The sequence below is a fragment of the Vibrio qingdaonensis genome (genome assembly GCF_026191675.1).
Taxonomy (GTDB): Bacteria; Pseudomonadota; Gammaproteobacteria; order Enterobacterales; family Vibrionaceae; genus Vibrio; species Vibrio qingdaonensis.
Genome location: NZ_JAKRRY010000027.1, coordinates 1 through 57,671 on the forward strand (window position 1 = coordinate 1; position 57,671 = coordinate 57,671).

General features: G+C 44.1%; 51 protein-coding genes, 1 pseudogene and 1 other annotated feature. Of the genes and pseudogenes, 19 read left to right on the top strand and 33 right to left on the bottom strand.

All coding sequences use genetic code 11. The annotated features are described in order from the left end of the window. Nucleotides 1-221: 221 nt before the first annotated feature. From clpB to rluD, 3 genes are all read right to left on the bottom strand, one after another. Nucleotides 222-2,795 carry an ATP-dependent chaperone ClpB gene (gene clpB / locus MD535_RS17760; RefSeq protein ID WP_265676374.1) on the bottom strand — a complete coding sequence of 858 codons (2,574 nt, stop codon included), beginning with the start codon at nucleotides 2,793-2,795 and terminating at the stop codon, nucleotides 222-224. A 117-nt stretch (nucleotides 2,796-2,912) separates the two neighbouring features. Beyond that, complete coding sequence (gene pgeF / locus MD535_RS17765) at nucleotides 2,913-3,641, bottom strand: peptidoglycan editing factor PgeF (RefSeq protein WP_265676375.1); 729 nt, start codon at nucleotides 3,639-3,641, stop codon at nucleotides 2,913-2,915. Further along, nucleotides 3,641-4,618 (bottom strand): 23S rRNA pseudouridine(1911/1915/1917) synthase RluD, encoded by a 978-nt coding sequence (rluD, locus tag MD535_RS17770; RefSeq protein ID WP_265676376.1) that lies wholly within the window; start codon nucleotides 4,616-4,618, stop codon nucleotides 3,641-3,643. Before rluD ends, pgeF begins: the two co-directional genes overlap by 1 nt. A 132-nt stretch (nucleotides 4,619-4,750) precedes the next feature. Between rluD and bamD the strand changes: the two genes are divergently transcribed. The 4 genes from bamD to pheA all read left to right on the top strand — a co-directional run bounded on the left by bamD (nucleotide 4,751) and on the right by pheA (nucleotide 9,117). Continuing rightward, complete coding sequence (bamD, locus tag MD535_RS17775; RefSeq protein WP_265676377.1) at nucleotides 4,751-5,476, top strand: outer membrane protein assembly factor BamD; 726 nt, start codon at nucleotides 4,751-4,753, stop codon at nucleotides 5,474-5,476. A gap of 133 nt (nucleotides 5,477-5,609) precedes the next feature. Further along, a complete protein-coding gene (locus MD535_RS17780; RefSeq protein WP_390902955.1) occupies nucleotides 5,610-7,052 on the top strand; it encodes an MltF family protein in 1,443 nt (480 codons plus the stop codon). Nucleotides 7,053-7,356: 304 nt separating this feature from the next. Then, nucleotides 7,357-7,695 (top strand): ribosome hibernation-promoting factor, HPF/YfiA family, encoded by a 339-nt coding sequence (gene hpf / locus MD535_RS17785; RefSeq protein WP_250617550.1) that lies wholly within the window; start codon nucleotides 7,357-7,359, stop codon nucleotides 7,693-7,695. Nucleotides 7,696-7,801: 106 nt separating this feature from the next. Beyond that, nucleotides 7,802-7,924: a sequence feature (Phe leader region), on the top strand. An 11-nt stretch (nucleotides 7,925-7,935) separates the two neighbouring features. Continuing rightward, nucleotides 7,936-9,117 (top strand): prephenate dehydratase, encoded by a 1,182-nt coding sequence (pheA, locus tag MD535_RS17790; RefSeq protein ID WP_265676378.1) that lies wholly within the window; start codon nucleotides 7,936-7,938, stop codon nucleotides 9,115-9,117. Between the two features lie 59 nt (nucleotides 9,118-9,176). Here the strand turns inward: pheA and MD535_RS17795 are convergent, their stop codons facing one another. Beyond that, the gene (locus tag MD535_RS17795; RefSeq protein WP_265676379.1) at nucleotides 9,177-9,836 is read right to left on the bottom strand and encodes an OmpA family protein; all 660 of its coding nucleotides are present in this window, start codon (nucleotides 9,834-9,836) and stop codon (nucleotides 9,177-9,179) included. A gap of 185 nt (nucleotides 9,837-10,021) precedes the next feature. On the opposite strand from MD535_RS17795, the gene yjjX reads away from it, so the two are divergent. After that, a complete protein-coding gene (gene yjjX / locus MD535_RS17800; RefSeq protein WP_265676381.1) occupies nucleotides 10,022-10,555 on the top strand; it encodes an inosine/xanthosine triphosphatase in 534 nt (177 codons plus the stop codon). Between the two features lie 28 nt (nucleotides 10,556-10,583). Here yjjX and trpR read toward each other — a convergent pair whose 3' ends face one another. Beyond that, nucleotides 10,584-10,871, bottom strand: a complete 288-nt coding sequence (gene trpR / locus MD535_RS17805) for a trp operon repressor (protein ID WP_250617546.1) — start codon at nucleotides 10,869-10,871, stop codon at nucleotides 10,584-10,586. Between the two features lie 71 nt (nucleotides 10,872-10,942). Beyond that, nucleotides 10,943-12,886, bottom strand: a complete 1,944-nt coding sequence (locus MD535_RS17810) for a transglycosylase SLT domain-containing protein (protein WP_265676387.1) — start codon at nucleotides 12,884-12,886, stop codon at nucleotides 10,943-10,945. A 304-nt stretch (nucleotides 12,887-13,190) separates the two neighbouring features. On the opposite strand from MD535_RS17810, the gene ettA reads away from it, so the two are divergent. Beyond that, a complete protein-coding gene (ettA, locus tag MD535_RS17815) occupies nucleotides 13,191-14,858 on the top strand; it encodes an energy-dependent translational throttle protein EttA (RefSeq protein WP_265676388.1) in 1,668 nt (555 codons plus the stop codon). 149 nt (nucleotides 14,859-15,007) lie between these two features. After that, nucleotides 15,008-16,015, top strand: a complete 1,008-nt coding sequence (locus MD535_RS17820; RefSeq protein WP_265676389.1) for a M23 family metallopeptidase — start codon at nucleotides 15,008-15,010, stop codon at nucleotides 16,013-16,015. A gap of 91 nt (nucleotides 16,016-16,106) precedes the next feature. Here the strand turns inward: MD535_RS17820 and tyrA are convergent, their stop codons facing one another. Beyond that, nucleotides 16,107-17,234, bottom strand: coding sequence for a bifunctional chorismate mutase/prephenate dehydrogenase (gene tyrA, locus MD535_RS17825; RefSeq protein ID WP_265676390.1), 1,128 nt, complete (start codon nucleotides 17,232-17,234; stop codon nucleotides 16,107-16,109). Nucleotides 17,235-17,242: 8 nt separating this feature from the next. Beyond that, entirely contained in the window at nucleotides 17,243-18,316 is a 1,074-nt protein-coding gene (locus MD535_RS17830) for a 3-deoxy-7-phosphoheptulonate synthase (RefSeq protein WP_265676391.1), read from the bottom strand. 316 nt (nucleotides 18,317-18,632) lie between these two features. Here MD535_RS17830 and MD535_RS17835 point away from each other — a divergent pair. Both MD535_RS17835 and btsR read left to right on the top strand, forming a co-directional pair. Next, a pseudogene (locus MD535_RS17835) lies at nucleotides 18,633-19,895 on the top strand (LytS/YhcK type 5TM receptor domain-containing protein); the annotation flags it as partial. 380 nt (nucleotides 19,896-20,275) lie between these two features. Beyond that, nucleotides 20,276-21,001 (top strand): two-component system response regulator BtsR, encoded by a 726-nt coding sequence (btsR, locus tag MD535_RS17840; RefSeq protein WP_265676393.1) that lies wholly within the window; start codon nucleotides 20,276-20,278, stop codon nucleotides 20,999-21,001. A 99-nt stretch (nucleotides 21,002-21,100) separates the two neighbouring features. Here btsR and nagZ read toward each other — a convergent pair whose 3' ends face one another. Then, a complete protein-coding gene (gene nagZ / locus MD535_RS17845) occupies nucleotides 21,101-22,087 on the bottom strand; it encodes a beta-N-acetylhexosaminidase (RefSeq protein ID WP_265676394.1) in 987 nt (328 codons plus the stop codon). 128 nt (nucleotides 22,088-22,215) lie between these two features. Between nagZ and MD535_RS17850 the strand changes: the two genes are divergently transcribed. Next, complete coding sequence (locus tag MD535_RS17850; RefSeq protein ID WP_265676395.1) at nucleotides 22,216-23,334, top strand: anhydro-N-acetylmuramic acid kinase; 1,119 nt, start codon at nucleotides 22,216-22,218, stop codon at nucleotides 23,332-23,334. Nucleotides 23,335-23,342: 8 nt separating this feature from the next. Further along, nucleotides 23,343-24,293, top strand: coding sequence for an N-acetylmuramic acid 6-phosphate etherase (gene murQ / locus MD535_RS17855; RefSeq protein ID WP_265676396.1), 951 nt, complete (start codon nucleotides 23,343-23,345; stop codon nucleotides 24,291-24,293). 99 nt (nucleotides 24,294-24,392) lie between these two features. On the opposite strand, the gene MD535_RS17860 is transcribed toward murQ, so the two are convergent. Beyond that, a complete protein-coding gene (locus tag MD535_RS17860) occupies nucleotides 24,393-24,734 on the bottom strand; it encodes a DUF2799 domain-containing protein (RefSeq protein WP_265676397.1) in 342 nt (113 codons plus the stop codon). Nucleotides 24,735-25,011: 277 nt separating this feature from the next. On the opposite strand from MD535_RS17860, the gene MD535_RS17865 reads away from it, so the two are divergent. After that, complete coding sequence (locus MD535_RS17865) at nucleotides 25,012-26,496, top strand: carbon starvation CstA family protein (RefSeq protein WP_265676398.1); 1,485 nt, start codon at nucleotides 25,012-25,014, stop codon at nucleotides 26,494-26,496. Between the two features lie 164 nt (nucleotides 26,497-26,660). Here MD535_RS17865 and ispH read toward each other — a convergent pair whose 3' ends face one another. The 6 genes from ispH to murJ all read right to left on the bottom strand — a co-directional run bounded on the left by ispH (nucleotide 26,661) and on the right by murJ (nucleotide 34,216). Further along, complete coding sequence (gene ispH, locus MD535_RS17870) at nucleotides 26,661-27,617, bottom strand: 4-hydroxy-3-methylbut-2-enyl diphosphate reductase (RefSeq protein ID WP_265676399.1); 957 nt, start codon at nucleotides 27,615-27,617, stop codon at nucleotides 26,661-26,663. A 51-nt stretch (nucleotides 27,618-27,668) separates the two neighbouring features. Continuing rightward, nucleotides 27,669-28,100, bottom strand: a complete 432-nt coding sequence (gene fkpB, locus MD535_RS17875; protein ID WP_265676400.1) for an FKBP-type peptidyl-prolyl cis-trans isomerase — start codon at nucleotides 28,098-28,100, stop codon at nucleotides 27,669-27,671. Nucleotides 28,101-28,233: 133 nt separating this feature from the next. After that, nucleotides 28,234-28,737 carry a signal peptidase II gene (lspA, locus tag MD535_RS17880; protein ID WP_250617531.1) on the bottom strand — a complete coding sequence of 168 codons (504 nt, stop codon included), beginning with the start codon at nucleotides 28,735-28,737 and terminating at the stop codon, nucleotides 28,234-28,236. Between the two features lie 8 nt (nucleotides 28,738-28,745). After that, entirely contained in the window at nucleotides 28,746-31,586 is a 2,841-nt protein-coding gene (ileS, locus tag MD535_RS17885) for an isoleucine--tRNA ligase (RefSeq protein ID WP_265676402.1), read from the bottom strand. Nucleotides 31,587-31,648: 62 nt separating this feature from the next. Continuing rightward, complete coding sequence (ribF, locus tag MD535_RS17890; RefSeq protein ID WP_265676403.1) at nucleotides 31,649-32,584, bottom strand: bifunctional riboflavin kinase/FAD synthetase; 936 nt, start codon at nucleotides 32,582-32,584, stop codon at nucleotides 31,649-31,651. A gap of 69 nt (nucleotides 32,585-32,653) precedes the next feature. Beyond that, a complete protein-coding gene (murJ, locus tag MD535_RS17895; RefSeq protein WP_265676404.1) occupies nucleotides 32,654-34,216 on the bottom strand; it encodes a murein biosynthesis integral membrane protein MurJ in 1,563 nt (520 codons plus the stop codon). Nucleotides 34,217-34,474: 258 nt separating this feature from the next. On the opposite strand from murJ, the gene rpsT reads away from it, so the two are divergent. Continuing rightward, entirely contained in the window at nucleotides 34,475-34,735 is a 261-nt protein-coding gene (rpsT, locus tag MD535_RS17900) for a 30S ribosomal protein S20 (RefSeq protein ID WP_102469934.1), read from the top strand. Nucleotides 34,736-34,856: 121 nt separating this feature from the next. Here the strand turns inward: rpsT and MD535_RS17905 are convergent, their stop codons facing one another. Both MD535_RS17905 and nhaR read right to left on the bottom strand, forming a co-directional pair. Next, nucleotides 34,857-35,156, bottom strand: coding sequence for an ArsR/SmtB family transcription factor (locus MD535_RS17905; RefSeq protein ID WP_265676406.1), 300 nt, complete (start codon nucleotides 35,154-35,156; stop codon nucleotides 34,857-34,859). 167 nt (nucleotides 35,157-35,323) lie between these two features. Then, nucleotides 35,324-36,217 (bottom strand): transcriptional activator NhaR, encoded by an 894-nt coding sequence (gene nhaR, locus MD535_RS17910; protein WP_265676407.1) that lies wholly within the window; start codon nucleotides 36,215-36,217, stop codon nucleotides 35,324-35,326. A gap of 405 nt (nucleotides 36,218-36,622) precedes the next feature. Between nhaR and MD535_RS17915 the strand changes: the two genes are divergently transcribed. Continuing rightward, nucleotides 36,623-37,768 (top strand): Na/Pi symporter, encoded by a 1,146-nt coding sequence (locus MD535_RS17915; RefSeq protein ID WP_265676445.1) that lies wholly within the window; start codon nucleotides 36,623-36,625, stop codon nucleotides 37,766-37,768. A gap of 99 nt (nucleotides 37,769-37,867) precedes the next feature. On the opposite strand, the gene MD535_RS17920 is transcribed toward MD535_RS17915, so the two are convergent. Further along, nucleotides 37,868-38,440 carry a Slp family lipoprotein gene (locus tag MD535_RS17920; RefSeq protein ID WP_265676408.1) on the bottom strand — a complete coding sequence of 191 codons (573 nt, stop codon included), beginning with the start codon at nucleotides 38,438-38,440 and terminating at the stop codon, nucleotides 37,868-37,870. Nucleotides 38,441-38,700: 260 nt separating this feature from the next. Here MD535_RS17920 and MD535_RS17925 point away from each other — a divergent pair, with 260 nt between their 5' ends. Together MD535_RS17925 and MD535_RS17930 are read left to right on the top strand one after the other, a co-directional pair. After that, nucleotides 38,701-39,021, top strand: a complete 321-nt coding sequence (locus tag MD535_RS17925) for a glycine zipper domain-containing protein (protein ID WP_250617525.1) — start codon at nucleotides 38,701-38,703, stop codon at nucleotides 39,019-39,021. A 99-nt stretch (nucleotides 39,022-39,120) separates the two neighbouring features. Further along, the gene (locus tag MD535_RS17930; protein ID WP_265676409.1) at nucleotides 39,121-39,861 is read left to right on the top strand and encodes an SDR family NAD(P)-dependent oxidoreductase; all 741 of its coding nucleotides are present in this window, start codon (nucleotides 39,121-39,123) and stop codon (nucleotides 39,859-39,861) included. Nucleotides 39,862-39,913: 52 nt separating this feature from the next. On the opposite strand, the gene MD535_RS17935 is transcribed toward MD535_RS17930, so the two are convergent. Genes MD535_RS17935 through rppH form a run of 5 tightly spaced genes read right to left on the bottom strand, consistent with a single transcriptional unit; the run spans nucleotide 39,914 to nucleotide 45,208 of the window. Continuing rightward, complete coding sequence (locus MD535_RS17935; protein ID WP_265676410.1) at nucleotides 39,914-40,765, bottom strand: thymidylate synthase; 852 nt, start codon at nucleotides 40,763-40,765, stop codon at nucleotides 39,914-39,916. An 11-nt stretch (nucleotides 40,766-40,776) separates the two neighbouring features. Continuing rightward, nucleotides 40,777-41,592 (bottom strand): prolipoprotein diacylglyceryl transferase, encoded by an 816-nt coding sequence (gene lgt / locus MD535_RS17940; protein WP_265676411.1) that lies wholly within the window; start codon nucleotides 41,590-41,592, stop codon nucleotides 40,777-40,779. A gap of 32 nt (nucleotides 41,593-41,624) precedes the next feature. Continuing rightward, complete coding sequence (locus MD535_RS17945) at nucleotides 41,625-42,416, bottom strand: sulfite exporter TauE/SafE family protein (protein WP_265676412.1); 792 nt, start codon at nucleotides 42,414-42,416, stop codon at nucleotides 41,625-41,627. Between the two features lie 21 nt (nucleotides 42,417-42,437). After that, complete coding sequence (gene ptsP, locus MD535_RS17950) at nucleotides 42,438-44,687, bottom strand: phosphoenolpyruvate--protein phosphotransferase (RefSeq protein ID WP_265676413.1); 2,250 nt, start codon at nucleotides 44,685-44,687, stop codon at nucleotides 42,438-42,440. Nucleotides 44,688-44,689: 2 nt separating this feature from the next. Next, the gene (rppH, locus tag MD535_RS17955; protein ID WP_250617519.1) at nucleotides 44,690-45,208 is read right to left on the bottom strand and encodes an RNA pyrophosphohydrolase; all 519 of its coding nucleotides are present in this window, start codon (nucleotides 45,206-45,208) and stop codon (nucleotides 44,690-44,692) included. Between the two features lie 619 nt (nucleotides 45,209-45,827). Between rppH and mutH the strand changes: the two genes are divergently transcribed. Next, nucleotides 45,828-46,502: a DNA mismatch repair endonuclease MutH gene (gene mutH, locus MD535_RS17960; RefSeq protein WP_265676414.1), complete on the top strand. Its 675-nt coding sequence runs from the start codon at nucleotides 45,828-45,830 to the stop codon at nucleotides 46,500-46,502. Here mutH and MD535_RS17965 read toward each other — a convergent pair. Further along, nucleotides 46,494-46,802 carry a DUF6482 family protein gene (locus MD535_RS17965; protein WP_250617517.1) on the bottom strand — a complete coding sequence of 103 codons (309 nt, stop codon included), beginning with the start codon at nucleotides 46,800-46,802 and terminating at the stop codon, nucleotides 46,494-46,496. The genes mutH and MD535_RS17965 overlap by 9 nt on opposite strands. Before the next feature lie 155 nt (nucleotides 46,803-46,957). Between MD535_RS17965 and MD535_RS17970 the strand changes: the two genes are divergently transcribed. Continuing rightward, on the top strand, nucleotides 46,958-47,992 hold the full coding sequence (locus MD535_RS17970; protein WP_265676415.1) for an NADP(H)-dependent aldo-keto reductase: 1,035 nt from the start codon (nucleotides 46,958-46,960) through the stop codon (nucleotides 47,990-47,992). An 88-nt stretch (nucleotides 47,993-48,080) separates the two neighbouring features. On the opposite strand, the gene MD535_RS17975 is transcribed toward MD535_RS17970, so the two are convergent. The 8 genes from MD535_RS17975 to xerD all read right to left on the bottom strand — a co-directional run bounded on the left by MD535_RS17975 (nucleotide 48,081) and on the right by xerD (nucleotide 56,850). Further along, a complete protein-coding gene (locus MD535_RS17975; protein WP_265676416.1) occupies nucleotides 48,081-48,335 on the bottom strand; it encodes a DUF1127 domain-containing protein in 255 nt (84 codons plus the stop codon). A 107-nt stretch (nucleotides 48,336-48,442) separates the two neighbouring features. Then, nucleotides 48,443-48,568, bottom strand: coding sequence for a hypothetical protein (locus tag MD535_RS17980; protein WP_265676417.1), 126 nt, complete (start codon nucleotides 48,566-48,568; stop codon nucleotides 48,443-48,445). A 442-nt stretch (nucleotides 48,569-49,010) separates the two neighbouring features. Beyond that, nucleotides 49,011-50,339: a sigma-54-dependent transcriptional regulator gene (locus MD535_RS17985; RefSeq protein ID WP_265676418.1), complete on the bottom strand. Its 1,329-nt coding sequence runs from the start codon at nucleotides 50,337-50,339 to the stop codon at nucleotides 49,011-49,013. 213 nt (nucleotides 50,340-50,552) lie between these two features. Continuing rightward, nucleotides 50,553-52,070 (bottom strand): lysine--tRNA ligase, encoded by a 1,518-nt coding sequence (gene lysS / locus MD535_RS17990; RefSeq protein ID WP_265676419.1) that lies wholly within the window; start codon nucleotides 52,068-52,070, stop codon nucleotides 50,553-50,555. 30 nt (nucleotides 52,071-52,100) lie between these two features. Then, nucleotides 52,101-53,199, bottom strand: a protein-coding gene (prfB, locus tag MD535_RS17995) for a peptide chain release factor 2 (RefSeq protein ID WP_265676420.1) whose coding sequence is annotated in 2 segments (ribosomal slippage) — nucleotides 52,101-53,123 and nucleotides 53,125-53,199 — 1,098 coding nt in all. Because the reading frame shifts where the segments join, the coding sequence is not laid out codon by codon here. Nucleotides 53,200-53,303: 104 nt separating this feature from the next. Then, nucleotides 53,304-55,043: a single-stranded-DNA-specific exonuclease RecJ gene (gene recJ, locus MD535_RS18000; protein WP_265676446.1), complete on the bottom strand. Its 1,740-nt coding sequence runs from the start codon at nucleotides 55,041-55,043 to the stop codon at nucleotides 53,304-53,306. 37 nt (nucleotides 55,044-55,080) lie between these two features. Then, nucleotides 55,081-55,869 carry a bifunctional protein-disulfide isomerase/oxidoreductase DsbC gene (gene dsbC / locus MD535_RS18005; protein ID WP_265676421.1) on the bottom strand — a complete coding sequence of 263 codons (789 nt, stop codon included), beginning with the start codon at nucleotides 55,867-55,869 and terminating at the stop codon, nucleotides 55,081-55,083. A 72-nt stretch (nucleotides 55,870-55,941) separates the two neighbouring features. After that, entirely contained in the window at nucleotides 55,942-56,850 is a 909-nt protein-coding gene (gene xerD / locus MD535_RS18010) for a site-specific tyrosine recombinase XerD (RefSeq protein WP_390902956.1), read from the bottom strand. Nucleotides 56,851-57,007: 157 nt separating this feature from the next. Here xerD and fldB point away from each other — a divergent pair, with 157 nt between their 5' ends. Beyond that, nucleotides 57,008-57,526 (top strand): flavodoxin FldB, encoded by a 519-nt coding sequence (fldB, locus tag MD535_RS18015; protein ID WP_265676449.1) that lies wholly within the window; start codon nucleotides 57,008-57,010, stop codon nucleotides 57,524-57,526. The last annotated feature ends 145 nt before the right edge of the window (nucleotides 57,527-57,671 follow it).

The following is a 57,671-nucleotide window of genomic DNA, read 5'->3' on the forward strand; positions in this document are numbered from 1 at the left end:
CGCTAAGCTCATTGAGCTTGATAGCCTTCTGATTCGTTATTGGTTTTTGTTGAACCTTTCCCGTCTCAGTGGGGTCGCATTATAGGGAAGGATTCCGTCTTGGCAAGTACTAAATTAAGCAAAAATGCACATTAGCGCTCGTTCGCACACAATTCCACCAAGTCGTCTATTTAAAATACAAAAAGGGAGCTAAAGCTCCCTTTTTGACGATTTAGAGTGAGTTATTGACTAGCAATGACATTATCATTACTCACGACCAGCCTCACTGGCTTCGATGGGTCGAGCTTTCCGGCAAGAATTTCTTTAGCCAGTGGGTTCTCAACACTTTGCTGTATCGCCCTTTTTAATGGTCTCGCCCCATATACGGGGTCAAAACCAACCTTAGCAATAAACTCGAGCGCTTGTTTTGAAACTGAAAGCTGATAGCCACTGTCTTCCATTCTCTGCGCTAGACGCTGTAATTGTATTGCTGCGATAGATTCAATATGCTTCGCTCCCAACGGATGGAATACAACACTCTCATCTACTCGATTTAAAAATTCGGGTTTGAAGTGTGATGTCACGACTTCCATAACCTCTCTTTTGATCCCTTCATAATCCAGGACAGCAAAGTTTTCTTGTATTCGAGAGGAACCAAGGTTCGAAGTCATAATCACGACGGTGTTACGAAAATCGACCGTACGCCCCTGTCCATCAGTCAAACGACCATCATCTAATACCTGAAGTAATATATTAAACACATCTGGGTGTGCTTTCTCTACCTCATCAAGCAAGATTACCGAATAAGGTTTTCTACGAACAGCCTCCGTCAGATAACCTCCTTCTTCATAACCAACATAACCTGGAGGTGCGCCGACCAAACGAGCAACAGAATGTTTTTCCATAAACTCAGACATATCGATTCTCACCATTGCATCTTCACTATCAAACATAAAGTTCGCCAGTGTTTTACAAAGTTCAGTTTTACCTACGCCTGTTGGACCAAGAAAAAGGAATGAACCTATTGGTTTGTTAGGATCAGATAGACCCGCTCGGCTGCGTCGGATAGCATCTGAGACAACCTCAACCGCTTCTGCCTGCCCTATGACTCGCTTATGCAGCACTTCTTCCATCCGCAATAGCTTATCCTTCTCTGCTTCCAACATTTTGGAAACTGGGATCCCAGTCTGTTTGGACAGTACTTCAGCTATCTCAGCGTCAGTCACTTTATTTCGCAATAGACTCATTTCTTGCATTTCAGCTTGGGTCGCTAAGTCAAGTTGCTTTTCCAGCTCAGGAATACGCCCATACTGAAGTTCGGACATTCTATTTAAGTCACCAGCACGACGGGCAACGTCCATATCCATTCGAGCTTGTTCTAATTCTGTTTTTATATGCTGCGTACCCGATAAGGCTGCCTTCTCAGCATTCCAGACTTCATCAAGTTCAGCGTATTCACGCTCTTTCGTTACTAATTCACTATTAAGAATGACTAAACGCTTTTCACTCGCCTCATCCTGTTCATTCTTAAGGGCTTGCTGTTCAATTTTCAGCTGAATAATTCTGCGTTCTAATTTATCTAAAGATTCCGGCTTTGAATCTATTTGTAATCGAATGCTCGATGCAGCTTCATCGATCAGGTCAATCGCTTTATCTGGTAATTGTCTATCGGTAATATAGCGGTGTGATAGACTCGCCGCCGCAACAATTGCCGGGTCCGTAATCTCTACGTGATGATGTAGTTCATATCTTTCTTTCAAACCACGTAAGATCGCAACGGTATCTTCAACAGAAGGTTCATCAACGATAACTTTTTGAAAGCGACGCTCTAGCGCAGCATCTTTCTCAATATATTTACGATACTCATCTAATGTCGTTGCCCCTACACAGTGTAAGTCACCTCGGGCAAGTGCAGGTTTTAACATATTCCCTGCATCCATCGCCCCTTCACCTTTACCTGCACCAACCATGGTATGCAGTTCATCAATGAACAGAATAATATTGCCTTCTTCTTTGGCAAGCTCATTCAGTACCGACTTCAAACGCTCTTCAAATTCTCCACGGTACTTGGCACCCGCGATAAGCGATCCCATATCAAGAGAAAGCACGCGGCGCCCTCGTAACCCTTCTGGTACTTCATTATTAATAATGCGTTGGGCAAGTCCCTCGACAATGGCCGTCTTCCCCACACCAGGTTCACCAATAATCACGGGATTATTCTTAGTTCGGCGCTGTAAGACTTGAATCGTACGACGAATTTCATCATCACGACCAATAACGGGATCAAGCTTGCCCTGTTCAGCTCGCTCAGTCAGATCAATAGTGAACTTTTCTAATGCTTGTCGCTTTTCTTCTGCATTAGGGTCATCAACTTTCTGACCGCCTCTAATTTGTTCAATAGCTTGATTAATTTTCGCTTCAGATAGGCCGATTTGTTTCAATAATTGCCCTAAGGGCCCTTTATCATCAATGGCAGCCAACAAGAATATTTCTGATGAGATATAAGTATCTTGACGCTTTTGCGTCACCTTATCGCACAGATTGAAGAGTTGTCCCATTGCACTAGACAACTGAACATCGCCGCCGACGCCTGTCACTTTAGGTAACTTATCTAATAGCTCAGCTAATTTTGAACGTAACTGAACCACGTCTACATTAAGCATGGTTAGCAGGGGACGAATTGAACTGCCCTCTTGGTTAAGCAAGGCAACCATTAAGTGAACAGGTTCGATATATTGGTGATCTCTCCCTAGCGCGAGAGATTGAGCATCAGAAATAGCGGTTTGGAATTTGCTAGTAAAACGGTCAAGGCGCATAGCAACCCCCTCAAATGACATACGACGTTATATGAAATTAAGATGGTTACACGGCAGGCATTTTTCAAGATTAAGATGGTTACACGGCAGGCATTTTTCAAGATTAAGAGATAAAAATCAGCGATTGATCCAAACAAAGCTCGCCATTCGGCCCGTTTGACCATCACGACGATAGGAAAAGAAACGTTTAGGATCAGCATACGTGCATAAACCACTTTGCGTAATATCCATCACTCCTGCTCGTTCTAATTTGAGTTGGGCAATAAATGCAAGGTCAGCTAGCCACTTGCCCGGCTCTTGCTTCGCTTGAAACGCAAGCTCAAATCTAGTGTCTAGTCGACAAAACACATTCTTGACATCGTCTCCGACCTCAAAAGCATCACGACTAATCGCTGGACCAATCCAAGCTTGAATATCTCCGGCGAAGCAATCTATCGCATTTTCAACAATACCATCAGCCAACCCCCGCCATCCTGCATGAACAGCAGCAATCTCATCTCCGTCTTTGGAAGCAAGCAGTATGGGTAAACAATCCGCTGTCATTGCAGATAGCACAACATTAGGCTGGCGAGTAAAAGTCGCATCCGCGTCAATCACGTCATTCGTAGAGGAGGTAATAATGGCGACAGTTGTCGAATGGGTTTGATTTAGCCAGATAGGTGAAGAAGGCATACTTGCCCTCTCCATTAGCTTTTGACGGTTCATCATCACATCTGATGCACAGTCACCAACATGGGTACCGATATTCAATCCATCAAAAGGGGCTTTCGAAACCCCTTCCTCTCGCGTTGACGTCACGGAAGTGATGGAAGGATGAGTGACCCAAGTTGGTTGAAGCGTGGACACTAGTAGTCGTCCTCTTCCTTATTAAGCTTGGCATCTTGTCTCAATGCTTCTGTCATGACGACCATATCTTGAGGGATTGGCGCATGGAACTCCATCTCCTCTCCAGAAACTGGGTGAGCAAACCTCAACATCACAGCGTGTAGTGCTTGTCTATCAAACGCACGAATCATCGTCGTTAACTCTTCACTTGCTCCTCTAGGAATGCGGGCACGACCGCCATAAGCCGTGTCGCCTAACAATGGATGTTGCAAGTAAGACATGTGTACACGGATCTGGTGAGTACGCCCAGTTTCCAAGCGTAGACGAAGTCTCGTATGCTCTCGGAAGTGCTCTGCAACTCGGTAGTGAGTGACCGCGGGTTTACCCAGTTCATTCACTGCCATTAGCACTCGCTTGGTCGCATGACGGCTAATGCCTTTATCGACCATGCCACCTGCCGTCATTTTACCGATCGCGATCGCTTCATATTCACGGGTAATATTACGCTTTTGTAGCGCTCTTACTAAGCGTGTTTGTGCTGGCACCGTTTTCGCGACAACCATAAGACCCGTTGTATCTTTATCCAAGCGATGGACAATACCCGCTCGCGGAACTTCAGCGATCGCCGGAAAATGATGCAATAGTGCATTCAATACCGTGCCGTCTGGAGTACCAGCTCCTGGGTGAACAACGAAATCTCTTGGCTTATTGATCACAATGATGTCATCATCTTCAAACACGATGTCTAGAGGAATGTCTTGCGCAATGAAACGCTCTTCATCTTCTAGTTCAGCTTGAATTGTGATCGATTCTCCGCCCATTACACGAGTACGCGGCTTGGTGATAACCTCTCCGTCTACGGAGATTTTTCCCTCAAGTAACCACTCTTTTAAGCGTGAGCGAGAAAAATCTGTGAATAATTCAGCAACAGCTTGGTCTAATCTTTGACCTAACTGGCTGTCTTTTATTGTATTTGTTAATTCAATCTGCTGAGCCATATCGAACTTTTTAAAAAACCTTGGGACTAAGTAACCACTAGTGTGGATAATGTATCCCAACATTGTATCTGTTACTTGAGTGAAAAGTAATGGAGACTGACAAATATTTACGTCAAGGAATCTCGTTTTAGTATGAAACTGCTTAAACTGACAAGCTTACTTTCCCTAGCTTTGCTGTTTGGTTGTGCTGACAAAGAAGTCACCGTTCCAGATGTCCCACCATCACAACTGTACTCAGAAGCACAAGAATCACTACAAGGTGGTAATTGGACTTCAGCTATTGAGCGTTTGGAAGCGCTAGATTCTCGCTACCCTTTTGGCGCTTATACTGAACAAGTTCAGCTTGATCTCATTTATGCTTACTACAAAAATGATGACTTAGCTTTGGGCTTAGCGACCATAGAGCGATTTTCTCGATTAAATCCAACACATAATCGTTCAGACTGGGTACTGTACATGCGAGGTTTAACTCACATGGCCCAAGACCGAAACTTTATGCATGATATTTTCAAGATCGATCGCTCAGATCGAGATCCTGAGCCAGTTAAAGCTGCCTTTTCTGATTTCGACCGCCTACTAAAACGCTACCCAAATAGTGCTTACGCTGAAGACTCACAAAAACGCCTAGTGGCTCTAAAGAACCGCTTAGCGAATTATGACCTCGCTACCGCTGATTTTTATCTGCGTCGCGAAGCATGGATCGCAGCGATCAATCGCTGCCAAGAAATACAAAAGACCTTTCCAGACACAGAGGCCGCGAGAAAATCTCTCACCATTCAAAAGAAAGCCTATGAAAAGTTAGGAATGGAAGATCAAGTTAAGCGCACCGAAACATTAATGGAACTCAATCCCGAGTAAACACTGAGTCAAATCTACGCTTAAACAAAAACATAAAAAAACGCTGTCCATTGGACAGCGTTTTTTTATGTCATAAATTGGAAAAATATCGTTTTCATTTATATATTTATCTTTAACACAGTAGTAACAAGGATTGTATGTGAAAACATTTATATTATGCTTGATGATGGCTTTCACTAGCTTTCCATCAGTTGCACTGGAACTCACTCCCCTATCTAACGACCCCTATACTGGCGATCTGGATAGCCTCACTAAACGTGGCGTGTTGCGAGTACTTGTCGCTGCTGATCTTGGCTTTTACTATATCGACAAAGGGCAACCCAAAGGCATCGGTGCAGAGCAGCTGTATCACTTCGAGAAACAACTCAAAAAGAAATATCGCCATTTAAAAGTACAAGTTATTCCCGTGCCTCGCGACGACCTCATTCCTTCACTCATCCGAGGTTACGGTGATCTCATCATAGCTAACTTAACCGTTACCAGCCGTAGAGAAGATGTCATTCAATTCAGTAACCCAATACTTACTGATATCAATGAATTGATTATTACCTCTGAAGACTACCCTAATCTCAGCTCGATTGAGGCATTAAGCGGCAAAGAAGTGTGGGTAAGGGCAAGTTCAAGCTATTTTGAAAGTCTTCAAACACTCAACAAAAAATTAACCGACAACAACCTGCCGCCTGTTTTTGTTCAATATTTAGAAGAAACACTGCAAGACTATGAGCTCATTGAAATGATAAAGCAGGGCTATATTGGAGCGACGATTCTAGATAGTCATAAAGCCGAATTTTGGCGTAAAACGTTCAAGGATTTAAATATACATACCGACATGCCATTGCGAAGTAACGGTAAAATAGCTTGGGCAATGAGAAAAGAGTCACCGCAACTCGCCAAACAGGTGAATGCTTATATCAAAACAGCAAAAGGAGGCACCTTGCTTGGTAATGTTATCTATAACAAATATTTAGACAACACCTCATGGTTTGCAAGAGCGCTCGATCCTAAGTCGCTTGAGCGGTTAAACGGCATGACTGACCTATTTAAGAAATACGCAGACAAATATGAATTCGATTTTCTCATGATTGCGGCGCAAGCTTTTCAAGAATCAAAACTCGACCAAAGCAAAGTCTCCCCAAAAGGTGCCGTCGGCATCATGCAAGTCCTCCCGAGTACGGCGAGAGATAGAAACGTTAACATCAAGAATATCAACAAAATCGATAACAACGTTCATGCAGGGGTGAAGTACCTAAGATTTATTCGCGATCGCTATTTTAATGATGATGCCATCAGTGAGGACGACAAAGTCTATTTGTCGCTTGCCGCCTACAACGCAGGGCCTGGCAATATTTCAAAAATGAGACGTCTTGCAACAAAGCATGGCTACGATGCAAACAAGTGGTTTGGTAACGTTGAGTTAATGGCAAGGCGTAACATCAGTTCAGAGCCTGTCACCTATGTGATGAATATCAACCGTTACTTCGTTATCTACAAGCAACTTGAGTCGTTAAAAGAGATCCGGCAAGAACAACAAGCTAAAAATAGTGATATTTCGTTTTATAAGATGCTGAATGACTGAAAAGGGGGAGAGTGCGTGACTTAAATCACACTTTCGTGTCGTGCACTTTTTGTGCGGCGGGATTTTCAGGTCGTAACAATGCCCCAAAAACAGTGGATTTTTAGCGTATTACTCTTTCAAATTTAATGAATTTTCGAATAAAGGGAAGCCTTTTTAACACGATTCCATTCGATTTTTTGCGATAGATCACATTTAATTCTCATTGAATAATGCCCTGTCACTTTAGTGATCTACATCACATTTTTTTACTATTGAATGAGTAATCTGGAGTTAACCCATAAGGGATGTCACAGAGGAAACGCATATGAGAGTAAACATTACTGGCAAAAATATTGAGATAACCTCTGCAATCCGTGAACACATTGAAAGTAAGTTTAAAAAACTTGAGAAGTGGCAAGTTGATATCATTAGTTGCCAAACCGCTTTCAGTGAAGAGCCGAACAAACAAATGAAATTTGAAGCTGCGATAACGGTACCCAAAGGCAAACTTGTCGCTTCCGCTTCTCATGAAGATCTCTACACAGCAGTCAATGAAGTTGAACAGAAGCTAGAACGACAACTGAATAAATTAAGACATAAGCCTGAAGCACGTCGTTCGGAAAAACTTGAATTCGAAGAAGAGATTGAAGCTGAAGTCGAATAACGACCACAATTCTTTCTATAGCGCCTAAGGGCGCTATTTTTTTGCTTGACGGTCTATGCCTGCTTCCCTATTGTGTGGTTGGGTTCAATAAAAAGTAATTTGAAATGTTATACACACCTCCGTTCCTTTTTGACTTCTTTTTCCTCCAATAAACTTGGGGGCATCGTCGTTTACGAAAGAAAAGTCAAAAACGAACGGAAAGCCTCCCCAAAAGGGAGGCTTTTTTATAAGGATAATTCGATGACCGATACTAAATATTCTCTTGATGAGATTCGACTACGTCTTAATGAACTAGACGACCAATTACTGCAACTTCTCTCTGAACGCCGCAGGTTCAGTATAGAGGTGGCCAAGAGTAAGGTAGAAACATCGAAGCCAGTACGAGATGCCTCTAGAGAGCAACAACTGCTCGTCAAACTCATCAATAACGGTAAAGACAAATACCAACTCGATGCGCCTTATATTACTAAGATTTTTCACACTATCATTGAAGATTCCGTTTTATTACAGCAAAACTACTTACAGAACTTAGCCAACCCGCAACAAAGCCGGAAGCCACTTGCTCGCGTTGCATTCCTTGGTTCAAAAGGGTCATACTCTCACTTAGCAAGCCGAGAGTTCTTTTCTCGTAAAAATACCGAACTGATAGAGCTAAACTGCGATCAGTTTAAAGAAGTCATAAAAACCGTAGAATCAGGTCATGCTGATTACGGCGTGCTACCCATTGAAAATACCAGTTCAGGCTCTATCAACGAAGTGTTTGATTTACTTCAACACACGACATTGCATATTGTTGGCGAGCTGACTCAACCTATCGACCACTGTTTGGTGGCGACTAAAGATATACAACTAGAGAAAATCAAAACACTCTACTCACACCCTCAGCCGCACCAGCAATGCAGTGAATTCTTAAGCCGACTTTCTGGCGTTGTTCTCGAATCATGTGCAAGTACCGCCGATGCGATGCAGAAAGTACAAGAATTAGCTCGTGATGACGTTGCAGCCATTGGGCATGCATCCAGTGGTAAGCTTTATGGTCTACAATCCATTCAAAGTGATATTGCCAACCAAACAGAGAATCATACCCGTTTCATTATTGTTGCAAGAAAGCCTGTCGAAGTTTCTACGCAGATCCCAGCAAAAACGACCTTCATTATGTCGACCTCGCAAGAAGCCGGCTCATTAGTGGAAACATTGCTCGTGCTGCAACGCTACGACATTAATATGACGAAGCTGGAATCTCGCCCTATTATGGGTAACCCGTGGGAGGAGATGTTTTATGTGGATGTTGAAGCGCATAAAGACTCAGAATCGATGCAACTTGCCACTCAAGAGCTAATCAAAATCACTAAGTATCTAAAAGTGTTAGGTTGTTACCCCATCGACAACGTGAAACCTGTCATTCCCGATTTAAACGCATAAAAACAAAGCCCCAGTCATCACACTGGGGCTTTGTTTATATTTATTATCATCGCGTTATATTAACTCAACGGCATGATTTTTATCTCTACGCGGCGGTTACACTTTCGCCCTTCAGAAGTAGAATTAGAGCAAATTGGGAATCGCTCACCATTACCTCGAGCAACCGCTCGGCCTGCTGCTACATTTTGGCTAACCAAAAACGAGCGCACTTGCTCAGCTCGCTTCTCTGAGAGCTCTTGATTGTACTGTGCATTGCCCGAGCTATCGGTAAACCCATCGATAACAAGACTGGTATCTGGATATTCGACTAACACTCGAGCAACACCTTTTAATGTACTGTTTATGCTGTTATTCAATGCATAAGAGTTGCTATTGAAGCCGATTCCATTTTCCAACCTAAGTATCAGTTGGTTATCGCCTGTTCGCTCGACTTGAACGCCGGAGTTAAGCAGTTCTTGCCTTAAAGCTTTTTCTTGTTGGTCAAAGTAGTACCCCGCACCACCCCCAATAGCAGCACCACTTGCAGCTCCGAGCAAAATACCTCGACTGTCGCCACCAGAGGCAATTCCTACTGCAGTACCTGCTATAGCACCGATCACCGCACCTTTTGTTGCGGAATTTGTTTCGTATTCTCCTGTTGTTGCATTTTGTCGCTGCGTAGCCTGACACCCAACTAAAGTTACTAAACCAGCCACTACCACTACTTTTTTAATTTTCATTTCCATTATCTCTTGTCATTACGTTCGCAACAAATAGAACGACGTACTATATATTATTATTTTCCTTTAATGAACCTCTTCGAGTTCACTTTTAAGGTAACCCCGCTGGAATAAATTAATGACATAAACAAGGAAAATTTACGTTAGAATTGAGTTTGTTAACTAGAAAAATGGAATTCAATATCATGAAAAAAGTCGTCATCGCGTCACTCAATCCAGCAAAAATCAATGCGGTAAAAAGTGCTTTCGACGCTGCTTTTCCAGGCTTAGCTTTCAATTTTCAAGGTATTCGTGTCCCTAGTAACGTCTCCGAACAGCCTATGAATAACGAGGAGACACTATTAGGGGCATGCAATCGAGTAAGCAATGCCCGCCATGCGGTAGAAGATGGACATTTTTATGTTGGGATTGAAGCAGGATTAGATGCTGACTCTACTTTTGCATGGATGGTCATCGAATCAAATGGCAAGGTAGGAAAATCACGAAGCGCAAGCTTAATGCTACCACCAAGTGTAATCGCACAGCTTGCGCCAGATATTGAGTTGGGAGATGTCATGGATTCAACGTTTGGAACAAAAAATATCAAACAGAAAGGCGGGGCAATTGCCTTGCTCACCAATCATCAATTAACTCGCAGTTCCGTTTATCACCAAGCTCTTATTCTTGCCCTGATCCCCTTCATGAATCCAAACCACTTCCCAAGTACTTCAGGAGGATAAGTACCTCAGGAAACGACGTTTCGCTTCACTATTTGAGCAGTAAATCGCTCAGTGACACTTTTTTGGCGTCGCTTAAGCGTTTTACTTCAGCGGAGCCACGTGTAATTGTGGCGACGCCTACTCCAAGCATTTGACTGATCTGTCGCTGAGACAACTCACCTTTGAGTAGCTCACATAAAATGTTTACCCTCGCGGTCACAGCTTCTCTTTCGTCGGGAGTCAGGAGCATGGTCATTAATGCCGCCTGTTGCTCTGGACCATCGGTTCGTTGAATCAAATCCAGCACTTGTTGCCAGTCTTGGTATTGAGGTTCCATTCACTTTTCCATCAGAAACGTTCCAGTGAGTATTCTACCCTTAAGCACCTAAACATTGGTAGCCTAGTCGTCTAGTATCGACGATTCAGTTCATCCGGCGTTAAAAAATCCCCGCTAACACCGAGCCGATCTCGATAATAGGTTTGAAACATCAGGATATTTTGGACATAACCACGAGTTTCCTTAAATGGAATGGTTTCAATAAAGGCAAACACATCAAGTTGTTCATCCGAGCGCTGACGCCAACGTTTTACTCGGTTTGGTCCGGCATTATAAGCGGCAAAAGCAAAGATACGATTATCCTCATAATTGCCTAATAGTTCATTTAAGTAGTGAGAACCAATCTGAATATTTTTCCCCACGCGATAGAGCTCTTGGCTATTTTTATAAGGAATCTTATGTTTCTTAGCGGTGTATTTTGCCGTTGCTGGCATGATTTGCATCACCCCGCGAGCCCCTACGGGAGAACGGGCTTCTACATCCATTGCGCTTTCTTGTCTTGCTAAAGACATCAGCATAACGCTGTCCATATTGAGCTCTTTCGCATAGAAATCAAACCACCAGCGATGGGCGAGTGGAAAACGTAAGTTCATGGTATCCCACATTTTTGCTGAAATCGTTGCCACTACCGTAAAATGATGCCAGCGTTGCTGCCCAGCATAAGCTGCCAGCATTGTTTTTTCTTCTTTAGAGACACGGGACAGCAAGTAGCGCCATTCGGATTTTGCGGCAGCAATCTTATCCCTATCAATTAATTCTCCAATACGAATCAAGCTTGTTTTATATGGCGCAAGCGTCTCCATATCGATGACAACTTGAGAAATTGGATACACGATGGAGTGCTGCAAATAGATCGCTGCCGCTGCACTATAAAAATTCCGATCGCCAACCAAGCTCTGCAAGCGTTGCTCACCGCCCGATGGGTTCCCTAACGCAATTTCTGTACGCGCCAACCAATACTGCCAGCGGCTGCTCTGCTTTTTCGCCTCAGACAACCTTGCTATCCAAGCCGAGAGCCCTTGCCAATCTACCTCCTGAATCGCAAGACGCGCTCGTCGTTCGATATTGGTGTCATTGACACTTTTCACTAGCACTGAATCACGCCATTTCGCTTCCGATGGCGACTCAGTATTAATGAAACGCATCGCCAAATATTCCGCCATAGATTGCTTTGAATCCGCAGACATGTTGCTGTTCGACTCAAGGCTTGGCCATAAAGAATAGGCTTGCTCACTATCAGAGCGAGCGAGTTTACGAAAGGCGGCTTCAATCAATCGCGCTTTATATGGCGCGGGGAAGGACTCATTAATGAACGATGTCACCGTTTTAGGAGAGGCAAATAAAGAGGCGACTTGCTTACCCTGTGATTTTCCAGTACTCGTTTTAAGCTGTTTATTGAGATATTTGATCAGCGAACCATTACGTGACTGGTAGGCATACGTCATGCGTTCAATGATATGTTCATCGGCTCGAAAGCCCGCTTTATTCCATGCTGAAAATAGAGGATCACACGCATCAGAGACACTCTCACCACTCTTCCACAGCTTCTCCGCGCCTTTGTACGCCGCTTCCTTATTACCCGTCTTTAGCTGAGCAACATGATAAAGACACTGGTATCGCTCGCCATTTGGATACGTAGTTTGAAACTCAAGTAGTTCACGCCAACGCTTCTGCTGAGCTAATCTGTCCAGGTAAGGGGCTCGAATACGGTAAGAAAATGGAAACGACTGATTACTCTCGATAAATGTATTGACCTGAGCGACCGACTTATCCTTCAACTGTAACGAAAACACTCGATTATCGATATAGGGTGTTAATGGATAATCAGCAATTAGTGGCCGCAATGCTTGATAGCCAGCGATGTCATTTTTATCTATTAGCGCTTGCGCTTTATCGTAGACCTCTCGCTGCTTAAGCCGTGATTTGTCCTCACCTTGTGCCTGAGCCAGGCTTGTCCCTAATAGACACGACAACAGCGCTGTCCATAGCAAGCAACGATTTCCTTGTTTATTCATCTAACCTTATCCCTTTGAAGTGCTGGTAACCCGACCACTACAAACATTATTGTTATTATTTTTCCGCTCTTGCTACACGCATATAAGATACGGTTAATCTTCAATTTAAGACGATTACTCGGCTTATGCCAATCTCTTTCTCATTAAGAATTTGTTTCTTTTTGCTTCATAGCTGTAGATTTCGAGCGATTCGACTCATCAGTACCAAAATGAGTTCATGTTGCTAGCCAAGGAAAATTGAAAGGTAGTGACTGCGTGGTGTAAAATACAGGTTCTATTGACTGAATATTAGGAACGATCGGTAATGGCTGAATACGTCTATACCATGTCGCGAGTGAGCAAAATTGTGCCACCGAAACGACAAATACTTAAAGACATTTCTTTGAGCTTCTTCCCTGGCGCTAAGATTGGTGTTTTGGGCCTCAACGGTTCGGGTAAATCGACTTTACTTCGTATCATGGCCGGTCTTGATACCGATATCGACGGTGAAGCTCGTCCACAGCCAGGACTGAATGTGGGCTATCTGCCACAAGAACCTAAGTTAGACGAATCAAAAACGGTACGTGAAATCGTCGAAGAAGCGGTATCGGATGTTGCGGACGCAATGAAACGTCTTGATGCGGTCTACGCCGCCTACGCCGAACCGGATGCAGACTTTGATGCTCTAGCAAAAGAGCAAGGTGAACTTGAAGCCCTCATTCAAGCGAAAGACGGTCACAACCTAGACAATACATTAGAGCGAGCTGCCGATGCATTGCGTTTGCCAGAGTGGGACGCGAAAGTAGAGTTTCTATCCGGTGGTGAGCGCCGCCGTGTGGCCATCTGTCGCCTGCTTTTAGAAAAACCTGACATGCTCCTTCTCGACGAACCAACCAACCACTTGGACGCAGAGTCTGTTGCTTGGCTAGAGCGCTTCCTTGTTGACTATACAGGTACCGTCGTAGCGATTACCCACGACCGTTATTTCCTAGACAATGCCGCGGGTTGGATTCTTGAACTTGACCGTGGCGAAGGTATTCCTTGGGAAGGTAACTATACGTCTTGGCTAGAGCAAAAAGATGCGCGTCTTCAACAAGAAGCGTCGCAAGAAAAAGCTCGTCAAAAAACCATTGAAAAAGAACTTGAATGGGTTCGTCAAAACCCTAAAGGCCGCCAAGCGAAATCAAAAGCGCGTATGGCTCGCTTCGAAGAACTGCAAAGTGGTGACCACCAAAAACGTAACGAAACCAATGAGCTCTTTATCCCACCAGGCGAACGTCTTGGTGACAAAGTACTGGATGTAACTAACCTAACCAAGTCGTTCGATGGCCGTGTACTGATTGACGACTTATCCTTTAGCATCCCTAAAGGGGCTATCGTGGGTATCATTGGTGCCAACGGTGCAGGTAAATCAACACTCTTCAAAATGCTAAGTGGAACAGAGCAGCCAGACTCTGGCACCATTGAGCTTGGCGATACCGTGAAACTAGCATCAGTTGAACAGTTCCGTGATTCAATGAATGACAAGAACACGGTATTCCAAGAGATCTCCGAAGGTTCAGATATCATTAAGATCAATAACTTTGAAATCCAAGCTCGAGCTTACTGCTCTCGCTTTAACTTCAAAGGTTCTGACCAACAAAAGATCATCGGTGAACTGTCTGGTGGTGAGCGTAACCGTGTTCACCTAGCAAAACTGCTTAAAGCTGGTGGCAACATGTTGCTACTCGATGAACCAACCAATGACCTAGATGTTGAAACGCTACGCGCACTTGAAGAAGCTCTGCTTGAGTTCCCAGGCTGTGCCATGGTTATCTCGCACGACCGTTGGTTCTTAGACCGTATTGCGACTCATATCATCGACTATCGTGATGAAGGTCAAGTGAACTTCTATGAAGGTAACTATACCGAATACATGGACTGGCTGAAGAAAACACTGGGTCCACAAGCTGCAGAACCACACCGTATTAAATATAAGCGTATCTCAAAATAGTCATTCGAATTTGAGATAAACTTGTGTTTTAACGTCAGGCAGCTAATAATAGCGGCCTGTTTTTTTTGTGATTTGCCTTCCTTTTTGGTCAGAATTTACGAAAAAATCAATAAATTCATCAAATCCTGACAGTTCAAACTGAAATCATCATGCCAAATAAAATTAAGGTTGTTATACCAACAACTCAGGGAAAGACTCAAAAAACGCTACGTCTAGGAAGAAAGCGAACGTATACCGCGATTCTAATAGCTGCTGCTTTTCCCATTGCTTTTGGCTTAGTGAGCTATTCGTATCAACAATCACAGACCGAGCTGACCTCAACAGAAGTCACCGTATCTAGCCTGCAAGCAGAAAACGCCCTACTAGAAGCAAAGCTTGAAGATCAAGTAAACGCCACCCATGACCTTTCTCAAGAGCTCGAAGAGAAGCGTGACGAGCTGCAATTACTTGGCAAACGCGTCAATGATGTAGAAGCAGTACTAGGGCTTGTTGATGAAGAGTTATACGACGCAGAAATGCCACTGGAACAGCGCATTGACGCTGCCGCTATTGATTCAGCCGTGCGTGCAACCATGTTTAGGCTTATCCCAAATGACAGCCCGATGACATATCAGCGAATTAGTTCATCTTATGGCCGTAGAACTAACCCTATCTCCGGAAAAAGACAATTGCATGCAGGCATTGATCTAACCTGTAAAACCGGAGAACAGATCCTAGCCCCTGCCGATGGCGTCGTGGAAACGGTTCGTCCAAGCCGTAAAGGCTATGGCAATTACATGACTATTCGTCACGCTTTTGGTTTTATGAGCTCTTACGCACACCTCAATAGATTTAAAGCTAAGAGTGGCCAATTTGTTCGCAAAGGCGACGTGATCGCGCAATGTGGCAATAGTGGTAACTCTACAGGACCACACTTGCACTACGAAGTTCGCTTTCTAGGCCGTACGCTTAATCCACAGTACCTAATGGACTGGAGCCCAGAGAACTTTGATTATGTATTTGAGAAAGAGAAAAAAGTACAGTGGGCACCACTAGTCGATTTGATCACCAGTGTCGTTAAACTGCAGATTAACTTAACCAATGCACCTTATGTCGATGCCTCAATGAAAACAGCGGGCAACGAAGAGTCTTCATCAGAAGAATCACATACGCATTAAAGGCTAGCGAGCTCACGCAACCACAAATACTAAAAAACGCAGCGTAAGCTGCGTTTTTCTATGTATTCTATGTCGTTAATATTTTTAATAATTAAGCTCGATGAATCGCATCATTGGCTTGTTTAAGTAGATTCTGACTCTCTGACATAAACTGCTGAGAGTAATCACCAAACCACGCACTCACTTGCTCAAACTGCGAAACAAAACCCGCCTTATCTTTGTTATCTAACAAGGTTAACGCTTCACCGAACTGCTGATGGAAACGCTTAATCATCGCAATATTCTCTTCCGATGAAAGAATAATGTCACCGTACAAGTTTGGGTCTTGTGCAAAGAGCCTACCGACCATCGCTAATTCGAGACGGTAAATTGGCGAACTCAATGTCACTAAGGTGTCTAAGTCTGGATTTTCTTTACTCAAATGTAGACCGTAAGCAAACGAGGTAAAGTGGCGGAGAGCTTGGATCAACGTCATGCCATTATCATGCTTATCCGCGTCCATCTGGCACAAGCTGGCTCCCCAGATTTTAAACTGCTGTAGTAGCCACTGGTATTGTTCTTCACCACGACCATCACTGTAAACAATCACCTGCTTCGCCATACTCGGCACATCTGGGCCAAACATCGGGTGTAAACCAACAACAGGGCCTTGATGCACTCGCAACATGGTACTGAGTGGACGTTTTTTCACTGACGTTAAATCACATAATATGCAGTCTTTAGGCAGGCTAGAGAGCTTCTCTATCACACCTTCTGTCAGGTGAATCGGTACCGTCACCACCACCAACCCAGCATCGTCAAGAATCTCATCAGCACGATGCCAATCTTGGCTTCCTAGGATTTTCACTTGGTAACCAGATAGGGCGAACATTTTACCAAACAGTCCACCTAGCTGACCGTTACCACCAACAATCACCACTGAACGTAAATCTGGATTTAAGCATTTAAAGCCAGAGTCTTTTTCGCTCGCATAAGATTCTCGCATCGTACGACGCAGAATATCTTCGATAAGTTGTGGAGGCACCCCCACCTTCTCCGCTTCAGCACGGCGAGAAGCCAACATCGCCGCCTCTCGATCTGGGGCATAAATTGGCAAACCATGTTGGCTTTTTACTTCACCAACTTGCTCGACTAGAGAGAGACGCTGAGCTAAAAGCTCAAGCATCTTCTTGTCAACTTCATCAATTTTGTTACGAAGCGGGGTCAATTCAGCAGACATGGATACGATTATTCCTTAATACGATTTTCCAAGAATGGGACAAGCTCTTTATGAGCATGACGTAATAGTGCCTCAGTTGCATCCCAATTGATACACGCATCGGTGATAGACACGCCATACTGCATTTCACTTAATGGAATATCTGAGCTTTGATTACCTTCATTCAAATGACTCTCTATCATCAGACCGATAATCGACTTATTCCCTTCGCGTATTTGATGTAAGACGTCTTCTGCAACCAACGGCTGACGACGGTAATCTTTACGTGAATTCGCATGACTGCAATCCACCATCAATGATGCATCTAAGTTGTGCTTTGCGAGCTCTTGCTCACATTCATTAACGGAAACTGAATCGTAGTTCGTCTGCTTGCCACCTCGCAATATAACGTGACCATCCACATTCCCTTGTGTCGTCAACAATGCCACTTGCCCTTCTCGGTTAATTCCCATGAAACGGTGGCTCGAAGACGCGGCCTGCATCGCATTAATCGCGGTGGACAAACTGCCATCCGTACCATTTTTAAAACCAATCGGCATAGAAAGGCCACTGGCCATTTCGCGGTGAGTTTGAGACTCCGTAGTACGGGCGCCAATTGCCGCCCACGAGAATGTGTCGGCGAGGTACTGTGGGCTAATGGGATCTAACGCTTCCGTTGCTAGTGGGATATCCATCTCAACAAGATCCGTTAATAGTTCACGCCCAACATGCAAGCCGTGTTCAATATCAAAGGTACCATCCAATTGCGGATCATTGATCAGGCCTTTCCAACCAACGGTGGTACGAGGTTTTTCAAAGTACACGCGCATAACAATGTACAATTGATCATTGAGCTCAGCAGAGAGCGCTTTGAGACGTTTCGCGTATTCTTTAGCGGCGTCAATGTCATGAATCGAGCACGGACCACAAACGACCAATAGTCGATGATCACGTTTGTGGATAATATCAGCAATAGCATCTCGCGACTCTTGAATAAACTTTCTCGCTTTCTCGCTTAGTGGTAACTTCGCTTTTAGTGCTTCAGGCGTGATCAGTACCTGTTCATCGCTAATGTTAATATTACTTAATTCACTCTTCTTCATAACTCTACCTGTACAAATTAATTTACGCCAGACTTGCAGTCACTTCACCCAGCCAGCTAATGAAAACCAATATACTAAAATACAAACGACATGCAAGTGTAAACATTAAAAAACAATTATCGTAAAATTAAATTTACACTCATTATTCGGTATTATTCTTACGGCAGCAGACCGCAACACTTGCAGACTGAAACAAGAGTCGCGCCTCTCCCATCATTTCGGTATACAATATCAATACTTGCACTCTAGGTAACTTTCGATGGACTTAATCCTCTCTTTACTTCAACAGATGTGTGTTTATCTCATGCTCGCATACATGCTGAGTAAAACACCTATTTTCATCCCACTATTTAGCCTGTCGAACCACCTAAGCCATAAGCTCAGTATCTATATCTTGTTCTCTTCATTTTGCATACTTGGCACCTATTTTGGTTTACAAATCAACGATGCAATAGCCAATACTCGCGCTATCGGGGCCGTCATGGGTGGGTTGTTCGGTGGTCCTCTTGTGGGGTTTGCGGTGGGGTTAACAGGAGGAATACACCGTTACACCTTGGGTGGCTTTACCGACCTTGCCTGTACAATCTCAACGACAGCAGAAGGGTTGATTGGCGGAATGGTGCATCTCTATTTCATTAAGAAATCAAAAAAAGAAGCGCTTTTTAATCCTCTTGTTGTTTTCTATGTCACATTTAGCGCCGAAATTATCCAAATGTTGATTATTCTCGCTGTCGCCAAACCTTTCGACCAAGCAGCGTCACTGGTTAGCGACATTGCCGCACCTATGATTATTGCAAATTCGATCGGTGCCGCGCTCTTTATGAGTATCCTACAAGATCGTAAAACCATCTTTGAAGAATACTCCGCAACATTTTCTCGACGCGCTTTAAACATCGCAGAGCGCTCCGTTGGTATCCTTGTGCATGGTTTCAACTCTGAAAATGCCAGTAAGATTGCTCGTATTATCTACGAAGAGACGAAGGTAGGCGCAGTCGCAATAACCGACAATGATAAAATTCTCGCCTTCGTTGGCATCGGTGATGACCACCATAAGCTCAACCGACCTATCTCATCTCAGAGCACATTGGATTCCATTACCGAGAATCGCATCATCTACCTTGATGGTAAAGACAACACATACCAATGTTCCATCTCCCAAGACTGTAAACTTGGTTCTGCACTTATCATCCCCCTTCGTGCAGGGAATAAAGTCATTGGTACCATTAAGCTGTACGAACCCAAACGAAAGCTGTTCTCGACGATAAACATGTCAATGGCTGAAGGTATCGCGCAATTGCTGTCGAGCCAAATCCTCCATGGTGAGTATATTCATAAGCAGACATTACTTAACCAATCAGAGATCAAATTGCTGCATGCACAGGTTAACCCTCACTTTTTGTTTAATGCCCTTAATACGATTAGCGCCATCACTCGTCGTGACCCAGACAAAGCGCGCAGTCTAATTCAGCACCTCTCGCAGTTTTTCCGCAGTAACCTAAAGCAAAATATCGATACCGTATCACTGCATGATGAGCTCTCGCATGTAAACGCCTATCTGACGATCGAGAAAGCTCGATTTACTGACAGACTCACTGTCGATATTGATATCGAACCGTCACTACTCGACCGAAAAGTCCCGAGTTTCACACTGCAACCATTGGTTGAAAATGCTATCAAACATGGTGTTTCCACCAAAATAGAAGGGGGCAGCGTACGAATTTATAGCGTGAAATCAGTGACAGGGCATCGCATTATTGTTGAAGATGACGCTGGAACCTATTGTGCACCCAAAAACGATCATCAAGGACTGGGAATGCAAATCGTCGATAAACGGCTAAGCAACAAATTTGGTCGTGACGCAGCGCTAAAAATTGAGGTAGAAAAAAACACCTACACTCGAATGAGCTTTATTATTCCCGCGCAAGAAAATCACGTTCACACAAGGAACACTGTGACCTCATGACCACTATGACTGCTTTAATAATTGATGATGAGTGCTTTGCCCGCGAAGAGCTCGTTGAGCTGCTGGCCGATATGGAAGGCATTAACGTGATTGATCAGGCAAGCAATGCTATTGAAGGGCTTAAAAAGATTAATAGCCTAAAGCCTGATGTCGTCTTTTTAGACATACAAATGCCACAGATTACCGGCATAGAACTACTAGGAATGTTAGATCCTGACTCCATGCCTAACGTCGTCTTCGTTACGGCCTATGATCAATATGCGGTACAAGCGTTTGAAGACAATGCTTTTGATTACCTGCTTAAACCTATTGATCCTGCGAGGCTCAACAAAACCGTTAATCGATTACTAAAACACGAGCAAAAAACTCACGATCTCGTTCAGTCTATGTCACCTGCGACGTTAGATCAGATCCCTTGTGTCGGACACAACCGAATCGTCATAATTCCGACTTTAGAAGTTGAGTGCGCGTTTAGCGATATTACGGGCGTCCAAGTAAAAACTGCGACACAACAAGCCAATAGTCAACTGTCTCTGAAAATACTCGAAGAAAAAACACCGCTATTGCGTTGCCACCGTCAATATCTTATTAACGTAAAAAGTATAAAAGAGATAAAACTGTTAGAACATGGGCTGGCAGAAATCATCACCCATAGTGACTTCTCTGTTCCTGTAAGTCGGCGCTACCTGAAAAACCTGAAAGAAACATTAGGTTTTCAATAATTTCCACTTTTTGGGGCGCATCTATTTGCCACCACACCCCAAAAAATCATGAACGCTCAAGCTCTTATACTATTAAGATCTCAAGCGTTCATTGCACTATTATTCTACATTCAGCGCTCGTCTGACCCTATCATTAGCGCGTCGCCATTGCTCCGACTTGAATAGTTCCGATAAGTGATAATTTTGCTTACGAAGCATCACCTGCGCTTTAGGTACCGCTGTGATCGGCAAGTTATCTAATACCTCTACAGCTGATTGTCGGTTATTACACATGAGGAGCATATCGCACCCAGCTTGCATGGATCGCAGTGCTCGCTCGGCAGGGCCACCCATTATGGCTGCGCCTTCCATAGATAAATCATCAGAAAAAACAATGCCGTTAAAATTCATTTGCTCTTTTAGCACTGTCTTCAGCCAATAAGGCGAACCACTCGCAGGGTGCTCATCGTAATGAGGATAAACAACATGGGCTGGCATCATCGCATCAAGTAGCCCTGCTTCGATTTGCTGTTTGAATATTAAAATATCTTTTTCAAACAGATCAGTTCGCTCGTCATATGGCGTTTCCAAATGCGAATCAGCAACCACTCCCCCATGACCTGGGAAGTGCTTACCCGTTGTTGCCATACCAGCCTGTTTCATACCAGAAATAAATGCACTACTAAAGCGTATAATACTCGCAATATCTTCACCAAACGCACGGTTACCAATGGCTTTACAAGCGTGCCCTTGGTCCAATACCGGAGCAAAGCTCAAATCAATGTCATGAGCAATAAGCTCCGCCGCCATTAACCAACCCGCTTGCTTAGCTAGCGCCTCGTCACCCAGCTCTGCATAACGTTGCGCCGCTGGTAAGAGCGTAAAGCCTTCTCGAAAACGCTGTACACGACCACCTTCTTGATCAACACCAATAATGATAGGCTTCTTCGCTGCCGCTCGTATTTGACGGTTTAACTCAATGAGCTGCTTTGAGTCATGATAATTGCGAGAAAATAGGATCAAACCTCCAACCGTAGGGTGCTCTAAAACCTCACGATCTTCCGCGCTCAGTTCAAAACCTTCTACATCTAGCCATAACGGTCCCATTAGTTGTCCTCTGCAATTTTATTATCAAATAGGGGTGCGAAAAGATTATTCCGTTTATTTTTGATTTACAATGACTATCGCTAAGTAACGACTGAGTTTTCGCACCAGATAGCAAGGAGTATATCGCGATGAGTCAAGCCGAGTATTATATTGGTGTCATGTCTGGCACGAGCTTAGATGGCGTAGACGTAGCGTTAGTCTCCATTGACGGCCAACAAATCTCTCTGATAGAGACGCACTTTCTTAGCTATCCCGCTCATCTAAAGGCGAGCGTGCTTGCTATGTGTCATGGCCAACAGACTGACTTACGCTCCATTGGTGAGCTCGATCACCAGTTGGGACACTTGTATGCTCAAGCCACGTTGCAACTGCTGCACAACGCTCACTATTCTCCCGAGCAAATCACTGCAATCGGTAATCACGGTCAAACCGTATTTCATCAACCCGATGGTGCATCACCTTTTACCCTTCAATTAGGTGATAACCACTTATTGGCAGCGAAAACAGGCATCAATACTATTGGAGATTTTAGGCGCAGGGATATGGCGCTTGGCGGGCAAGGTGCTCCACTCGTTCCTGCGTTTCACCGCTATCTTTTTGGCGTCAATGCCTCATCACAAGTGATCCTGAATATTGGCGGTATCGCCAACGTGTCGATTCTTCAACCGGATGGTTCTGTTATCGGGTTTGATACCGGGCCAGGTAATACCTTACTGGATACATGGTGCGCAACGCACTTCAACAAAGCCTTTGATATTGATGCTAAAGAAGCAAAAAAAGGTCACGTGAATCAGCCATGGTTGACACAACTCCTGACCGACGAATACCTATCGCGCCCAGCCCCGAAAAGCACTGGCCGTGAATACTTTCATCAAGAGTGGCTCAACCGACAATGTGCTCAACAGACCTCTCCCTTATCGGAGCATGATACGCTAAGAACGCTCACTGAGTTTACCGTACAAACGATTGTCGATGCGCTAACTCCGTATCAAATGGGCACACAGCCGAAATTACTGGTGTGTGGTGGCGGCGCAAACAACCCAATCCTCATGCAGCGCTTAAATGAGCTTCTCACCGATTGGCACGTGGCAAAAACTGACAGCGAAGCCATCAGTGGTGACTATATGGAATCCATGGCGTTTGCATGGTTAGCGCATTGCTACATTCACAGTATCCCCAGCAACTTGCCTTCAGTAACAGGTGCGAGCAAGGCCGTCCCTCTTGGCGTACTTTACTCGGCAAATTAGGAAACATTATGACTAACGACGCACTACTGCACGCCCTCACTCAACTTGTCTCTGAAGGGCGAAATTCAGAAACTATGGATATCGATTTATTATCGAGCCAGGCCATTGTTCAACGCCTCAATCAACAAGATCGTCTCGTACCACTTGCTGTAGAACAAGTCATTCCCGACATTGCCCGCGCAGTAGACACCATTACCCATGCCTTTAAAAATAATGGTCGACTCATTTATATTGGAGCCGGTACCAGTGGACGACTTGGTGTGCTTGACGCCTCTGAATGCCCACCGACTTTCGGGACGTCACCGGATATGGTTGTTGGTATTATCGCGGGCGGCAATGATGCCATGTTTAAAGCAAAAGAAGGCGCGGAAGATGATCCTATGTTGGGACAACGCGATCTTATTAATATCACGCTGACGGCTAATGATGTCGTTGTCGGTATTGCGGCTAGCGGACGAACCCCTTATGTGATTGGTGCACTCGAGTATGCCAATGAGATTGGAGCAGCAACTGTCTCACTATGTTGTAACCCAGATTCGACATTGGCGACTATCGCCTCTATTGCTATTAGCCCGGTTGTGGGACCTGAAGCGCTAACCGGCTCGACAAGACTAAAGTCTGGAACAGCACAAAAGCTGGTGCTAAATATGTTAACGACAGCCAGTATGATCCGTCTTGGTAAAAGCTATGAAAATCTTATGGTGGACGTGAAAGCCACCAATGCGAAATTAATCGCCCGTGCTGCTCGTATCGTCATGCAAGCGACAGATTGTACTGAACACGCTGCCAAGCAAGCATTAAAGGACACCGATCACAATGTTAAACTTACCATCTTAATGCTCCTAACAGGGCTGAACAAACAAGACGCACAACAGCAGTTAATGGAAAAAGAAGGCTTCTTACGAAAGGCCGTCAACGCCAATACAAATACTTCCAACACGAAGACTTCTCAAGACTGATAAGCGCCCGGCCTCAAGCCAGATTATGCGCTAAAAAAACAACCTACCGCTGAAAGAGTAATGGGACCATTAGGTCCCATTACTCTTTCAAATTGAGGCTTAATTCGAGTACTCGCTCCAACCGCGCTGCCATTCCATGCGAAAGCGCTGTGCGTCGGGAAGCCCTTCACAAGCGCCGGTATAATACTGCCCAGAAAGACCAATCTGATAAGCAAAATCCGCATCACAAAACTCAATGACACCGATTTGATAGCCACGTTCATATTCGGCATGGTTCGCAGGGCCTAGCTCTTGTAACGCAGAGTACGTGCGAGGTAGTTGCCCTCTGACACCATCTTGATACCCTATTTTATTCCAGCTTCCCTGCTTGGCGAGCTCTTCAATACCATTGGCGCACCCAAATAATAATAACCCAGCAAGTACAGTAATAATGGCTTTCATCGTCATCCTTTTGTATCACATATGAATGCTGACACAATGCCAGTATTCCTTTAAGAAAGCCACTGTTGACAAGCTTTAGTGATGCAACTCACGCTTCTCTACGACCGCTCACCCTATTATTTCGACCTCTTAAGCCGTCATAAAACCACTTAACCTAGCTATTGACCACTTAATCAGCTATTACACCACTCACCGAATAACAACCAACCCCGTCCATCAAGTCACGTTATCATCCCCTATAGATTTTAATACAATTACAAACAAAGGATAACAAACTATGTTGTGGTTCTTAACCTGCGTTGCCGCACTGATTGGCGGTTATTTTCTTTACGGCGCTTTTATCGAGAAAGTGTTTGGCATTAACGAAAAGCGTCAAACTCCGGCACATACCAAAGCTGACGGCGTCGACTACGTTCCAATGTCGACAAAGAAAGTATACTTAGTTCAACTTCTCAACATTGCAGGTGTGGGTCCAATATTTGGTCCAATTATGGGTGCGCTCTATGGTCCTGCTGCGATGCTTTGGATTGTACTTGGCTGTATCTTTGCTGGCGCAGTGCATGATTACTTCTCTGGCATGCTGTCTATTCGCAACGGCGGCGCTTCCGTACCCACTATCACAGGTCGATACCTAGGCAATGGCGCCAAACATTTTATGAACATTTTTGCCATTGTCCTGCTATTGCTCGTCGGTGTCGTGTTTGTCTCAGCCCCTGCTGGCATGATCACCAACTTGGTCAATGACCAATTTGATATGTCAATGAGCATGACGACCATGGTTATCGCCATTTTTGCTTATTACATCATCGCAACCATTGTTCCTGTTGATAAAATCATTGGTCGCTTCTACCCACTGTTTGGCGCTCTGCTTATCTTTATGTCTGTTGGTCTAATTACTGCCGTAGCGATGTCCAGTGAGCACACAGTCATGGGCAACTTTGAAATCAGCGACATGTTTAGCAATATGAATCCGAATGACTTGCCATTATGGCCTGCGCTATTCATCACTATTGCTTGTGGTGCTATTTCAGGCTTCCACGCAACGCAGTCTCCATTAATGGCTCGCTGTATGGAAAATGAGAAGAACGGCCGCTTTGTTTTCTACGGAGCGATGATTGGTGAAGGTATTATCGCACTTATCTGGTGTGCACTTGCGTTGTCGTTCTTTGGTTCAGTCGATTCATTAGCAGAAGCCGTGAAAAATGGCGGCCCAGGTAATGTTGTCTACAGCGCTTCATTTGGCCTACTCGGTGTGTTTGGCGGCATCCTAGCCTTCCTAGGTGTGGTTATCTTACCGATTACCTCTGGTGATACCGCTTTCCGCTCTAGCCGTCTTATCCTTGCTGAATACTTCAACATGGAACAGAAGACGCTGCGTAACCGCCTGCTCATGGCACTGCCATTATTTGTTATCGGCGGCATCTTGACTCAAGTGGACTTCGGTATAATCTGGCGCTACTTCGGCTTTGCTAACCAAACAACAGCGGTAATGATGCTGTGGACGGCTTCCGCTTACTTGCTACGTCACAACAAACTGCACTGGGTAACGACGGTTCCAGCCATGTTTATGACAACGGTTGTTATCACTTTCATCCTGAATAACAGCACGCTAGGCTTTGGACTACCAATGCAGCTATCCACCATCCTTGGTATCGTAGGTTCACTTTCTATCACTGCATACGTGATTAAGAAGTCGAAAGGAAAAGGCGATATTGAAGCTGAGGAAGAAGAAAAACCACAAGGTAAAGCTGAAACAGCCTAAGCCTTATAGCGCTTCCCCCTAAAGACGCTATTCAATCCGAGTCCAGTTTATGGGCTCGGATTTTTTGTATGCGATACCCCGTGATTGCATTTCTATACCACCAGTAATAAAAAACCCCAACTGTAGTACAGTTGGGGCCCGTTCAACGTATTCAAAACTTGATGTTAATCGATTTGCTTAATCTGCAACTCTCTTGGCACTTCAAAGAACATGTTCTCTTCACGACCCAAGACCTCTTCAACATCGCTCGCCCCTAAATCTCGAATACGATCGATAATTTGATTGACCAGCTCTTCCGGCGCCGAAGCTCCAGCTGTCACGCCAACAATTGCCTTGCCTTCAAACCATTCAGCTTCAATAAGGTCTGCGGTATCGGTCAAATAAGCTGGAGTGCCTAACTTTTCCGCTAGCTCTTTTAAGCGAGTCGAGTTAGATGAATTCGTTGAGCCCACAACAACCATCACATCCACCGCTTCAGCTAATTCACGTACCGCATCTTGACGGTTTTGAGTGGCATAACAGATATCATCTTTACGTGGTCCTTGGATCTCTGGGAAGACTTCTCGCAGGCGCTCAATCACATCGGCGGTTTCATCAACAGACAGCGTAGTTTGACTCACATAGTGCAAGTTACTTGGATCATTGACTTGCAATAAATCAACATCCGCTGGGCGCTCAACTAAATACATACCGCCTGTGCTGCTGGCATACTGCCCCATCGTCCCTTCAACTTCCGGGTGCCCGGCATGACCAATAAGCACCACTTCCATATTCTTACGGCTCGCACGAGCTACTTCCATATGTACTTTTGTCACCAACGGGCAGGTCGCGTCAAAGACCGTGAGCTCACGCTCTTTCGCTTCTTTACGAACAGCCTGCGAAACGCCATGTGCCGAAAAAATAACGATATTGTCATCAGGTACTTCCGCTAACTCCTCGACAAACACGGCTCCACGTTGCTTAAGACCTTCAACAACAAAACGGTTATGAACCACTTCATGGCGAACATAAATCGGTGGCTGATATAGCTCAAGCGCGCGCTCTACGATACTAATTGCTCTATCGACCCCAGCACAAAAGCCGCGTGGATTTGCTAATTTAATTTTCATGTTATTACTCATCAGTACACACCGATTTTTGCTTATTTTTTTAAAAAACAGGGCGACGAAACGTTATTCTACAGTGAGAATCTCGACTTCAAATGTTACATCTTGTCCTGCAAGCGGATGATTAAAATCCACCGTCACAGAGTCACCAGCAATGTCAGTAATAATGCCAGGGATCTCCATCCCATCAGGACCAGAAAAGGCCATTATTGTACCGACTTCAACCTCAGAGTCACCCACAAACTTAGCTCGATCCATATGGTGGATGTTATCTGGATTTGGCAGACCAAACGCGTCTTCAGCTTTTAGCTCTATCGCTTGCTGATCTGTTTCAGCCATTCCAATCAAACACTGCTCAAAATTTTCACTCAAGCTACCATCACCAATCACAAGCTTCGCGGGCTTACCCATGTTATGAGTGCTATCTGCGACGGAGCCATCTTTAAGTTTAATGGTGAAATGCAGCGTTACTGCGCTATCTTGCTTTATTGTTGTCACGTTACGGCTTCCTTGTAATCAAGCGCTTATTATCAAACGACTTACTTTCAAAATTACTGTTATCAAACGCTGTTATATAAAAAAGCGCCGTACGAATCAACGTACAGCGCTTAAGGTTATTCAAATTATGTCACTAACTCGGCTGTTTTTTGCGGAAACTGTCGAGAATAATCAGGCCCGCACCAATACAAATGGTCATATCAGCCAGATTAAAAGCTGGCCAGTGGTACGTTCCCCAGTAAAAATCTAGGTAATCTACGACATAACCATGTACTACGCGGTCAAATACGTTGCCAACAGCGCCGCCAATAATCATGGCGTAAGCAATGTTGTTCCACTTTTCCGTTGCCGGTAGTTTGCTCATCCAGTAGGTCAGCATTCCTGTCACAACAAAAGCGATGCCAGTAAAGAACCAGCGCTGCCAACCTGCTTGGTCACTTAAAAAGCTAAATGCAGCGCCGTAGTTATGAACATATAAGAGGTTGAAAAATGGCAATATCTCAATACGATTTGCCCATCCATACCCCATACTGTCCATCACAACTAACTTGATAGCAATATCAGCAACGAAGATGAGTGCCGCTAGCCATAGCCAGCGGACTCCAGATTGTTTTAATGAAAACGTCTGCTCTGTCATTATATCGTTTAGGCGAACTTACGAACTTCGCCTTCACCTTCTACGTTAGTCACACAACGACCACAAATTTCTTCATGACCAGCAATGGTGCCAACATCAGGCGTGTGGTGCCAGCAACGATCACATTTCTTAGCTTCCGTCGCCGCGACTTCAACGAACAAACCTTCAACATCTGTACTGTGTGCTGCCTGTGATTTTTCACTCAACGGCTTCACTTGCGCTTTCGAAGTCAGAAGAACAAATCGTAGCTCATCTTCTAGCTTGTTGATCGTCGTTGCTAAAGCATCATCAGCAAAAATAGTCACTTCTGCTTGCAGTGAACCACCAATAGTTTTCTCTTTACGAGCGTCTTCTAACAGCTTGTTCACACTGCCACGAACCGCTTGAATTTGAGTCCAAAACTCATTGTTCAGCTCTTCACCTTCAGCAAGGTCAAACAGACCTTCATACCACTCGCCAGTGAATACAAATTTATCACGAGCGCCTGGCATTTCGTTCCAGATTTCATCTGCAGTAAATGACATGATTGGCGCCATCCAACGAACAAGCGCTTCAACAATGTAGTAAAGCGCACTTTGACAGCTGCGTTGAGCGTGACCGCCCTGCTTTGCTGTGTATTGGCGATCTTTAATCACATCCAGGTAGAAAGAACCCATTTCGATGGAGCAGAACTGCATAAGACGTTGAGTCACACCGTGAGTGTTGTATTCACCGTAAGCTTTAACAATCTCTTCTTGCGCCGCAAATGCACGACCCACAGCCCAGCGATCCAACGCCACCATTTCTTCAGCAGGCACCAAGTCGGTCTCAGGGTTGAAACCGTTTAGGTTAGCCAGGAAGAAACGTGCTGTGTTACGAATACGACGGTACGCATCCGCAGAGCGCTTAAGGATTTCATCAGAAACCGCGACTTCACCAGTGTAGTCCGTTGAAGCAACCCATAAGCGAAGGATATCAGCACCAAGCTTGTTAGTGACATCTTTCGGTGCCACAACGTTACCGATGGATTTAGACATCTTACGTCCATTACCATCAACAACGAAGCCGTGCGTTAGCACTTCTTTGTAAGGTGCTTCGTCTTTCATCGCAATGGATGAAATTAATGAAGACTGGAACCAACCACGGTGTTGATCTGAACCTTCTAGGTAAAGATCGGCACTGTGACCGTTGTACTCTTCGCGAGAATCCACGACCGAGTAGTGCGTCACGCCTGAATCAAACCATACGTCTAGCGTATCCAATACTTTTTCGTATTTATCAGCGTCTTCAGCACTCATCAGCTCTGCAGGATCAACATCCCACCACGCTTGAATGCCTTTTTCTTCAACTAATTTAGCCACTTTCTCGATAAGAGCTGGGCTCTCCGGGTGTAGTTCTGCAGTTTCTTTGTGAACAAACAGAGCAATTGGCACACCCCAAGTACGCTGACGAGAGATACACCACTCAGGGCGACCTTCAATCATACCTTCAATACGGCTTTGACCCCATTCAGGCATCCACTCAACATTCTTAATCGACTCTAGTGCTTTAGCACGCAGACCGGCTTGATCCATTGAAATGAACCACTGTGGTGTTGCACGGAAGATGATTGGTGTTTTATGTCTCCAACAATGCGGGTAGCTGTGCTCATACGCGTGATGGTGCAATAACGCGCCTTTCTCTTTTAGTACTTCCAACACAGAGTCGTTCGCTTTAAAGACATGCTGACCCGCAAAGAGCTCTGTATCAGGCAAATACACACCGTTAGAGCCAACAGGGTTCGCCACTTCTAAACCGTATTTTTTACCCACAACAAAGTCTTCTTGGCCGTGACCCGGTGCCGTATGAACGACACCAGTACCAGAATCTGTCGTTACGTGTTCACCAAGAATTGCAGGAACCGTAAAGTCGTAAAACGGGTGATTAAACTGCGCTAATTCAAGATCTTCACCTTTAGCAAAGCCAAGGTTGTGGAAGTGCTCAATACCCGCACGATCCATTACATCTTTCGCAAGTTCAGATGCCACGATGATACGTTGTTCTTGTTGTTCACCTTTGGCTTCAACTTGAACCAATACATACTCTAAATCGTCGCGTAAACAAACCGCACGGTTAGCCGGCAGCGTCCATGGCGTCGTTGTCCAAATAACAATCGACAACTCACCTTGACCAGCATGGCCTTCCGCTAAAGTAAATTTATCAAGCACAGCAGCTTCATCAGCAGCGGTAAATTTCACATCAATCGACGGAGAAACTTTATCTTTATACTCAACTTCTGCTTCAGCCAGTGCTGAACCACAATCCGTACACCAGTGAACGGGCTTAAAGCCTTTCAACAAGTGACCGTTGTCGGCAATTTTGCCTAACGCACGAATGATGTTCGCTTCGGTGCCAAAGTCCATCGTGCGGTAAGGTTTATCCCACTCGCCCATGATACCCAGACGCTTAAAGCTCTCTTTCTGACCTTCAACCTGTCCTGCAGCATACTTGCGGCATTCTTCGCGAAATTCAGACGCTGAAATTTTCTGACCAGGCTTGCCTTTTTTCTTCTCTACCATCAATTCGATAGGAAGACCATGACAATCCCACCCCGGAATGTAAGGCGCATCAAAACCAGAAAGGGTTTTCGATTTAATAATAATGTCTTTAAGAATCTTGTTCAGTGCGTGGCCGATATGAATATCGCCGTTCGCGTATGGAGGGCCATCATGTAAAACAAATGACTTTTTGCCTTTTTTAGCCTTACGGATTTCACCGTAAAGATCTTCTTTATACCAACGCTTCAGCATCTCTGGCTCACGATTAGCCAAATTACCGCGCATAGGAAACCCTGTTTCAGGTAGGTTCAGGGTATCTTTATACTCACTCATCGATTCTTAATTCCGTTGTATTGGGCGACAGTTAGACATTATGTTAGCGGTGGAATCTTCCACTAACCCATACACTGAAGTAGCCACACCCTTGCGACTTCAGCATCCAATTCTATTTGCTGTTTTAACAGCTGCAATGAGCCAAATTTCTTCTCATTACGTATCTTATGAAGCAATGCGACTTCAATTTGCTTTCCGTAAAGATCGCCATCAAAGTCAAACACATGCACTTCTAAATCTTGCTTAGTACCATTGACGGTTGGTTTATTCCCGATGTTAGCTATGCCACCTCGCGGTGTAGAGTCTACCCCCATCACCTGCACGGCATAGACACCACTTACGGGTGAAACATGGCGCTTCAAAGAAACATTAGCCGTTGGAAACCCAAAGTCACGTGCTAATTTTTGACCATGAGCAACACGACCCGATAAGGTATAGTGCCGCCCCAACATTTTTGCACTCGCATCAAGCTCATCATTCGCTAATGCGTGACGAATCGCCGTACTGCTTACTCGCGCCTCACCGACACGAAAACTATGTGTATTGACGACCTCAAAGCCAAACTGTTCTCCAGCTTGCTTAAGCATGTCAAAGTTACCTAGTCGGCCTTTACCAAACCGAAAATCATCACCAATTACCAAATACTTAACACCGAGCTTATCCACCAATAAATCACGTACGAATGATTCTGGTGACAAATCCGCAAAGTGACGATTGAAGTTAACACAAAGCAAACGATCTATATCCATTTGCTCAAGCAGTTCAAATTTATCACGTAAGCGTGTTAACCGCGCCGGTGCTTTATCTTTGGCAAATAACTCCATCGGTTGTGGTTCAAATGTCATTACAACAGAAGGCAAATTCAAAAGCTGAGCTTTCTCCTTTACCTGTTCGAGCACACGTTGGTGACCTAAATGTACACCATCGAAATTACCAATCGTCAACACACAGCCATGATGTTGACCTTTTAGGTTGTGGATGCCTCGAATAAGTTCCATGAAACGACTAAACCACCTGTTGAAGTTAATAATAGCAGTGTGAAACCGACGGATTATAGCGAAACATTGCTAATCTGTCGCTGCTTTTAAATCCTTCACTCTAATGCCAAGTAGCAAGAGTGTAAATAGGTAGGTTGCCCCACCAAGCACAATCAACATTGTTAGTGTTGTAGCGCGTTGTGCAAGCCCCCAAGATAACCACTGTTGCATGTCATCTAAACGCCACACCACCACCGCCACCATCACAATGGCACTGACTGCAAGTTTGGTAATAAAAATCAGCGTTTGCTTGGTTACTCGGTATACCTGCTGAATATGAAGACCTCGATACAACAGAACCATATTGACCAAAGCCGATAACGCTGTCGCCATCGCAAGACCAACATAGCCATAGAAATAAGCGAATATGGCGTTAAACACCATATTCGAAGCCATGGCGATAATGCCGTACTTAACCGGAGTTCTCGTGTCTTGTCTCGAGAAATAACCCGGAGCCAACACTTTAATCAACATAAAGTTGAGCAGCCCTGACGCATAAGCCAACAAAGACATCGAGGCTTGCTCTACATCATGAGGGGTAAACTCTCCTCGCATGAATAACACCATGAGCATGGGCTTAGCGAGCACCATCAAACCAAGCATGGCTGGTAACCCAAGCAACACCACCATCCTTACTCCCCAATCCATTGTCGAGGCAAACCCTTGGCTTTGAGCATCAACATGTTTTCGAGATAAGGCAGGAAGAATAACGGTGGCAATCGCGATACCGAATAACCCTAACGGGAACTCAAGTAAACGATCGGAATAATAGAGCCAACTGATGGAGCCAGTAGCAAGGAAGCTGGCAATGAAGGTGTCAAACAACAAATTAATTTGACTAACCGATACACCAAAAAGAGCAGGGATCATGAGTGTGCGAATTTTAACCACGCCAGGATCACTCCACCCCCACTTAGGCTTCACTAATACCCCAGCCTTAACGAGGAAGGGGATTTGAAACACAAACTGTACAAAGCCGCCAAGAAAAACGCCAATCGCTAAACCAATTTCAGGTTGTTCAAGACCAGGCGCAATAAACCATGCACTGCCGATAATCATCACATTTAGAAAAACAGGCGTAAACGATGAGACCGCAAATTTCCCTAAGGTATTGAGAATGGCACCAGACAAGGCGACAAAAGTAATAAACCATAAATATGGGAAAGTAATTTTCAACATTAAGCTGGCGAGCTCAAACTTAGGTGCTGCGGGTCCATCATTTAGCCAATCTAGGAACCAGCCAAAGCCAAATAATGCTGTCACGACCCCAGAGCCGAGCACGCCAAACAGGGTCACAATCGACACGAGCACACCAAGTGTCCCTGACGCTTTAGCAATAAGATCTCTAGTTTTATCTTTATCACCAGCAGCATGGTACTCGGTTAAAACAGGTACGAAAGCTTGAGAAAATGCCCCTTCAGCAAACAATCGACGTAAAAAGTTGGGGATTTTATTGGCAAAAAAGAACACATCGGCGCTAGCGCCGGCGCCCATTAAATTGGCGACCACAACATCGCGAACCAGTCCCAATACGCGGGACACAAGTGTCATTGCACTCACAATCATGCCTGACTTAAGAAGCCTTTTACTCACTTGAACCCCTAATTACCTTGCTAATACCTTGTCACAGATAGGTTTCTATCGTCTTTATTATTGAAGAGCGGATTAGTATTAGCATTGGTTGAAAAATACTGTTAGAATCCCCGCCATCTTAACCGCGAAGACCTCCAGATATCAAAACTTGTTTTTTATCGTTGGGTTTTTGCACAAATCAGTTGACATTTAAGTGCAAATAGAGGATATTCCTCGCCCTTAAATTGTCACCGAACTAAGTTTTTGGGAGTTAGACCCTTGGCAAACAGTAAATCTGCTAAGAAGCGCGCTATCCAAGCTGAGAAACGTCGTCAGCACAATGCTAGCCGTCGTTCTATGATGCGCACTTACATGAAAAAAACTATCGCTGCTATTGAAGCAGGCGATAAAGAAGCAGCAACAGCGGCACTAGTTGAAGTTACACCTCTTCTAGACCGTATGGCGACTAAAGGCCTTATTCATAAGAATAAAGCGGCTCGTCATAAGTCTCGCTTCACTGCAGCAATCAAAGCTCTTTAATTAGAACTAGATTTGCATTAAAAAACCGGCCTAGGCCGGTTTTTTTGTATCTATTACTTTTCTATTTATTTGCTAATGAAGGACTGCGTTCACTTAACATCCCCAACAGCACCTCACCGCTTTACTCTTCTTTGCAATACAAGCCATGCAATAGTTCTATCATTTGACGAACTTCGACACTGCTCAACGTGTAGAATACCGTCTGAGCCTCTTTTCGTGTTGAAACCAGTCCATCCCGACGCAACCATGCCAAGTGCTGAGAAAGCGCGGATTGGCTTAGCTTTAAATAATCGCACAGCTCACCAACCGACAACTCAGTATTATGTAGCATGCAAAGTATTTGCAGACGACGCTCGTTGGCCATCGCTTTTAGGAGAACAACCGCTTGTGGTGCGTTTTTTTCCATCTCCTGCAAATTCATATTTTACCTCTTTATTTTCAGCAACATCAGACACGAGCTTTTGTCTTAATAGCCATGTCTTGTCGATTAGTACAATTCATCACATTTTACATGGCTATAATCAAACTGCGTAACAGTTTTTAAACAAATTCATTATCCCTGAACGATAGACAGCTTTACATCCGTCGCTAAACGTTGAGTAGCTCACTAAAGTCTGCCTCACACACCCCTTTTACCGCAGGATGCTGAATCATTCTCTCAGCAAAAATGACATAGTATTCTTCTTTAAGATCATCGATATCACCAATATGTTGCAATGGGCGCCGATCGGAGATCTCGGACATGTACAAACTTGGTGCTAAAAAGATGACATCGTCTTTATACATAGAGAAAGCTTTCATCAAAGCGACATCATCAAACTCACCCAATATATTAGGCTGGATACCTTGGCGATCAAACCATTGATGAATTTTCCGTCCCATCGATGTTCGACTACCTGGAATAAGAAGCTTTCTTTGCTCTAATATTTCAGGAAAGTGTCCACTCTCAACATGGCCGGAAGTAAAAAAGCTCATACGACTTTCTCCAAGCTTCTTACTAAACAGACCTGGGCTTTGACTGGAGTCAACGGGGCAGTCCGACAAAATCATATCGAGTTTATGTTGAGAAAGCTGCTCCAATAACATTTCATGAGTCGACTCAAAACACCTTAAGTGAATACTATTGTCATCAGGAATGGTGGTCATGAGTATTTTGCTCACTAAACGTTTTGATAATGCGTCTGCGACACCGACATCAAAAAGAATATTTGAGCGCTGACTATAATTGACAATATCGAGCATTTCATAACTCAAGCCAAACATACGATCCGCGTATTTATAAACAAGTTGACCTAACTCTGTCGGTTCAACGCTTCTTCCGTTGCGCTTCGTTAACTTACCATCCATTCTCTCTTCTAGTGCTTTAATCTGCCCAGTGACGGTTTGAGGCGTTAAAAATAGAGCATCTGCCGCCTTAGTTACCGACCCTTGTTTACACACCATCCAAAAATAGTACACGTGGTTATAGTTTAAATGTGACATGACTTACCGCCTTAAAATTCTCCCCACCTTTATAACAAAATCTCCCGACCCCATCAATTATCGACAAAACCGAAACAAACGGCCATATAATTCGCTTTTTACGAAATTAACACTGTCACAGCTGTAATATTACTATCGGTAAAAAACGATAAAATCGAATTTACTCATTAAAAAACGTCTATTTATCTATTTTTCTCAACATCAACTCAATCATATAAAATTAAATAAAATCAAAAGGTTACAATTGAATATTGAGAATTATAGGTTTTAATTACAACAAATATCGCAGTAATTGATGAACGACATAATATCGTCATATTACTGTCATAATTCAGATCTACTATCGCTGCAGATTCAACAACAGACCTACAACAAACTTATTAAGGTCACACGGAGAAAACTATGATTAACCAAGCAACGACAGCTGCGACACCTACGTCGAATTCGACACGTTGGCTACGCTGGGCTAACTTGGCATTCATGCTGTATTTACTACTTCTTGCTGTATCTATGGTAGGCAGTGGATTTAAGATTGCTACTGGTGAACAGGCTAAAGTCTTGTTTGAGTTTGCATCTCATCCTATTGCTGGGTTAATGATCGGTCTCGTCGCTACGGCTTTGATCCAGTCATCAAGTACCGTCACTTCAATCATTGTTGGTCTTGTTGCGGGCGGACTTCCTGTCACCGTTGCTATTCCGATGATCATGGGTGCAAACATTGGCACAACAGTAACCAATACATTGGTTAGCCTTGGTCACGTACGTTGTAATACTGAATTTAAACGTGCCTTTGCAAGTGCCACCATCCATGATTTCTTTAATCTATTAGCCGTCCTTATTTTCTTACCGCTAGAAATGATGTTTGGCATTTTTGAAAAAGTATCTCACTGGCTAGTTTCACCAATGCTTTCTACTGGTGATGTCAGCATGGGCGGTTTGAACTTTATCAAACCAATCACAAAGCCTGTCGTGTCAGCTATCCAAGACCCATTAATGCAATTTGGCAACGTGACAGGTGGTGTTCTACTGATTGTTCTTGGTATCGCAACCATCTTTATCGCTATTACCGTAATGGGTAAACTAATGAAGAGCCTGATGGTAGGTCGTGCTCGTGAAATCTTAAAGAATGCAATTGGCCGTGGCCCTATCCACGGTATTGTTTCTGGCTCTATCGTAACGGTCTTGGTTCAGTCTTCTTCCACAACAACAAGTTTAATGGTTCCACTTGTTGGTACTGGTACCTTGAAAGTACGTGATGTCTACCCATTTACATTGGGTGCAAATATCGGCACATGTATCACAGGTCTACTTGCTGCGACGGCTGTTTCTGGAGAATACGCAATTTTTGCTCTTCAGATTGCCCTAGTTCACTTAGTCTTTAACGTATTCTCAACCATCTTTATCTTTGGTATTCCATTTTTAAGAGAGCTGCCAATTAAAGGAGCAGACTACCTCTCAGACATGGCGATCAAAAACAAGGCTGTGGTCGCAGGGTACCTTGCATCTATCTTTGTTGTGATTCCGGGTACTATCCTCGCACTGACGGCATAGACGTAACGTAATCGACTCAACGCGATAAAGAATAGAACAAACCCCAACTCATAATGAGTTGGGGTTTTTCGTTATGCGTTACGATGAAAGTAGTAAGGATCAGTAGTCATCATAATCATAGGCATCGTATGCGTCATAGTGTTCAATTAAGTCCACTTCATCCACATAGTCCCAGTAATAACTACGGTCATAGTAATAATCATAATAGGGATCGCCGACATAATAAGTTTTAATGCGCTTATCATTCGACCATAAATAATAATTAGACGCATTAAGTACTGGTGCTTGCAACTCTTGCTGACCAACCTTAATCGTCTCGCTTGGCTCGATGACACCGACAAATGTCATCGCTTTTCCTTGCATAAACACCGCAGGGTCTAAAAATCGTTCCACCTTAACGACAAAACGCGAAGAGCCTTGCTGTGTTTCATCTGGTCTTCCTTTGTCATCGAGTTCAAATTGGCTGATTTCTACTACACTTGAACCCGCTGTCGGGTTGCTGACTTTCGCAATAACCCCTCCCCATCTGGCTGGCTGACCAACGACACTATTTCCATCACTCACTGCCGTTTTATAGGCCACTAATTGCTTTTCATCCGCGACTTTTATTTCCGAGGGCGCACTACTGCAACCCGCTAACACCACCAATAATACAAGCCCAAACCATCGCATAATATGCTCCTTTGCAAACGCCTCTTTTACTATTATGAGCGACACAGACCGTTGCTCGCAAGGTGAAGGGGCTATTCAGCCTATTAATGTCTCAGCCCCAAAACGCCGACAGTGATGCGAGCACCCGATACAAGCAAGCGAATTATCACCAACAGCAATAAACACACACGATGCTGACTAAACGTTTACCTGCGATGGGTTATGTTTTTCTCAGCGGTTATTTACCCTACCTCAAAGTCCAATAACAATGTGAATTCCTTATGAAAATCAAAACACTTCTTCTTATCGCGATGTTGAGCTCGCCTTCTTATGCCTATTACTGTGATCAAACCTCTGATGGTGCTATCGACGGCGCGGTTGATGGCGCGATTACTGGTGCTGTCGTCGGGGGTATCGTAGATGGTAGTTCAGGCGCAGCAGCAGGTGCTGCTATTGGTGGTGGTGCAGGTGCAGTAGGCGGCGCTATCGACGGTGCTTACGATGAAGAGGCCTGTGAAGTAGTCGGCGACGTCGTGGAAGAAGATGTGATTGAGGAAGAGATAGTCGAAGAAGAAATCATCGAAGACGAATACTACGACTAGCTGTTACCTATGTAACTAAAGTAACCTTGCGTTTGTTACTGACTGAAATGAATAAATTATTTTACACTCCCTACTAATCAAAACGGGAGTATGGTCATAATGAAAAAGATTGCTTTAGTTACTGGTGCTTATCAAGGTCTCGGACTCGCCACCTCAGCTCTACTCATGGAACAAGATTACCATGTCATTATGGCCGATGTGCAATCTTGTAGCACACTTGCCAATCAGTTTCGACGACAAGGCTACTCTGCTTCACATTTAAAACTCGACCTTGCCATGTCATCAATCTTTCCCGCTATCGCTAACCTAATTGATGAACAATTTGGTCAGTTGGATGTCTTGATCAACAATGCCGCTATCTTAGTGGATATGGGCAGCCACCCTTCCCAGCTTGATGAAGATACATACCGCAGAGTGCTTGAAATCAACCAAATTGGCCCTTTCTTATTAACAAAAGCACTGACACCTCTTTTGAAGAAAGCAAAACACGCACGTATTGTGAACGTCTCAAGCCAAGTTGGTCAGCTCGCGCAACTTTCGGATATGAACTCCCCCTTGAAAGAGGACATTTGCGCCGCCTACCAAGCTTCCAAAGTAGGCATTAATGCCAACACCGTGCTGTTTGCTAAAGAGTTAGAGTCGCATGGCATTAAAGTCAACTCCTGCTGTCCAGGTTGGGTTGACTCAGCAATGAATAGCGATGACTTGCCTGACTACGGTGATAATGCACGACCAAAGACACCACGAGAAGGCGCAGATACCGCCGTTTGGTTAGCGACACTCAACGAAGATGGCCCAACGGCAGGATTCTTTACCGATCGAACTCGTATTGATTGGTAGCCTCTCCGTTAGCACCATATAAAAATGGCCGAGCAATGCTCGGCCATTTTTATTACACTGAAAACGGATATTTTATTGGATCGTGACACTGATAATCACGCACCTCAAAGTCATCAATTGTCACCCACGTTTCCAAATCTTTTAGCGATTTGATCTTTGGATTGATATGGAATGTTGCGGGTGACAGCGGTTCCCGCGTCAGTTGCACATCACGCATGAGCTCAAGTTGGTCTTCATAAATATGCCCATTGACGATTTTATGATAAGCCTTACCGGGTTTCTTACCAGTGATCTGCGCCATGATGGCCAAAAAGACATAGACTTGCACCATGTTAAAATTCAGCCCCAGCGGTACATCACATGAACGCTGCGTGCTATTTAAATGCAAAGTATCACCAAGCAATGAAAAGTGGTGGCTGTACATGCACGGGCGTAAACAGCCCATGTGGAATTCACCTGGATTATAAAAATTTAAGATTTCACCACGATCATCAACACCACGCGTTAAATCATCCACAATTTTGCCAAGTTGGTCGATATGCCCCCCATCGGGTTTCGCCCAAGCGCGCCCTTGAACACCATACACACGTCCCATATCGTCTTCACCTTTACGATATGAATTGTTCAACCAAGCTTCATTAAGGTTCGCGTTTGCGTCCCAAGTTTTTGTGCCAAGTTTGCGAAAATCCTCCGCATTATCATAGCCACGAATATAACCAAGCAATTCAGCAACCGCAGACTTCCAGAAACTTTTACGCGTCGTCACTAAAGGAAACGCATTGCCCGCGACATCATAAGTAAGATCTGCGTTGATAACGGTTAAACAGCGCTTCCCTGTTCGTTCATTTTCAACCCAAACGCCTTCATCAACAATACGCTGACATAAATCCAAATACTGCTTCATAACAATTCCTACTACTTTGCTGCGTTATGTGTCGTGTTGCTATTGACCTTGTAGGCCCATGCCACCATCAAGGCACCTAAGATAACCATCGGCAATGATAAGATCTGCCCCATTGAAATGAAGCCGCCAAATAGGCCTAAATGCGCATCAGGTTCACGGACGTATTCAATAAGGAACCGGAAACAACCGTAGCCTAACAAGAACAAGCCAGATACCGCACCCTCAGGGCGTGGTCTTTTAATAAACCAATTAAGAATAAGGAACAGTACCACGCCTTCTAACGCGAACTCATATAGCTGAGAAGGGTGTCTTGGAAGCGGGCCGCCATTAGGGAATACGATCGCCCACGGCACATCTGTTACGCGCCCCCAAAGTTCACTGTTCATGAAGTTACCAATACGCCCCATCCCTAAACCAAACGGGACAAGCGGCGCAATAAAATCAGCGACATTGAAGAATGTACGACCATTCTTACGGGCATACCACAGCATGGCAGTAATCACACCAAGTAGCCCACCATGGAAAGACATACCGCCAGTCCAGACTTTAAATAGGTATAATGGATCTTGTATTAAGGTATCAAATCCATAAAACAATACGTAACCAACTCGACCGCCAATCACCACCCCTAAGAAACCAGCGAACAGTAAATCGGACACCTGCTCACGAGTCCAGCCAGAACCGGGCTTATCTGCACGCCTATTCGCTAACCACATCGCGAAAGCAAAACCAACTAAATACATCAAGCCATACCAGCGAACTGAAATAGGGCCAATCTCGAATAAAACGGGGTCAATACTAGGAAATTCAATAAATCCCTGAGACATAAACTGCTCTCTTAACGTTTGGGTAATAAAGGCTAAAACATCATTGAAAATGATACGAATACTAAGAAGACCGCGAAAATCTTTTTAAGTTTCGGAGTTGGCATTGTTGTGGCCAACTTAGCGCCAAATCGCGTCGTCAGCATCGAGGTTATCGCAATCGCTAACAATGCTGGAACATACACATAACCAAGGCTATATTCTGGTAACCCATCAGCCTTAGTGCCATGGAAGATGAAGCCTATCATACCTGAGATCGCAATCACACAACCACACACAGAGGACGAACCAACGGCTCGGCGCATTTCTACACCATGCTTACTTAAAAACGGCACCGACATCGAACCACCACCAATGCCAGCTAGGCTTGACACCATGCCAATTATTGCGCCATAACAACTTGTTGCGCCAGGGGAAGGCAGTGGACGCGAGGATGAGGAAGAGATAGATAAAATCATCTGTATCGCTAACGCCAGTACAATCAACGCGAAGAGTTTAGGTAGGTATTGAAACGGAATCCAATCTGCGACAAATGAGCCAATCAGACCGCCGACAATAACACCTGGTAATAACCACTTGATGACGAAAATATCCACATTGCCGAGCTTAAGATGATTCAGAGCAGATGAGCCAGACGTAATAATGATGGACGCCAGTGACGTCGCCAACGCGATTTGCATCACCAACTCAGCAGAAATACCGAACATCGGCAATAGATAAGCCAATGCTGGCACTACGATTAAACCACCGCCGATACCCAGCAAACCAGACATCGTACCAACGACCGCTCCTAAAATGAGCAGTATAAAAAGAAGTTCAAAGTTCATAATTTTTCCAACAGGCGGGCACTAAGATTTACCGGCACGAATAAAGCCAGCTAAACCTTTTTCCTCAAAATAGTCACGCATCTGATTATAAATCGCATCGCCATAAGGTTGCAGTAATGCTTGGCTGGCTAAGTGTTGCAATTCTTCCATTGTGGTTTGTCGAAGAAGGTACTTCACTTTCGCAACATTCGAGGTATTCATGCTCAAGGTGTCATAGCCTAAACCAACCAACAATAAGGCGCCTATCGGGTCACCGGCCAATTCTCCACAGATACAAACGGGCAATTGGTAAGACTGACATGTTTGAAAAATATGCTTCATCGCAGCTAACACCGATGGATGCAATGTCTCATAGATATCAGCGACTTGTGCATTATTTCGATCAACTGCCAGCAAATATTGTGTTAAGTCATTGGTTCCCACAGAAACAAAATCGACTTTTTCCGCCATAAATGGCAGTAAATAAAGCATGGACGGAACTTCAATCATCACACCAATCTGCGGTGGAACAATATCATGTTGCAATTGTGCAACTTCATCATAAGCTTGATTGATCAGCGTAATCGCACCATCAAGTTCCTGCACCGAAGAAACCATTGGCAACAAAATACTTAAATTATCGAGCCCTTGACTCGCTCTTAGCATCGCTCTCAGTTGAATAAGAAAAATATCCGGATGATCAAGAGTAAATCGAATGCCGCGCCATCCTAGGAATGGATTATCCTCTTCAATCGGTAAGTACGGCAACGCCTTATCCCCGCCAATATCCAGCGTTCGCATCACAACACGCTTGGTTGGGTAAGCCTGCAATACCGCACGATATTGCTGCACCTGCTCTTCCTCTGAGGGGAATTGCTGCTGTAGTAGGAAGGAAATCTCGGTTCGATAAAGCCCGACACCGTCTACCCCTTTATTCAATGAAATACTGGTATCTGCGCTTAATCCAGCATTGAGCAGCACCTGAATACGTTGACCATCTTTCGTTGCCGCATTCAGATCAAGTGTCTGCTCAACCATGTGAGACAGCTCACTCTCTTCCGTCACCAGTTCACGATATTCGGTTAATAGCTCTGTGGTTGGATCCGGAAATATCTCACCGCTATAACCATCAACAATAGACAGCTTGCCACTCAATAACTCAGGGTTGATACTCACGCCCATGACAGCAGGTATACCCATCGCTCGGGACAAAATGGCCGCATGGGAGTTCGCCGCCCCTTCAAGCGACACAACCGCAAGCAGCTTATCTTTTGGCACTGACGCTAAAATGGATGCCGTCAACTCTCTAACCACCAAAATGATCGGGTCAGAAAATTCGTGTATGGGCTGCTCTGAATTGTGGAGGAAAAACAATAATCGCTGACCGAGCTCTCGTACATCTTGTGCTCGTTCACGAAGATAAATGTCCGACATTTTGGCAAAGCGATTCGCATAACTCTCAACCACTTGACGAAGTGCCCAATCAGCCCTATCCCCTTTTGCTATCTGCATTTTTAGATCTTTTCGCAACATCGGATCGTTCAGTAAATGCGTAAAAAGATCAAATATTGCTAGTGCGTCTTTGTTGAGCTCAAGATCCAACTTCTTACGCATTCGCTTAAAGTCCGCCAGCGCGTGATCAATAGCAAGCGAAAGGAGTTCTTGTTCACGATTGATATCGAGCGCAGAGGCAGGAAACACATCACTCAGTTCTGGCTGTGTGTTATCCCACCACATGGGACCAATGGCAACACCAGAGGACGCTGCAATTCCCTTAATCACCGTTAGTTGATTATCATCGAAAAAACTCAACCCTTGTGATTTAGCGTGAGCAATAAGCACTGCGACTTGCGCAGCAAGTGTCACTAAGAATGACTCTTCCGTTTCACTAAATTGGCGAGATTGTTTTTGCTGGATAACAAGCACCCCAAGCACCTGCTTGCGATGAATAATAGGGGTACCTAAAAAGGCATTGTAGGTATCTTCCCCCAACTGAGGGAAAAATTTAAATGCGGAATGCTTCGCCGCTTGTGCGATATTGATTGGTTCAGCTGTGCGCTTTACTAACCCTACCAAGCCCTCATTAAAGTTGATATGGATAGTATCACCTTGAAATGTCAGGCCTTGGGTCGCCATCAGTTCTAAGCGCTGCTGCTGCTCATTAGCCAGATAAATTGTGCAGCACTCCGTATGCATGGCTGCACAAGTTTGTCTAACTAAAATCTCGAGGGCCACATGCACGTTATCTTCTTTTGATACGTGCTCAACTATTTCCCTTAGTTGCGAAAGCATACTTACCCTCTTCGGTGTTTTCTTTTGCCTTTAAACTTACGTTCCTTAAAAGGCATTGCGAGAGAAGCAAATTCTTTCATCGCACGACGATAAACATCACGCTTAAAAGAGACCACTTGCCTAACAGGATACCAATAACTTACCCAACGCCAACCATCAAACTCAGGGGTACTACCACGCTGCATATTAATTTTAGATTCATCACAATCTAAACGCAGTAAGAACCATTTCTGTTTTTGTCCAATACAGACAGGTTTCGAGTCCCAACGAACCAATCGTTTCGGTAGCTTATACCTTAGCCAATGGCGACTAACACCGACAATTTTTACATCATCTTTTGTTAACCCGACTTCTTCATATAATTCTCGGAACATGGCCTGCTCAGGGGATTCACCTTCGTCAATACCGCCCTGAGGAAACTGCCATGAGTGTTGCCCGTATCGTTTAGCCCAGAAGACCTGACCATGGTTGTTACAGATTACAATACCCACATTTAGTCGGTAACCATCGCCATCTATCACTGGCCAACCTCAATTAAATTTTCATTACCTTGATTTTTCCACATATCCCCAAGTTGAGCAAACGTAGACATCCGTAAATTTGAACATTTACCAGTTAATCGAACTTCTATGGATAAGTTTTACCCATTACAGAACTTATCAACACCACAATGAGACCTAGACCACATTTATTCACCTTTTCTGTGAATAACCATGTGAAGAATCTTTGATCTTCTACTCTAACTCGTCAGTACTTTCTTACGAACAGGAAAAACAAAAACTGGAAACAAAAAATAAAGCCTTAAATAACAAAGAATTAAATCAAACCCAGCAAAATACAATCGTTTATCGTTCTGTATTTTAAAGCTGGATCTCAGATCGGTTAAAGATCAACCAAAGACGAGTTTATCCACACCAAGCAAGCTAACAATTTTATCAATCACGAATAATCAAGCACTACTTTCAAGGTGACACCTGTTTATTCATACAGAAAACCGTGAGCAAAAGAAATTAAAAATCAAACTGTGGATAACTAATACATCGATCTAAATCACCACTCTTGTGATCTTTTTTTGTACAGGCAGTCTCTAAACTCCATGGTAAACTAAACTGGTCATTCATCTTTATTACATTCATTACTATGAAAGCAACCCCAACATCTGAAGCCGAATTGATGGCTCGAGCCCGAAATATTGCAGGCCTGACATTTGGTGAACTCGCACAAGAAGCGGAAATGAACGTTCCAGAAACGCTGAAACGGGATAAAGGTTGGGTTGGACAGTTATTGGAATGGCACCTTGGTGCAAAAGCGGGAAGTAAGCCAACCCAAGATTTTCCAGAAATTGGTATAGAGCTAAAAAGCATTCCTATTAGTTATGCAGGTACACCACTAGAATCCACGTTCGTCTGTGTTGCTCCGTTGGTGGGTGTTCACGGTCTAACATGGGAGCGCAGCCACATTCGCAATAAACTATCGCGCGTCCTTTGGTTGCCGGTAGAGGGCGAAAGAGAAATTCCAGTCGCAGATCGACGCGTGGGATCCCCGCTAATTTGGAGCCCATCAACAGAAGAAGAATTGATGCTAAAAAATGACTGGGAAGAGTTGATGGAGCACATCACCCTAGGTCAAATCAATCAACTGACTGCGCACAGTGGTGAAATTTTGCAAATACGACCAAAAGCCGCTAACAGCCGCGTAACGACCGGCGCTTATGGAGCAAACGGACAACCGATTAAAACCTTACCGCGTGGTTTCTACCTAAGAGCTAAGTTCACGGCCTACATTCTTGAGACTTACTTTAGTCATTCAGTGTAGTTTCAGTTCAATGTCGCAGTAGCGATTCATTTCCCCCGCACTACCACACTCATCATAAGCGTTATGTAAACGAAGATAAGCCTTTTCAACACCCAGTTTTTGTAGCACTTCTTTTACTGAATCAAGGGATTCAAAATGAATAGGTTCATCGTCTTCCTTAATAGGTTCTAGTTTATGTTTATATTCCACTGCTAATAAATAATGTGAAATATCAGCACAACCAATTACAAAGACTTTAGGTGGGGTATAGCTGTCTTTATGATACCCATGTAACCACCGATCGAGCTGATGTTTTTGCATATTCCGCCTCCTTTACTCATCTATTTAGATAATGCTTTAATTCTTTATTAATAAACTACAGTTTAGTAAAAGAAATTCAGAAGTGTCGGAATTAAACTGAAGTTTTAGATAAAAGCGGTATAGTGAAAGAAAACCATCGTAACAAGGAAGGCTCAATGAAATATCATGTACTCCCTCATTCCTCTCTTGAAGTCAGTAAAATTGCGCTCGGTACAATGACGTTTGGTGAGCAAAATACTAAAAAAGACGCATTTGGCCAGCTTGATTTTGCTCTAGAGCGCGGCGTCAACTTTATCGATACCGCCGAAATGTACCCTGTTCCCCCTAACTCAACAACGCAGGGACTAACCGAAAGCTATATCGGTGATTGGTTATCTCAATCAGAGAAAAGGCAAAAGATCATACTTGCAACTAAAGTCGCAGGCCCAAGATCCCTTCCTTATATTAGAGATAATATGAGTTTAGATCGTCGTAACGTCCATCAAGCCATCGACGATAGTCTCACACGGCTCAAAACTGACTATATCGATCTCTATCAACTTCATTGGCCTCAAAGACAAACGAACTGCTTTGGTCAATTAAATTACCCTTATCTGGAAGGGAATGAAGAAGTCTCTTTAATCGAGACATTAGAAGCACTCAATGAGTTAATTAACGCTGGAAAGATCCGTTATATAGGCGTTTCAAATGAAACCCCTTGGGGCGTCATGTCCTTGTTAAAGCTGGCTGAAAAACACAACTTACCGAGAATTGTTTCCATACAAAACCCTTATAACTTGCTCAATCGCAGCTTCGAAGTCGGTTTGTCTGAAATAAGCCATCACGAAGGCGTTGAACTGCTCGCGTATTCCCCTCTTGCCTTTGGATGCTTAAGTGGTAAGTACCTAAACGGTCAAAGGCCAAAAGGTGCTCGTTGTAGCGAGTTTGAACGCTTCGTTCGTTACTTTACACCTCAAGGAATTGAAGCAACGCAAGCGTATATTGATATCGCAAATAAACATAACATTGACCCTTCACAAATGGCACTCGCATTTGTTAATCAACGTCCGTTTGTGGCATCAAATATTATTGGAGCCACAAATTTAGCTCAACTTGACGCAAATATTAATAGTATTGATATTACGCTTTCAGATGAACTTATGAGCGATATTCAAGAATTAGGGACACGCTATTCAAACCCGTGCCCCTAATTGACGTTAACATTTTGAGACTAAGCTCGTGCTCTGCTAACTAAGCAAAACTGCATTTCTAGGCGGGCAATATACAACCCGCCTAGAATTACGTTGCTATTGTTGACCGTAACACCCTTCGAAGATGACGAGTTTTACGTTTGGCAACAACAGCAGGGGCAACCGTCACAGTGCCAAGTGGGCGCCCTTGGCTATCTAAACCAATATCTCGCAGCAAATGCTCATTGTGCAAAGGAAGCTGATAAGCATTACGGCGATAGCGACGTTTCCATTCTCTTTCTTCATGGTGAAGATCCGCTTTAATTAACCAAGTAGCAAGAGTCAGATAAACAGATGTACGCATAATAGTGTCTCCTAATTTTACAAATATTGAGGAGAGAAATAGCGATCTAAAGAAAATTTTCAGTGACTTTGAGACTGCTATTTCCGCAGCCTCTAGAGGTACGGATATTAAAGTTTATTGGTATCAGACATAAATACAGGACTGGCTGAGAACAGCGCAATATGCATCCATTGTCGTTTCATACACTCACGTGAAAGTGCGATAGTCTTGATAGTAATGTTACGATTCATCATTTACGCCTCCACGTTAACTTAATAATCCGAAATAATTTGAATGGTATGAGCTTGAAACTCACGGTCAATTTTCAACCAAAGTGTCGCTATTTTCAACATAATTGTTACAAAAAAAAACAATAACATGAAATATTCTATCTTCTTGCGACTAATCCACGCCAAGACGAAGCAATACATTACAGATGCAAGCTTTAGTAGTGATTAATTTCAATCAAACAGATAACAACCGAATCAATGAAATAATTCCTTTGATAAAACACACTTCACAAAAATAATGTAATTTGAGGCTGAGAGCATACAAATAGCCATCCGACACACGCTAAAAACCGCTCATACATTTTAAGTTGGCGTCAACATAAAGAACTGAATGTGCACAGTCTAGAATAGCGGAAAAAAAACCATCGCGATCAAGCAATGGTTTATAACGAACGCCGGAGACTAATTACAACGTTTCTTCCGCAATTAAATTGTGCTTATTTAACAAGCGGTACATCGTTGCTCGAGATATGCCTAACTCCTTGGCAGCAAGTGTCACCTGGCCATTGTGGCTGTCGAGTACCAATATGAGTGCATCTCGCTCAGAGCGCTCTCTAATACTCTTTAAGCTACGCTTGCCAGAGTAGGTGCCAGGTAATTCAAAGTGTTTTTTAGACAGCACTTCTTCTTCAGTCATTAGCACCGCTCGCTTAACTTGATTCAGCAACTCTTTTACATTTCCAGGCCAATGATAATAAGTCAGTGTTTTAAGGGCGTCATCGTCAATCGATTTAACTGGGGAATTGAACTCTTTGGAGAACTGACCAATATAATGATTTACTAACAACCCAATATCGGTCGCCCGTTCTTTTAAGCTTGGAACATTAATCCTAAGAACGTTAATACAATGGAATAGCTCATCATTAAATAAACCGTCTCCGAGCGCTTTTTCTATATCCGATGAATCAGCGGCCAATACTCGAATATCATAGTCTTTCCAGCCATTGACCGTCTCTACTTTACCTTCTTGATAAAACTTCAATAAGTTCATTTGTTGTTTAGGCTGTAAAGTAAATATGTCATTAAGCAGGATCGTCCCTCCCGCCGCCTGTTCAAGTAAGGAAACCTGATCTGGATTATGTAAGCCAAAAAACTCATTTTCAAAGCGAGCATCCGAAAAGGCACGACAGTTAACCGATATAAAAGGTTTCTGTGAACGAGAAGAACAGCGATGAATCGCTTTCGCGACCGTCTCTTTTCCGCACCCCACCTCACCATGAATCATAATACTGACATCTGTGGGACCAATGCGCTTAATTTGGTCTCTCAATCGCCTTACTGGTAGCGATTGCCCTACAAGACCAAGGTCGTGGTTATTACCATTATGCGGCCAGACTTTCTGCTCAAGTTTAAGCATACCAAGTTGATGGCCTATCGTGCCCATTAAGCGTGAATCTGGGATAGGGACAGTAAAAAAGTCGATACAGAAATTCACAATAAATTGGCATATGGTGTCTGAACTTAATTGAGACTCTCGAATAAAAGCAATCCACCTCACCTGCTTATGGGTGCTCACCAGCTTTGCAATCCCATTTAAGCTAAAGTCATCTCGTGTTAAATCCACGATACCAATACAAGGACCTATTTCGGAGAAAATGGCATCTGCTTTTCGTAAATCAGAACATTGCGTACACCGCCAACCAGCTTGTTCTAAAACTGATAACCATGGCTCGTAGGTCCCCCCCACTACCACTAAAGCGCCGGGGATGGAATCCATCTTAAACTCGGTTCCCATTACATCATTCCTTATTATTACTTTTAGGATTCAACTGGTTAATTCTATTGAATAGGACTATTCTCACAAGGTAACTCTTACATTATTGCCGACTTTACCTGTCTCATATTTAAGACTAGTGCACAGTTTTTTATTTTTCTACAAAAGTTCTTGATTTTTTGGCATAAAAAAAGCCTCTCAATAGAGAGGCTTAAAATATTTATTGCCAGTTAATTACTGCTGAGGACGCATCGCTGGGAACAAAATAACGTCACGAATAGTATGAGTATTCGTAAACAGCATAGCCAAACGGTCAATACCGATACCCTGACCCGCCGTTGGCGGCAAACCGTGCTCTAGCGCGGTAATGTAGTCAGCGTCGTAGTACATTGCTTCATCATCACCCGCATCTTTTGCATTCACTTGCGCTTTAAAGCGTGCATCTTGATCTTCTGCATCATTTAGCTCAGAGAAACCATTTGCCACTTCACGACCGCCGATAAAGAACTCGAAACGGTCAGTAAAGAACGGGTTATCATCGCTACGACGAGCCAATGGCGAAATATCTGCTGGGTAGCCAGTAATAAACGTTGGTTGCATCAACTGAGGCTCAGCTGTCTCACCAAAGATTTCTTCTAGTAGCTGACCGCATGTCCAGAACGTTTCAACATCGACATGGACCGATTTAGCAATAGAAACCATAAGCTCACGATCTTGCAAATCTGCTTCGGTTAGCGCTTGGATTTGCGCATGATCTGGGTTGTACTGCTTAATCGCGTCAAACATACTTAGACGTGCGTAAGTACCACCAAACTCAACCGTTTCATCACCGTATGGCATTGATGTAGAGCCCAGCACATCCATTGCTGCCGTGCTTAGCATCTCTTCAGTCAAATCCATAAGATCTTTGTAGTCTGCGTACGCTTGGTAGAATTCCATCATGGTGAATTCAGGGTTGTGACGAGGAGACAGACCTTCGTTACGGAAGTTACGGTTAATCTCGAATACACGATCAAAACCACCGACAACCAAACGCTTCAGGTATAGCTCAGGCGCCACACGTAGATACATGTCGATATCCAACGCATTATGGTGAGTCACGAATGGACGAGCTGTTGCGCCACCAGGGATCACGTGCATCATTGGCGTTTCAACTTCTAAGTAACCTTTTGAACTCATAAAGTTACGAATAGAAGACACCAGCTTAGAGCGAATAATAAATGCACTACGAGAATCTTCGTTAACGATCAAATCAACGTAACGCTGACGGTAACGCATTTCTTGATCCGTTAGACCGTGGAATTTCTCAGGTAGCGGACGAAGTGCTTTAGTTAGCAGTTCAAACTCTTCCATATTCACGTAAAGATCACCTTTACCTGACTTATGAAGTGCACCTTTAACACCAATGATGTCACCAATATCAAGACCTTGATATTTTTCTTTTAAAACCTTCTGAACATCTTTTGCTGCATAGGCTTGGATACGGCCAGAGGTCTCTTGAATCGCTAGGAATGGACCACGCTTTGCCATTACACGACCGGCAATAGACACAATGTGGTTCAGCTCTTCTAGCTCTTCTTTCGATTTTTCACCGAACTCAGCCTGCAGATCGCCAGCGAGATGCTCACGACGGAAATCATTTGGGTGGCCATTCGCTTTGCAGCTTTTGCGGATGTGATCCAGCTTGCTACGACGCTCAGCAATTAACTTATTTTCTTCTTGTAGATTTTCATTTTGAACAGCATCAGTCATTTGAATGTACCCTGTTAAGTTGCTAAAAGCTTACAGACCTGATTTCAGGCTAGCTTCGATAAATTTGTCTAAATCACCATCAAGAACCGCTTGTGTATTACGGTTTTCAACGCCTGTTCTTAAATCTTTGATTCGTGAGTCGTCTAATACGTATGAGCGTATTTGGCTGCCCCAACCGATATCTGATTTTGCATCTTCGTTCGCTTGTTTTTCAGCGTTCTGTTTGTGAACTTCTAACTCAAACAGTTTCGCTCGAAGCTGCTTCATCGCTTGATCTTTGTTCTTATGCTGAGAACGATCATTTTGACACTGAACCACGGTATTGGTTGGCACGTGGGTAATACGTACCGCCGACTCTGTGGTATTGACGTGCTGACCACCCGCGCCAGACGCACGGTATACGTCGATACGAAGATCAGAAGGATTAATGTCGATCTGAATGTTGTCATCAATCTCAGGATAGATAAACGCAGAAGCAAAAGAGGTATGACGTCGGCCACTTGAGTCAAATGGTGATTTACGAACAAGGCGATGCACACCCGTTTCAGTCCGTAGCCAGCCGTATGCGTATTCCCCGCTAATACGGACCGTCGCCCCTTTCAAACCAGCCACATCACCGTCAGACACTTCAATGACTTCCGTCTTAAAGCCTTTGGCTTCCGCCCAACGCAAGTACATGCGCAGCAGCATTGATGTCCAATCTTGTGCCTCAGTACCACCAGAACCCGATTGCAAATCGATATAGCAATCAGACGCATCGTGGTCACCAGCAAACATACGACGAAACTCAAGCTTTTCAAGCTTCGCTTCTAGCTCTGCCAATTCTGGCTCAATTTCGTCAAAGGTTTCTTGGTCTTCTTCTTCAACCGCAAGCTCGAGTAATCCAGCAACATCCTCAACCCCTTGGTCAAGTATATCGATAGTCTCGACGATCGCTTCAAGTGATGAACGTTCTTTACCCAGCGCTTGTGCGCGCTCTGGCTCATTCCATACATCTGGTTGTTCTAGTTCTGCGTTGACTTCTTCTAGACGCTCTTTCTTGGCATCATAGTCAAAGATACCCCCTCAGGATATTCGTGCGCTCAGTCACGTCCTGTAGGCGATTTTTAATAGGATTGATTTCAAACATATTCGCTCAGCATTTATGAGTAGAATTTAACCGAAGAATTCTACTCAAAAATGTGATGAAGATACAGAAAAATATCGATTTAGCTTGCGGTTTTCAAAGAGCCTCTATCGAGGCTCAATATGATCCACCATGAGCTGCAGAGATTGATTTCCACGGAACTCATTAATGTCCAACTTGTAGGCGAGTGTCACTGTTTTTACCGACGCATCAGGCCAGCGACGTAAGTCCACATTAAAAGCAATGGCATCTAACATAATATTGGTGCCAAAGCCTTTATGCATAGGCTCAACCATTAGCTTCAAATGCTTCTCGCCCACCAGTTTTTGATGCAGTACTTTAAACTCACCATCAAAAATAGGCTCAGGGAAAGCTTGCCCCCATGGTCCACCAGCACGCAGTGTTTCCGCGGTATGCATAGAAAACTCTTCCGGTGATAATTCTCCATCCGATAAAATCACCCCCTTTAACGCTGTTTCACCAAGCTCATCACGAACAATTTGATCAAATAGCTGACTGAAACGTTCAAAGTCTTTCTCTTGAATCGTTAAGCCTGCCGCCATAGCATGGCCGCCAAATTTGGCAATTAGCCCTGGATTCTGTGTGTCGATACGATCAAGAGCATCACGCATGTGCAAACCTGGGATTGATCGGCAAGAGCCTTTAATGGTTCCCTCACCACCGTCGGCAAATGCAATCACTGGGCGATGAAATTTGTCTTTTATTCGTGATGCTAGAATGCCAATGACACCTTGATGCCAATCGCGTTGAAATAGCGCCAAGCCATAAGGCATAGTGGCCTTATCGCTGATCTGAAGACGCTCACAAAAAGCCAGCGCTTCTTGCTTCATGCCCTCTTCGATTTCTTTTCGAGTTTGGTTCAATCCATCCAATTCACTGGCCATGCGTCTCGCCGCATGAATGTTGTCACTCATTAAAAGTTCAACACCAAATGACATGTCATCGAGTCGACCCGCAGCATTAATTCTGGGTCCAAGTGCAAAACCAAAATCGGTTGCCACCAATTTTCTCGGGTCCCGTTTGGCAATTTCAATCAACGCTTGAATACCTGGGCGCGCTTTACCTGCACGGATACGCTGTAAACCTTGATGAACGAGTATCCGATTATTTTTATCTAACGGTACTACATCAGCCACTGTACCAAGCGCAACAAGGTCTATCAGTTCCATGAGTTTAGGTTCAGCCATTCCTTGTGTGGCAAACCAATTTTGCTTTCTCATTGCCACGCATAACGCCATCATCAGGTAAAAAGCCACTCCTACTCCGGCGAGCGCCTTAGAAGGAAAGCTGCACTCATTGAGGTTAGGGTTAACCATTGCATCGACGTCAGGAAGCTCACCACCTGGAAGATGGTGATCGGTAACAATTACTTGTAGCCCTTTCTCTTTCGCATATTTTACGCCCGAGATGGAAGAGACGCCGTTATCCACCGTCATAATGACTTCGGCACCAATATCTAACACTTGGTCAACGACTTCTGGGCTCAAGCCATAACCATCTTCAAATCGGTTCGGCACCAAATAGTCCACATTACGGCTACCAAGCATACGCAGTGCTAATACTGATAACGCAGAGCTCGTCGCACCATCCGCGTCGAAGTCTCCCACAACGATAATACGCTTTTGCTCACGAATCGCTTGGAACAGCAGTTCGACAGCCTTATCAATACCGGCTAATTCGGTATAAGAATGCAAACCCTTCGCGGCTTTTTCTAACTCTTCAAGGCTGGAAATACCTCGAGAAAGATACAAGCGTCTAAGAATTTCAGGAATCGTCTCAGGCAGCGCAGAGACATCGACAGGATCGCGACGTTGAATTTCTATCATAAAATCAAAAGGGCTCAATAATGAGCCCATTTCCTAATTATTTTTTAATGCTTTCAAGGCGTTTAAGAAGATCAGCAGGCGGTAAATACCCTCCTACCATTTCACCATTCGGTAAGAAAATAGCGGGGGTGCCGCTAATGCCTAACTCACGACCTAAATTATAATGCGTCGCGATCGTGGCTTTACATTGGGTCAAATCCCCATCAAAGCTTGGTTGCTTGCGGTTAACTTTAGCGTCATGCATAGCGGTATTTGGATTCTCGTCACACCAGATTTTTGCCATATTTTCTGCGACTTGACCATTAGCGCCCTCCCGAGGGTACGCTAAATAACGCACAGTAATCCCAAGATCATTGTAGCCCTGCATCTGACTATGTAGTCGCACACAATAACCACAAGTAATGTCAGTGAAGATGGTGACGGCGTATTTCTCATCATCCGCTTTATACTCAATCATGCTATCGCGATATTGAGCGATTTTCTCTGCATTTAACGGCGCTTGACGCTCAGCAATGATGTCTTTGTAGTTGCCATCTTTGTCCAACGCATACAAGGTCCCTGCAATAAAGTGGTCACCATTTGGTGAGGTAAACAATACCCCTCCTTCCGTACGAACTTCCATCAAGCCATTAATGTCAGACGGAACAACTTCAAGCACTTCAATGCCTATCTTGGCAAAGCGAGACTTGATTGCCGCTTCATCGGCAGACATCGTTGCTGCCACTTCAACCTTCGCTGGCGGTGAGGTTGGTTGAGATTCTTCTGCACCACAAGCGGTGACAAAGAAAGGAAGAGAAAAAAGAGTCAAACAGCGCATTACGCTCATTAAAGTCACCATGATTTCAAAAAATAGATTTTATACGGTTTTCGAACGAACAAAGCGTTCAAAAAGGTAAAATTAAGCCCTTGGATGATGCTGGCTATGAATGTTTTTCAACCTTTCAGTTGCAACATGAGTATAAATTTGTGTGGTTGATAAGTCACTATGTCCTAACAACATCTGTACGACACGTAAATCTGCCCCATAGTTCAATAGGTGCGTCGCAAACGCGTGTCTAAGCACATGCGGTGAGAGCAATTCAGTATCAATACCTGCTAGTACAGCATAGTACTTAATACGATGCCAAAATGTTTGCCGCGTCATTTGCTTAGCTCGCTTACTCGGAAAAACCACATCCGACGTTTTCTCTCCAAGTAAGTCTGGTCGCCCATTTTCAATAAATTCACCAATCCAATCAATGGCGTTTTCACCCATGGGTACCAATCTTTCTTTATTTCCTTTACCGACAACACGAACTACTCCTTGTCGAAGGCTGATATTTTCCATAGTGAGACTGACGAGCTCAGTAACACGAAGCCCTGTCGCATACAGTAACTCCAGCATGGCTTTATCACGAAGCTCAAGTGGATTATTCAAGTCCGGAGCATCAAGAAGCGCCGTCACCTGATCTTCCGATAAATCCTTAGGAAGACGTTTGGGCAACTTAGGGCTAATAAGTAGCGCGGTAGGATCATCAGCACGCAATTTTTCACGATGGATATATTGAAATAGACGACGAATGGCAGACAGCATCCGAGCTCGAGAGCTTTGATGATAATCTTGGTCAACTAACCATGTTTGGTATTCTTGTAAACCCGAGAAGCTGATGAATTGCAGTTTATAGTGATGCTTATTCATCCAAACCAGTAATTTGATAAGGTCATTTCGATACGACGACAACGTATTCTCAGCTAACCCTCTCTCCATCCACATTGAGTCCAAAAATTGCTCGACCAACCCTTGGTCTTGAATATTGACGTCACTCACAGCAACCTCTTGTATGTTTATACAGTACTAAAAACAGAATATTCGAGTTAAGGTGAGAATGCCAATAAAACTCCATAAATCCTCGATAACCGCTGCAACGCTAAGCAAATTAGAGGTAGAATCCGATACAACAGACTCACAAACCATGCGAACGATTATGAAAATAGGACTATTTTACGGCTCATCGACTTGCTACACCGAGATGGCATCAGAGAAGATACGCGATATTATTGGCCCAGATATCGTTGATATATTTAATGTAAAAGATACCCCTATTTCGCAAATGAGCGACTATGATTTACTTATCTTAGGGATCTCTACATGGGATTTTGGTGAACTCCAAGAAGACTGGGGCGGGATATGGGATCAAATCGCTGGCGTACCACTAAAAGGCAAGTACGTCGCGCTGTTCGGACTCGGCGATCAAGAAGGCTATGGAGAGTGGTATCTGGATGCGATGGGAATGCTTCATGATGAACTCAAACCCACTGGAGCTAACTTTATCGGCTATTGGCCGAATGTGGGTTATGAATTCGAAGCATCCAAAGCCCTCATCGACAACAACAGTAAGTTTGTCGGTTTAGCTCTCGATGAAGATTCACAATACGAACTAAGCGAAGAGCGTATTGCAACGTGGTGCGAACAGATCCTTGTTGAGTACCAAGCCTCACTATAAACGGTAACACCTCACTCAGGGTCAATGCTGATTGCTGGTGCTACAGGTTAGTAGCCTAAACAAGAAAACAAAAAAACGGCACTCGAAGTGCCGTTTTTTTATTCATCAATAATTCATCTCGACACAATCTCGAATCAACACAATG

What these genes read in the sequence shown, in the direction of transcription:
- clpB (WP_265676374.1), bottom strand. Translation starts at nt 2,795, where the DNA reads ATGCGCCTTGACCGTTTTACTAGCAAATTCCAAACCGCTATTTCTGAT.
- rluD (WP_265676376.1), bottom strand. Translation starts at nt 4,618, where the DNA reads ATGGCTCAGCAGATTGAATTAACAAATACAATAAAAGACAGCCAGTTA.
- bamD (WP_265676377.1), top strand. Translation starts at nt 4,751, where the DNA reads ATGAAACTGCTTAAACTGACAAGCTTACTTTCCCTAGCTTTGCTGTTT.
- hpf (WP_250617550.1), top strand. Translation starts at nt 7,357, where the DNA reads ATGAGAGTAAACATTACTGGCAAAAATATTGAGATAACCTCTGCAATC.
- pheA (WP_265676378.1), top strand. Translation starts at nt 7,936, where the DNA reads ATGACCGATACTAAATATTCTCTTGATGAGATTCGACTACGTCTTAAT.
- MD535_RS17795 (WP_265676379.1), bottom strand. Translation starts at nt 9,836, where the DNA reads ATGAAAATTAAAAAAGTAGTGGTAGTGGCTGGTTTAGTAACTTTAGTT.
- yjjX (WP_265676381.1), top strand. Translation starts at nt 10,022, where the DNA reads ATGAAAAAAGTCGTCATCGCGTCACTCAATCCAGCAAAAATCAATGCG.
- trpR (WP_250617546.1), bottom strand. Translation starts at nt 10,871, where the DNA reads ATGGAACCTCAATACCAAGACTGGCAACAAGTGCTGGATTTGATTCAA.
- MD535_RS17810 (WP_265676387.1), bottom strand. Translation starts at nt 12,886, where the DNA reads ATGAATAAACAAGGAAATCGTTGCTTGCTATGGACAGCGCTGTTGTCG.
- ettA (WP_265676388.1), top strand. Translation starts at nt 13,191, where the DNA reads ATGGCTGAATACGTCTATACCATGTCGCGAGTGAGCAAAATTGTGCCA.
- MD535_RS17820 (WP_265676389.1), top strand. Translation starts at nt 15,008, where the DNA reads ATGCCAAATAAAATTAAGGTTGTTATACCAACAACTCAGGGAAAGACT.
- tyrA (WP_265676390.1), bottom strand. Translation starts at nt 17,234, where the DNA reads ATGTCTGCTGAATTGACCCCGCTTCGTAACAAAATTGATGAAGTTGAC.
- MD535_RS17830 (WP_265676391.1), bottom strand. Translation starts at nt 18,316, where the DNA reads ATGAAGAAGAGTGAATTAAGTAATATTAACATTAGCGATGAACAGGTA.
- btsR (WP_265676393.1), top strand. Translation starts at nt 20,276, where the DNA reads ATGACCACTATGACTGCTTTAATAATTGATGATGAGTGCTTTGCCCGC.
- nagZ (WP_265676394.1), bottom strand. Translation starts at nt 22,087, where the DNA reads ATGGGACCGTTATGGCTAGATGTAGAAGGTTTTGAACTGAGCGCGGAA.
- MD535_RS17850 (WP_265676395.1), top strand. Translation starts at nt 22,216, where the DNA reads ATGAGTCAAGCCGAGTATTATATTGGTGTCATGTCTGGCACGAGCTTA.
- murQ (WP_265676396.1), top strand. Translation starts at nt 23,343, where the DNA reads ATGACTAACGACGCACTACTGCACGCCCTCACTCAACTTGTCTCTGAA.
- MD535_RS17860 (WP_265676397.1), bottom strand. Translation starts at nt 24,734, where the DNA reads ATGAAAGCCATTATTACTGTACTTGCTGGGTTATTATTATTTGGGTGC.
- MD535_RS17865 (WP_265676398.1), top strand. Translation starts at nt 25,012, where the DNA reads ATGTTGTGGTTCTTAACCTGCGTTGCCGCACTGATTGGCGGTTATTTT.
- ispH (WP_265676399.1), bottom strand. Translation starts at nt 27,617, where the DNA reads ATGAGTAATAACATGAAAATTAAATTAGCAAATCCACGCGGCTTTTGT.
- lspA (WP_250617531.1), bottom strand. Translation starts at nt 28,737, where the DNA reads ATGACAGAGCAGACGTTTTCATTAAAACAATCTGGAGTCCGCTGGCTA.
- ileS (WP_265676402.1), bottom strand. Translation starts at nt 31,586, where the DNA reads ATGAGTGAGTATAAAGATACCCTGAACCTACCTGAAACAGGGTTTCCT.
- ribF (WP_265676403.1), bottom strand. Translation starts at nt 32,584, where the DNA reads ATGGAACTTATTCGAGGCATCCACAACCTAAAAGGTCAACATCATGGC.
- MD535_RS17905 (WP_265676406.1), bottom strand. Translation starts at nt 35,156, where the DNA reads ATGAATTTGCAGGAGATGGAAAAAAACGCACCACAAGCGGTTGTTCTC.
- nhaR (WP_265676407.1), bottom strand. Translation starts at nt 36,217, where the DNA reads ATGTCACATTTAAACTATAACCACGTGTACTATTTTTGGATGGTGTGT.
- MD535_RS17920 (WP_265676408.1), bottom strand. Translation starts at nt 38,440, where the DNA reads ATGCGATGGTTTGGGCTTGTATTATTGGTGGTGTTAGCGGGTTGCAGT.
- MD535_RS17925 (WP_250617525.1), top strand. Translation starts at nt 38,701, where the DNA reads ATGAAAATCAAAACACTTCTTCTTATCGCGATGTTGAGCTCGCCTTCT.
- MD535_RS17930 (WP_265676409.1), top strand. Translation starts at nt 39,121, where the DNA reads ATGAAAAAGATTGCTTTAGTTACTGGTGCTTATCAAGGTCTCGGACTC.
- MD535_RS17935 (WP_265676410.1), bottom strand. Translation starts at nt 40,765, where the DNA reads ATGAAGCAGTATTTGGATTTATGTCAGCGTATTGTTGATGAAGGCGTT.
- lgt (WP_265676411.1), bottom strand. Translation starts at nt 41,592, where the DNA reads ATGTCTCAGGGATTTATTGAATTTCCTAGTATTGACCCCGTTTTATTC.
- MD535_RS17945 (WP_265676412.1), bottom strand. Translation starts at nt 42,416, where the DNA reads ATGAACTTTGAACTTCTTTTTATACTGCTCATTTTAGGAGCGGTCGTT.
- ptsP (WP_265676413.1), bottom strand. Translation starts at nt 44,687, where the DNA reads ATGCTTTCGCAACTAAGGGAAATAGTTGAGCACGTATCAAAAGAAGAT.
- mutH (WP_265676414.1), top strand. Translation starts at nt 45,828, where the DNA reads ATGAAAGCAACCCCAACATCTGAAGCCGAATTGATGGCTCGAGCCCGA.
- MD535_RS17965 (WP_250617517.1), bottom strand. Translation starts at nt 46,802, where the DNA reads ATGCAAAAACATCAGCTCGATCGGTGGTTACATGGGTATCATAAAGAC.
- MD535_RS17970 (WP_265676415.1), top strand. Translation starts at nt 46,958, where the DNA reads ATGAAATATCATGTACTCCCTCATTCCTCTCTTGAAGTCAGTAAAATT.
- MD535_RS17975 (WP_265676416.1), bottom strand. Translation starts at nt 48,335, where the DNA reads ATGCGTACATCTGTTTATCTGACTCTTGCTACTTGGTTAATTAAAGCG.
- MD535_RS17980 (WP_265676417.1), bottom strand. Translation starts at nt 48,568, where the DNA reads ATGATGAATCGTAACATTACTATCAAGACTATCGCACTTTCACGTGAG.
- MD535_RS17985 (WP_265676418.1), bottom strand. Translation starts at nt 50,339, where the DNA reads ATGGGAACCGAGTTTAAGATGGATTCCATCCCCGGCGCTTTAGTGGTA.
- lysS (WP_265676419.1), bottom strand. Translation starts at nt 52,070, where the DNA reads ATGACTGATGCTGTTCAAAATGAAAATCTACAAGAAGAAAATAAGTTA.
- recJ (WP_265676446.1), bottom strand. Translation starts at nt 55,043, where the DNA reads ATGATAGAAATTCAACGTCGCGATCCTGTCGATGTCTCTGCGCTGCCT.
- dsbC (WP_265676421.1), bottom strand. Translation starts at nt 55,869, where the DNA reads ATGAGCGTAATGCGCTGTTTGACTCTTTTTTCTCTTCCTTTCTTTGTC.
- fldB (WP_265676449.1), top strand. Translation starts at nt 57,008, where the DNA reads ATGAAAATAGGACTATTTTACGGCTCATCGACTTGCTACACCGAGATG.